The organism is Microbispora hainanensis, from assembly GCF_006874475.1.
Taxonomy (GTDB): Bacteria; Actinomycetota; Actinomycetes; order Streptosporangiales; family Streptosporangiaceae; genus Microbispora; species Microbispora hainanensis.
The window spans coordinates 1-56702 of sequence record NZ_VIRM01000033.1; the positions used below are offsets into that span (position 1 = coordinate 1).

Annotated in this window: 52 protein-coding genes (1 of these 52 running past the window's edge); 33 read left to right on the top strand and 19 right to left on the bottom strand. The window is 72.7% G+C overall.

Annotated elements, in window-relative coordinates; all coding sequences use genetic code 11:
* Window positions 1-71 precede the first annotated feature (71 nt).
* Together FLX08_RS24565 and FLX08_RS24570 are read right to left on the bottom strand one after the other, a co-directional pair.
* On the bottom strand, window positions 72-986 hold the full coding sequence (locus tag FLX08_RS24565; RefSeq protein WP_142621772.1) for an AAC(3) family N-acetyltransferase: 915 nt from the start codon (window positions 984-986) through the stop codon (window positions 72-74).
* Window positions 987-989: 3 nt separating this feature from the next.
* Window positions 990-3179, bottom strand: coding sequence for an FxsB family cyclophane-forming radical SAM/SPASM peptide maturase (locus tag FLX08_RS24570; protein ID WP_142621775.1), 2190 nt, complete (start codon window positions 3177-3179; stop codon window positions 990-992).
* 470 nt (window positions 3180-3649) lie between these two features.
* Here FLX08_RS24570 and FLX08_RS24575 point away from each other — a divergent pair, with 470 nt between their 5' ends.
* The 3 genes from FLX08_RS24575 to FLX08_RS24585 all read left to right on the top strand — a co-directional run bounded on the left by FLX08_RS24575 (window position 3650) and on the right by FLX08_RS24585 (window position 5477).
* A complete protein-coding gene (locus tag FLX08_RS24575; protein WP_142621777.1) occupies window positions 3650-4825 on the top strand; it encodes a pyridoxal phosphate-dependent aminotransferase in 1176 nt (391 codons plus the stop codon).
* Between the two features lie 71 nt (window positions 4826-4896).
* Window positions 4897-5100, top strand: coding sequence for a ribbon-helix-helix protein, CopG family (locus tag FLX08_RS24580; RefSeq protein ID WP_076434728.1), 204 nt, complete (start codon window positions 4897-4899; stop codon window positions 5098-5100).
* Window positions 5097-5477, top strand: coding sequence for a type II toxin-antitoxin system death-on-curing family toxin (locus FLX08_RS24585; RefSeq protein WP_142621779.1), 381 nt, complete (start codon window positions 5097-5099; stop codon window positions 5475-5477). Before FLX08_RS24580 ends, FLX08_RS24585 begins: the two co-directional genes overlap by 4 nt.
* Here the strand turns inward: FLX08_RS24585 and FLX08_RS24590 are convergent.
* Complete coding sequence (locus tag FLX08_RS24590) at window positions 5461-6102, bottom strand: TMEM175 family protein (RefSeq protein ID WP_167530558.1); 642 nt, start codon at window positions 6100-6102, stop codon at window positions 5461-5463. The genes FLX08_RS24585 and FLX08_RS24590 overlap by 17 nt on opposite strands.
* A 243-nt stretch (window positions 6103-6345) precedes the next feature.
* Here FLX08_RS24590 and FLX08_RS24595 point away from each other — a divergent pair, with 243 nt between their 5' ends.
* The 10 genes from FLX08_RS24595 (at window position 6346) to FLX08_RS24640 (ending at window position 14974) form a co-directional block, all read left to right on the top strand.
* Window positions 6346-7281, top strand: coding sequence for a carbamate kinase (locus tag FLX08_RS24595; RefSeq protein ID WP_244312865.1), 936 nt, complete (start codon window positions 6346-6348; stop codon window positions 7279-7281).
* Entirely contained in the window at window positions 7281-8387 is a 1107-nt protein-coding gene (gene bar / locus FLX08_RS24600; protein ID WP_142621783.1) for a barbiturase, read from the top strand. Before FLX08_RS24595 ends, bar begins: the two co-directional genes overlap by 1 nt.
* Window positions 8388-8517: 130 nt before the next feature.
* Window positions 8518-9084, top strand: a complete 567-nt coding sequence (locus FLX08_RS24605) for an SseB family protein (RefSeq protein ID WP_142621785.1) — start codon at window positions 8518-8520, stop codon at window positions 9082-9084.
* Between the two features lie 108 nt (window positions 9085-9192).
* Window positions 9193-9915 (top strand): prepilin peptidase, encoded by a 723-nt coding sequence (locus FLX08_RS24610; protein ID WP_142621787.1) that lies wholly within the window; start codon window positions 9193-9195, stop codon window positions 9913-9915.
* A 92-nt stretch (window positions 9916-10007) separates the two neighbouring features.
* Complete coding sequence (gene aroC, locus FLX08_RS24615) at window positions 10008-11186, top strand: chorismate synthase (RefSeq protein WP_208761636.1); 1179 nt, start codon at window positions 10008-10010, stop codon at window positions 11184-11186.
* A 14-nt stretch (window positions 11187-11200) separates the two neighbouring features.
* Complete coding sequence (locus tag FLX08_RS24620) at window positions 11201-11713, top strand: shikimate kinase (protein WP_142621789.1); 513 nt, start codon at window positions 11201-11203, stop codon at window positions 11711-11713.
* Window positions 11710-12786 (top strand): 3-dehydroquinate synthase, encoded by a 1077-nt coding sequence (gene aroB / locus FLX08_RS24625; protein ID WP_142621791.1) that lies wholly within the window; start codon window positions 11710-11712, stop codon window positions 12784-12786. The genes FLX08_RS24620 and aroB overlap by 4 nt, the downstream gene beginning before the upstream one ends.
* Window positions 12783-13217, top strand: coding sequence for a type II 3-dehydroquinate dehydratase (gene aroQ / locus FLX08_RS24630; protein WP_142621793.1), 435 nt, complete (start codon window positions 12783-12785; stop codon window positions 13215-13217). The genes aroB and aroQ overlap by 4 nt, the downstream gene beginning before the upstream one ends.
* Before the next feature lie 14 nt (window positions 13218-13231).
* Window positions 13232-14032 (top strand): SGNH/GDSL hydrolase family protein, encoded by an 801-nt coding sequence (locus tag FLX08_RS24635; RefSeq protein ID WP_142621795.1) that lies wholly within the window; start codon window positions 13232-13234, stop codon window positions 14030-14032.
* Between the two features lie 204 nt (window positions 14033-14236).
* Window positions 14237-14974, top strand: a complete 738-nt coding sequence (locus FLX08_RS24640; RefSeq protein WP_208761637.1) for a hypothetical protein — start codon at window positions 14237-14239, stop codon at window positions 14972-14974.
* Between the two features lie 282 nt (window positions 14975-15256).
* Here FLX08_RS24640 and FLX08_RS24645 read toward each other — a convergent pair whose 3' ends face one another.
* Window positions 15257-17362, bottom strand: a complete 2106-nt coding sequence (locus FLX08_RS24645) for an ATP-dependent DNA helicase (protein ID WP_142621797.1) — start codon at window positions 17360-17362, stop codon at window positions 15257-15259.
* A 225-nt stretch (window positions 17363-17587) separates the two neighbouring features.
* Between FLX08_RS24645 and FLX08_RS24650 the strand changes: the two genes are divergently transcribed.
* Together FLX08_RS24650 and FLX08_RS24655 are read left to right on the top strand one after the other, a co-directional pair.
* Window positions 17588-18877, top strand: a complete 1290-nt coding sequence (locus tag FLX08_RS24650) for a hypothetical protein (protein WP_142621799.1) — start codon at window positions 17588-17590, stop codon at window positions 18875-18877.
* A gap of 47 nt (window positions 18878-18924) precedes the next feature.
* Window positions 18925-20514: a Na+/H+ antiporter gene (locus FLX08_RS24655; protein WP_142621801.1), complete on the top strand. Its 1590-nt coding sequence runs from the start codon at window positions 18925-18927 to the stop codon at window positions 20512-20514.
* Between the two features lie 40 nt (window positions 20515-20554).
* On the opposite strand, the gene FLX08_RS24660 is transcribed toward FLX08_RS24655, so the two are convergent.
* Entirely contained in the window at window positions 20555-20815 is a 261-nt protein-coding gene (locus FLX08_RS24660) for a ubiquitin carboxyl-terminal hydrolase 14 (protein ID WP_142621803.1), read from the bottom strand.
* 147 nt (window positions 20816-20962) lie between these two features.
* Between FLX08_RS24660 and FLX08_RS24665 the strand changes: the two genes are divergently transcribed.
* Both FLX08_RS24665 and FLX08_RS24670 read left to right on the top strand, forming a co-directional pair.
* Window positions 20963-21679 carry a ferritin-like domain-containing protein gene (locus tag FLX08_RS24665; protein ID WP_142621805.1) on the top strand — a complete coding sequence of 239 codons (717 nt, stop codon included), beginning with the start codon at window positions 20963-20965 and terminating at the stop codon, window positions 21677-21679.
* 168 nt (window positions 21680-21847) lie between these two features.
* A complete protein-coding gene (locus FLX08_RS24670; RefSeq protein WP_142621807.1) occupies window positions 21848-22213 on the top strand; it encodes an NAD-glutamate dehydrogenase in 366 nt (121 codons plus the stop codon).
* Here the strand turns inward: FLX08_RS24670 and FLX08_RS42325 are convergent.
* Entirely contained in the window at window positions 22194-22373 is a 180-nt protein-coding gene (locus tag FLX08_RS42325; protein ID WP_142621809.1) for a hypothetical protein, read from the bottom strand. The genes FLX08_RS24670 and FLX08_RS42325 overlap by 20 nt on opposite strands.
* 303 nt (window positions 22374-22676) lie before the next feature.
* On the opposite strand from FLX08_RS42325, the gene FLX08_RS24680 reads away from it, so the two are divergent.
* Window positions 22677-23012, top strand: coding sequence for a YidH family protein (locus tag FLX08_RS24680; protein ID WP_142621811.1), 336 nt, complete (start codon window positions 22677-22679; stop codon window positions 23010-23012).
* A 7-nt stretch (window positions 23013-23019) separates the two neighbouring features.
* Entirely contained in the window at window positions 23020-23346 is a 327-nt protein-coding gene (locus tag FLX08_RS24685; protein WP_244312866.1) for a DUF202 domain-containing protein, read from the top strand.
* A gap of 102 nt (window positions 23347-23448) precedes the next feature.
* Here FLX08_RS24685 and FLX08_RS24690 read toward each other — a convergent pair whose 3' ends face one another.
* The 3 genes from FLX08_RS24690 to FLX08_RS24700 form a co-directional block, all read right to left on the bottom strand.
* Window positions 23449-24318: a hypothetical protein gene (locus FLX08_RS24690; protein ID WP_142621815.1), complete on the bottom strand. Its 870-nt coding sequence runs from the start codon at window positions 24316-24318 to the stop codon at window positions 23449-23451.
* Window positions 24318-24881 (bottom strand): hypothetical protein, encoded by a 564-nt coding sequence (locus FLX08_RS24695; RefSeq protein WP_142621817.1) that lies wholly within the window; start codon window positions 24879-24881, stop codon window positions 24318-24320. The genes FLX08_RS24690 and FLX08_RS24695 overlap by 1 nt, the downstream gene beginning before the upstream one ends.
* 115 nt (window positions 24882-24996) lie before the next feature.
* Window positions 24997-26109: a ferritin-like domain-containing protein gene (locus FLX08_RS24700; RefSeq protein WP_142621819.1), complete on the bottom strand. Its 1113-nt coding sequence runs from the start codon at window positions 26107-26109 to the stop codon at window positions 24997-24999.
* A 103-nt stretch (window positions 26110-26212) separates the two neighbouring features.
* On the opposite strand from FLX08_RS24700, the gene FLX08_RS24705 reads away from it, so the two are divergent.
* The gene (locus tag FLX08_RS24705) at window positions 26213-26905 is read left to right on the top strand and encodes a TetR/AcrR family transcriptional regulator (protein ID WP_142621821.1); all 693 of its coding nucleotides are present in this window, start codon (window positions 26213-26215) and stop codon (window positions 26903-26905) included.
* 23 nt (window positions 26906-26928) lie between these two features.
* Here FLX08_RS24705 and FLX08_RS24710 read toward each other — a convergent pair whose 3' ends face one another.
* Window positions 26929-27468 carry an aggregation-promoting factor C-terminal-like domain-containing protein gene (locus tag FLX08_RS24710; protein WP_244312867.1) on the bottom strand — a complete coding sequence of 180 codons (540 nt, stop codon included), beginning with the start codon at window positions 27466-27468 and terminating at the stop codon, window positions 26929-26931.
* Between the two features lie 318 nt (window positions 27469-27786).
* On the opposite strand from FLX08_RS24710, the gene FLX08_RS24715 reads away from it, so the two are divergent.
* Window positions 27787-28275: a glutathione peroxidase gene (locus tag FLX08_RS24715; protein ID WP_142621823.1), complete on the top strand. Its 489-nt coding sequence runs from the start codon at window positions 27787-27789 to the stop codon at window positions 28273-28275.
* Here FLX08_RS24715 and FLX08_RS24720 read toward each other — a convergent pair.
* Window positions 28265-29269 (bottom strand): LacI family DNA-binding transcriptional regulator, encoded by a 1005-nt coding sequence (locus tag FLX08_RS24720; protein WP_142621825.1) that lies wholly within the window; start codon window positions 29267-29269, stop codon window positions 28265-28267. The two genes, FLX08_RS24715 and FLX08_RS24720, sit on opposite strands and share 11 nt — an antisense overlap.
* Window positions 29270-29393: 124 nt before the next feature.
* On the opposite strand from FLX08_RS24720, the gene FLX08_RS24725 reads away from it, so the two are divergent.
* On the top strand, window positions 29394-30614 hold the full coding sequence (locus FLX08_RS24725) for an ABC transporter ATP-binding protein (RefSeq protein WP_142621827.1): 1221 nt from the start codon (window positions 29394-29396) through the stop codon (window positions 30612-30614).
* Window positions 30615-30620: 6 nt separating this feature from the next.
* On the opposite strand, the gene FLX08_RS24730 is transcribed toward FLX08_RS24725, so the two are convergent.
* Window positions 30621-31715, bottom strand: coding sequence for an MraY family glycosyltransferase (locus FLX08_RS24730; RefSeq protein ID WP_142621829.1), 1095 nt, complete (start codon window positions 31713-31715; stop codon window positions 30621-30623).
* A complete protein-coding gene (locus FLX08_RS24735; protein WP_142621831.1) occupies window positions 31712-32881 on the bottom strand; it encodes a glycosyltransferase in 1170 nt (389 codons plus the stop codon). The genes FLX08_RS24730 and FLX08_RS24735 overlap by 4 nt, the downstream gene beginning before the upstream one ends.
* 166 nt (window positions 32882-33047) lie before the next feature.
* Here FLX08_RS24735 and FLX08_RS24740 point away from each other — a divergent pair, with 166 nt between their 5' ends.
* Window positions 33048-34286, top strand: coding sequence for a nucleotide sugar dehydrogenase (locus FLX08_RS24740; RefSeq protein ID WP_142621833.1), 1239 nt, complete (start codon window positions 33048-33050; stop codon window positions 34284-34286).
* 1 nt (window position 34287) lies between these two features.
* Here the strand turns inward: FLX08_RS24740 and FLX08_RS24745 are convergent, their stop codons facing one another.
* Both FLX08_RS24745 and FLX08_RS24750 read right to left on the bottom strand, forming a co-directional pair.
* Window positions 34288-35037, bottom strand: a complete 750-nt coding sequence (locus FLX08_RS24745) for an SDR family NAD(P)-dependent oxidoreductase (protein ID WP_142621835.1) — start codon at window positions 35035-35037, stop codon at window positions 34288-34290.
* 52 nt (window positions 35038-35089) lie between these two features.
* A complete protein-coding gene (locus tag FLX08_RS24750) occupies window positions 35090-35416 on the bottom strand; it encodes a carboxymuconolactone decarboxylase family protein (RefSeq protein WP_142621837.1) in 327 nt (108 codons plus the stop codon).
* Window positions 35417-35851: 435 nt separating this feature from the next.
* Here FLX08_RS24750 and FLX08_RS24755 point away from each other — a divergent pair, with 435 nt between their 5' ends.
* The 3 genes from FLX08_RS24755 (at window position 35852) to FLX08_RS24765 (ending at window position 40568) form a co-directional block, all read left to right on the top strand.
* Window positions 35852-36520 carry a hypothetical protein gene (locus FLX08_RS24755; RefSeq protein ID WP_142621839.1) on the top strand — a complete coding sequence of 223 codons (669 nt, stop codon included), beginning with the start codon at window positions 35852-35854 and terminating at the stop codon, window positions 36518-36520.
* 13 nt (window positions 36521-36533) lie between these two features.
* Window positions 36534-39476 carry an AAA family ATPase gene (locus tag FLX08_RS24760; protein WP_142621840.1) on the top strand — a complete coding sequence of 981 codons (2943 nt, stop codon included), beginning with the start codon at window positions 36534-36536 and terminating at the stop codon, window positions 39474-39476.
* 303 nt (window positions 39477-39779) lie between these two features.
* Complete coding sequence (locus FLX08_RS24765; RefSeq protein ID WP_142621842.1) at window positions 39780-40568, top strand: ThuA domain-containing protein; 789 nt, start codon at window positions 39780-39782, stop codon at window positions 40566-40568.
* 140 nt (window positions 40569-40708) lie between these two features.
* Here FLX08_RS24765 and FLX08_RS24770 read toward each other — a convergent pair whose 3' ends face one another.
* From FLX08_RS24770 to FLX08_RS24780, 3 genes are all read right to left on the bottom strand, one after another.
* Complete coding sequence (locus tag FLX08_RS24770) at window positions 40709-42214, bottom strand: aldehyde dehydrogenase family protein (RefSeq protein ID WP_142621844.1); 1506 nt, start codon at window positions 42212-42214, stop codon at window positions 40709-40711.
* A gap of 38 nt (window positions 42215-42252) precedes the next feature.
* A complete protein-coding gene (locus FLX08_RS43000) occupies window positions 42253-45261 on the bottom strand; it encodes a helix-turn-helix transcriptional regulator (RefSeq protein ID WP_142621846.1) in 3009 nt (1002 codons plus the stop codon).
* 80 nt (window positions 45262-45341) lie between these two features.
* On the bottom strand, window positions 45342-45884 hold the full coding sequence (locus FLX08_RS24780) for a DinB family protein (protein ID WP_244312868.1): 543 nt from the start codon (window positions 45882-45884) through the stop codon (window positions 45342-45344).
* A gap of 133 nt (window positions 45885-46017) precedes the next feature.
* Here FLX08_RS24780 and FLX08_RS24785 point away from each other — a divergent pair, with 133 nt between their 5' ends.
* The 7 genes from FLX08_RS24785 to FLX08_RS24820 all read left to right on the top strand — a co-directional run bounded on the left by FLX08_RS24785 (window position 46018) and on the right by FLX08_RS24820 (window position 55439).
* The gene (locus tag FLX08_RS24785; RefSeq protein ID WP_244312872.1) at window positions 46018-47052 is read left to right on the top strand and encodes an SWIM zinc finger family protein; all 1035 of its coding nucleotides are present in this window, start codon (window positions 46018-46020) and stop codon (window positions 47050-47052) included.
* Window positions 47049-48434 (top strand): DUF5691 domain-containing protein, encoded by a 1386-nt coding sequence (locus FLX08_RS24790; protein ID WP_142621850.1) that lies wholly within the window; start codon window positions 47049-47051, stop codon window positions 48432-48434. The genes FLX08_RS24785 and FLX08_RS24790 overlap by 4 nt, the downstream gene beginning before the upstream one ends.
* Entirely contained in the window at window positions 48431-49498 is a 1068-nt protein-coding gene (locus tag FLX08_RS24795) for an ATP-binding protein (protein ID WP_142621852.1), read from the top strand. Before FLX08_RS24790 ends, FLX08_RS24795 begins: the two co-directional genes overlap by 4 nt.
* A complete protein-coding gene (locus FLX08_RS24805; RefSeq protein WP_244312869.1) occupies window positions 49488-51818 on the top strand; it encodes a DUF5682 family protein in 2331 nt (776 codons plus the stop codon). Before FLX08_RS24795 ends, FLX08_RS24805 begins: the two co-directional genes overlap by 11 nt.
* Window positions 51818-52951, top strand: a complete 1134-nt coding sequence (locus tag FLX08_RS24810) for a VWA domain-containing protein (RefSeq protein WP_142621854.1) — start codon at window positions 51818-51820, stop codon at window positions 52949-52951. The genes FLX08_RS24805 and FLX08_RS24810 overlap by 1 nt, the downstream gene beginning before the upstream one ends.
* Before the next feature lie 17 nt (window positions 52952-52968).
* Window positions 52969-54336: an MFS transporter gene (locus FLX08_RS24815; RefSeq protein WP_142621856.1), complete on the top strand. Its 1368-nt coding sequence runs from the start codon at window positions 52969-52971 to the stop codon at window positions 54334-54336.
* Window positions 54337-54443: 107 nt separating this feature from the next.
* Window positions 54444-55439, top strand: coding sequence for an enolase C-terminal domain-like protein (locus FLX08_RS24820; RefSeq protein WP_142621858.1), 996 nt, complete (start codon window positions 54444-54446; stop codon window positions 55437-55439).
* Between the two features lie 68 nt (window positions 55440-55507).
* Here FLX08_RS24820 and FLX08_RS24825 read toward each other — a convergent pair whose 3' ends face one another.
* Window positions 55508-56702 carry the 3' portion of an LCP family protein gene (locus FLX08_RS24825; protein ID WP_142621860.1) on the bottom strand. It continues 332 nt past the right edge of the window, so the window shows 1195 of its 1527 coding nt (coding positions 333-1527); its start codon lies beyond the right edge, outside the window — the gene reads right to left on this strand; the stop codon is at window positions 55508-55510.

The window sequence follows — 56702 nt, forward strand, 5'->3', positions numbered from 1 at the left end:
CCTATACCTCCCCACGCGCTGCCGGTGGCTTCACTATAGGCTCTTACCTCAGGCGTGACAGGAATCTTGCATTATTCCGCAGCTCGTCCTCGTTTTTCGGACAGCCACCTTTCTGCGAAGGCCACGGCCTTCGGCAGCGAGAAGAGCCTGCTGTCCGCTTTTCCGACCCGGCCCCGCCTGATCTTCTCGGTTCGCTCCATCTCGGCGCCGCACTCCGCGAAATCACGGTCGTCCAGCACCACGTCCTGGTAATAGGTCCAGGTCCGTCGCCCGTCCACCTGCACCACGCATCCGTACCGCACCTCCGGCGGGTCGGGCCGGTAGCGGTATTCCGCCAGGTGGAAGGCGCTGCACTTGTCGAAACCGACGCCGAGCAGCAGCACGACCGCCTCCGCCTTCGCGAGCTTGGCCAGCGGCGACCGCTCTCCGAGATGGCACGTGAGATCGTGGCCGGCCATGAGCGACTCCGCGGTCGGTCCGACGGCGGCGAAGGAGGTCTGCGGGTGCTCGCTGCGGACCGCGTTCTCCAGCAGGCGTACGTGCTCCGCAAGGCTGCCGCACTCGATCGCGGAACTCCGCCTCACGTCGAAGGCGGGCATGCTGTCGCGGTACGCCCTGATCTCCTCGTCCGTCATCCCTCGGGTGACCGCGCGGTAGGCGTGGGACGTCTCCGAGTTGCCGGACGTGAAGGTGGGGACGACGAGCGTGCCCCCGGCGCCGAGAACGCGCATCAAGGCGCCGGCCAGCGTCGCGACTCCTCCGTCGATCGTGCCGATGCTGCGCAGCGAGGCGTGCACCAGCGCGGTCTGGCCGGAGCGCAGCCCCAGCCGGCGCAGGGAGTGGACCAGCGCGTCCTGCCCGAAACCGTGCTTCAGCGGGCCGGGGAGGCGTTCCGGTGACGCGGGCGGCACAAGGGTCGTCGAGATCGTGGAAAGACGGCTGAGCAGCGAGACGAACGCGAGGGCGGACAGACGGAGGCCCCGCATGTGTCACTCCGGCCGGGAGCCCGCGGGCTGGGGCAGGCGGGTGACGGCTTCGGTCAGTTTCGCGGCGAACCGGTGTCCCGCCGCCGGGAGCGTGGCGTCGCTGATCCGGCCGATCGTCGTCGCCAGCCGCGCGCGTTCCTCCTCACCGAGAAGAGCGGCGACGGAAAGGAGCCCGTACGCGTCGCACAGCAGCCGCTCGTGGTTCGCGTCGCCGCCGGCGAGGTCGAGCAGGTCGAGCAGCGCCCCGAGCTGGGCCCGGTGGAAATGCTCGACGAGCAGCCGGGCCGTCGTCTCAGGGCCGGCGCCGAGCGGGAGGGCGATCGCGCCGTACGCTGCGCGGCTCGTCGCGCCCGGCGCAGACGGAGCCAGGGGCGTCAGGACGCGCAGGCCGTCGCGCATGGCGGCCCGCTGATCGTCGGTCAGGAAGGTGAGAGCGGCAGGGACCACCTCGCCCCATTCGGTGGCCGTCTCGCCGGTGAGCCGGTCCTCGACCGGCAGGCCGTAGCAGTCGCGGTAGGGATCGACGTCGTCGAGGAGCAGACGGAGCCCGGCGCCGTCGACCAGGCGGACGGGCTCCCAGAGCCCGCTGTCCTCGGCATGCCATCGGCCGCCGACCCTCACGGCGAACGACCCGTCGTGCACTTCGACATCGGCGCGGTCTTCTCCGGCTGCGCGCATGCGGCCGAGGGCGGGCAGATGCACGAAGCCATGGACGACCGGCACCGTGACCTTCACGGCCAGACCGGTCCGTACGGCGGCGACCGCGGCGACGGCAGCGAGATGACCGGTGTCGGCGGCGGTGAGCGAGGCGGGATCGACGGCCGCGCAGCGCGCCGCCCAGGCACGGACGTAGGGGTGGCTCAGCAGGTCGTCGATCGCGGCGCGGTCCGCCCGCTCCGCGTCCACGAGGACGGACCAGGACTCCTCGTCGGCGGCGACCGTCGCCGCGCGGCGCGCCGCCAGGCGTGCTCTGCTGAGCTGCGGGGCTCGCAGACGGGCGATATCGTCCGGCGTGGCGCTTCCCGACGCCATGGCGTCCACGGTGGCGACCGGCAGCCGGTGGACGGCAGCCGCCGGGCGCCGCCGCTCGTGCGCGACCAGGTGGGAGATCAGCCGGAAGAGGTCCGCGCAGTAGACCGAGGGGTTGGCGAAGCCCGAGCCCGTCCGGTAGCGGTGCGCGTACAGGCCGCCGCCGCAGCTGGTCACGAGCGGGCAGCGGCGGCATTCCTCGGACAGGGAGTCCAGGCCTCCCTGACGTGCAGCGAAGCCGGGGTGCCGTGCGGCCTCGCTCAGCGAGTGATGGAAGACGTCGAATCCGGTCGCGGGCGCGCCGTCGAAGGAGGTTTTGAGCGAATCTGCCTGCTCGTAGGCGCCGTCGGTCTCGAGGACGACGAGGTCGGAGGGCCGCAGGCCGAGCGACTCGGTCTGGCTGTCCCCGCCCGAGGCGGTCAGGATGATCGAGTCGAACATCCTGATCGGGACCGGCCTGCCGTCCGCGCGCCACCGGTCGTGCACGGTGATCAGCCAGTCGGCGTAGGCGGTGTCCCGGCCGGCGGGCCGCAGTGGGGGGTTGTCCCACGTGGCGTGTGGCAGCAGGAAGTCGACGCGTGGAGGGCGCAGCGCGACGAGCGCCTCGTATACCGCGATGGGATCGTTGCGGACGTCGATGGTGCACAACAGCCCGGCGTAAAGATGCGGATAGTCGTCCCGCAGCAGGGTGATCGCCCGGATGACCTGCTCGTAACTGCTGCGGCCGTTGGCGTAGAGCCGATGGCGGTCGTTCGCCACGCGGTCGCCGTCGATCGACACGCCGACCTTGACGCCCTCGTCCGCGAACATGTCGCAGAACGCCCGTGACAGGAGCACGCCGTTGGTGTGGATCCGCAGGTCGAGGTCGCAGACACCCTCGACCGCCCGGCGGAGCGTACGTGCGAAACGCCGGAGCCGCTCGATTCCGGCGAGGAGGGGCTCGCCTCCGTGGAAGACGACGTGCGTCGTCCGGATTCGATGCTCGGCGGCATGCTCTGCGATCCGGTCCGCCGCCCGGACGGCGGTCTCGTCGGACATCACCACCGGCCGTCCCCGCCAGCTGGTGTCGGCGTGTTCGTACACGTAGCAGTGATCGCAGGCCAGATCACACCTGCTCGCCACTTTGAGCACGAACTGCCGGAACGGCACGATGGGCGGACGCATTACGAGCTGGTTGAATCAGATGGACGAATTGAACTCGCCTGACGTCTCCCCGGGCCGATCGTCCGACAGTCCGGACAGCGGAGAAGCGGTGACATCGGCGGCGTGTGTCGCATACGTCGCGTCGTTGTGCATAGCGGCACCTGTTTCTGGGCATGAGAGCAATCGATATTTGGACCCCGCTGTGCAGGGGACGCCTGCTTATGTATCCGCAGGTGAACGCGCCTACGCCCGACGGGGCCTAAAACCGGGAATCTTAACAGGAGAATATTAAGGAAGGGGTTACCTGCGGTATTGGCGCTACTGGAAACTTGCAATACTGGGCGTTTTATTCCTCGATGTGTCCGATTGTCTGCTAGAACAGGTATCAGCGCATAGTGAGCTTTTCGGGGTCTATGAGGTGATCGCGGGGCGCATCAGGGAAGCCGGCCGGCGCGTGCAGGCCCTCGGCGGGCGCGGATAGGGTGAGGGCCGTGAGGGAGCCGCTGGTGCGGCGGATGCGGGAGTTCGGGACGACCGTGTTCGCCACGATGACGAAGCTGGCCGTGGAGACGGGCTCGATCAACCTGGGCCAGGGTTTCCCCGACACCGACGGACCGGAGCGCATGCTGGAGCATGCGGTCGAGGCCGTGCGGAGCGGGCTCAACCAGTACCCGCCAGGACCGGGCCTCCCCGAGCTGAGGCAGGCGGTCGCCGAGCACCGCAAGCAGTGGTACGGCCTCGCCTACGACCCCGACGGGGAGGTCCTCGTCACCGTCGGCGCCACCGAGGCCATCGCCGCGACGATCCTCGCGCTCTGCGAACCGGGTGACGAAGTGGTGCTCTTCGAGCCCTACTACGACTCGTACGCCGCTGCCGTCGCGCTCGCGGGAGCCGTGCGCAGGGCGGTCACGCTGCGTGTCGACGCGGGGAGGTTCACCTTCGACCCGGCCGAACTGGAGGCCGCGATCACGCCCCGCACCCGGGCGATCCTGGTCAACTCGCCGCACAACCCGACCGGCACCGTCTTCACCCGTGAGGAGCTGGAGTGCGTCGCCCGGGTCTGCCGGGAGCACGACCTGATCGCGGTGACCGACGAGGTCTACGAGCATCTCGCCTTCGACGGCGTCGAGCACGTGCCGCTCGCCACGCTGCCGGGCATGCGCGAGCGTACGGTCATGATCTCCTCCGCGGGCAAGACCTTCAGCGTCACCGGCTGGAAGACCGGCTGGGTGTGCGCTCCGGCGCCGCTCACCGGCGCCGTGCAGGCGGTCAAGCAGTTCCTCACCTTCACCGCGAACGCCCCCTGGCAGGTCGCGGTCGCGTACGCCCTCCGCGAGGAGATGGAGTGGGTCGCGGCGCAGCGGGCGGCCCTGCAGGCCAAGCGGGACCGCCTCATCACGGGCCTGACGGAGGCCGGCTTCGACGTGCTGCGGCCGGCCGGCACCTACTTCGTGCAGACCGACATACGGCCGCTCGGCTTCGAGGACGGCCTGGAGCTGGCCCGCCGGCTGCCCGAGCTGGCGGGAGTGGTGGCCATCCCGACCCAGGTCTTCTACGACCACCCCGAACGGGGGCGTCACTACCTGCGGTTCGCCTTCTGCAAGCGGGACGAGGTCATCGACGAGGCGGTGACCCGCCTGCGCCGCCTTGGTAGCGATCACGTTTGATTACCAAGCGTTACTGCTCAAATGCTATTGGTTGATGGTATCAGTGTGATACCGCGCCGTAGGATGGGGGCATGGCCATGACGCTTCGCCTGACCGACGAGCAGACCGAGGCCCTCCGGCGGCGTGCCGAGAAGGAAGGCCGGAGCATGCAGCAGATCGTCGTTGCCGCGGTGGAGGAGTACCTCGCCCGGCACACCGCCGATGAGGAGGTACACCGCCTCGGTGTCGAGGCGGTGCGCCGCTGGAAGCCGGTGCTCGACCGCCTCGCCCAGTGACCCGCTACCTCTCGGTCGAGCAGGTTCTGGATCTGGCCGAACTGGCCGTTGAGGGCACACCCCAGCTCCGAGATTTCGGTCTGCTCGACTCGGCCGTCCACCGGCCGCAGGCGAGAATGTTCGACCAGGAGGCATACCCCGATCTTCTGGCAAAGGCCGCTGCGCTGCTGCACGCACTAGCGATCAACCACCCCTTTGTCGACGGGAACAAGCGGGTGGCCTGGGTCTCCACTGTGGTCTTCCTCGCCTACAACGGCATGGAGGTGGACACGGATGACGACTCGGCCTACGACCTGGTGATCGCGGTGGCGTCGGGGAAGCTGACCGAGGTCGACGAGATCGCGGACGTCTTGCGCGGCTTCACCGCCTCATCCTGAGCACCCGGACCGTGCCGGCGGCGACGAGCGGGGTGGCCAGCCACAGGAAGGGCACCGCGTCGACCGCCCACGCGCTCGCCGCGGCGGTGAGCAGCCAGTAGATCCCGATGGCCCAATAGATGAAGGCGTTGGCGCGCAGGCGTTGCAGGTCGGTGTCCGGCCGGTGCAGGCGCTGTGCCAGCACCAGGGTGAACAGCGCGCCCTGGGCGAGCAGCAGGATCGCCTCGTTGCCGGCGAACAGGCCGGTCGCCAGGGCCCTGCCATCCGCCTCGGCCGGCAGATGGCTGGCGTTGGCCTCGCCGAAGAGCGACGTCGTGTACGGAAGGAAGACCACGAAGAACAGCAGCGGGATGTGCAACAGGAGGACCAGCTGGGACACCCGCTGGAGCTGGTCGAACAGCGTGTGATGGGCCCGCCACGTGAACCAGAGCATGAGAAAGGCGATGGCGAAGGCCATGAAGGAGCCGAAGTGGTCGCCGAAGAACGATCCCAGCCGCCGGAAGTCCTCGCCCTCCGGGCGCGGGAGTTCCAGGGCGAGCAGCGTGATCGCGATCGCGAATATCGCGTCGGCGAAGATGCCGACACGTTCGTGCGTGAGCCCGGGACGCACCTGAGGCATGGCCATGCGGCTCTCCAATAAAAGGGGGGCAGAGGCGAGCATTCTGGCAGAAGCCGCCTCGAACGGAAGGCGGAAGGCGACGGGACGGCCATGGGCCCGGGGCTCGATGGAAACGGCCTCACCGCGCACGTCACCGAGCTTGCGCAGCTGAGCCTGGTTGCTGAGCTTGGTGAAATCTGCCCATGGATGCGGCAGGGGTGGGCGAGACTCGCCAATGAAGGCCGGGATGGGGCTGGATAGTTTCCGGATGTGGGCGGACGCGTACTGATCGCACTGGGCGGCAACGCCATGACGGCTCCCGACGGGAGCGCGTCCCCGGCCGACCAGCAGCGGGCGATCGGCGAGGCGATGGCCCACGTGGCGGCGCTCAGCAGGGCCGGGCACGAGGTGGTGCTCACCCACGGCAACGGCCCGCAGGTCGGCAACCTCCTGCTGAAGAACCAGCTCGCCGCCCACGTCGTGCCGCCCGTGCCGCTCGACTGGTGTGTGGCACAGACGCAGGGCACGATCGGCACGCTCATCATGAACGCCCTGCAGCGCGAGCTGGGGCACGCCCGGGTCGCGGCGATCGTCACCCGCACGCTCGTGGACCCGGCCGACCCGGCGTTCCAGGACCCGGTCAAGCCGATCGGGCGGTATTTCGGGGAGGAGGAGGCGCGCCGCTTCGAGGGGCACGGCCAGGTCTGGCGGCGGTTCGACCGCGGATGGCGGCGGGTGGTCGCCTCGCCGCGGCCCGTGGAGATCCTGGACGCCTCCGCCGCCGTCGCGCTCATCGACGCCGGATTCACCGTGGTCGCCGCGGGAGGCGGGGGAGTGCCGGTCGTGCGGCAGGAGGACGGCGCGCTGACCGGGATCGAGGCCGTGATCGACAAGGACCTCGCCGCCGCCGCGCTCGCGGTCGCCGTGGGCGCCACCGACCTCGTGATCGCGACCGACGTGCCGAACGCCGCCGTGGACTTCGGCACGCCCCGCGCCCGCCCGATCGGGGAGATCGACGTGGCCGCCCTGCGCGAGTTGCAGGCGGCCGGTCACTTCGCCGGAGGCAGCATGGGACCCAAGGTCGAGGCCGCCCTGTGCTTCGCGGAGGAGACCGGCGGCCGGGCCGTGATCACCTCGCTGCACCACATCGGTGCCGCGCTGTCAGGAAATATCGGTACGAGGGTGTACAGAGGGGTGGAGAGATAGTGCCGGATCCGATCGAGGTACGGAAGGTCCCCATTGAGAGTGTCACCGACGCCTCCGGGCTGGCGAGGCTGATCGACGACGGCGTGATCGAGGCCGACCGCGTGCTGGCCGTGATCGGCAAGACCGAGGGCAACGGCGGCGTGAACGACTACACGCGGATCCTGGCCGACCGGGCCTTCCGCGAGGTGCTCGTGACCAAGGGCACGCGCACCGCGGAGGAGGTCGCGCAGGTGCCCCTCGTGTGGTCCGGCGGCACCGACGGCGTGCTCAGCCCGCATGCGACGATCTTCGCGACCGTCGATCCGGCGACGGCCGTACGGACCGACGAGCCGCGGGTGAGCGTCGGCGTGGCGATGAGCGAGGTGATCCTCCCCGAGGACATCGGCAGGCCCGCCATGGTCGAGAAGGTGGCCGCCGGAGTGCGCGAGGCCATGAAGATCGCCGGCATCGACGACCCGGCGGACGTCCACTACGTGCAGACCAAGACGCCGTTGCTCACGCTGTCCACGATCACCGACGCCAAGGAGCGCGGCCAGACGGTCGTCACCGAGGACACGCTGAAGTCGATGGACATCTCCAACTCCACCACGGCGCTCGGCATCGCCGTCGCACTCGGGGAGATCGAGGCGCCCTCGGCCGAGCAGATCCACAAGGACCTGTCGCTCTACTCGTCGGTCGCCTCGTGCTCCAGCGGCGTCGAGCTCGACCGGGCCCAGATCGTCGTGGTGGGCAACGTACGCGGGATCGGCGGCCGCTATCGCGCCGGCCACTCCGTCATGAAGGACGCCCTGGACACCGACGGGATCTGGGAGGCCATCCGCGGCTCGGGCATCGAACTGCCCGAGCGGCCGCACCCGAGCGACCTCGGCGACCGCCTGGTCAACCTGTTCATCAAGTGCGAGGCCGACCCGTCGGGCCGCGTACGCGGGCGGCGCAACATCATGCTCGACGACTCCGACGTCCACTGGCACCGCCAGATCAAGGCGACCGTCGGCGGCGTGGCGGCGAGCGTGACCGGCGACCCGGCCGTGTTCGTCTCCGTGGCGGCGGTCCACCAGGGCCCGTCCGGCGGCGGCCCGGTGATCGCCATCGCCGACCTGGGCTGATCCGGCTCCCGGCCTGGCGGCTCCGGCTCTCCGGTCTCGCTGCTTCGCCTCCCCGTTCGGGCTGTTCGGGCTGTTCGGGCGGGGCCGAGCGCGTACGGCACCGCCAGGGGCGGACGGTAAGGTCGCAGACATGCCGGTCATTCCACAGCCGCTGCGCCCCGACGACGACGGCGCCGCCGACGCGCCCGTCGCGTCCGCGCTGTCGGCGTTCCAGGCCGGTACGGCGACGGCGGCGGACGTCCTGGCGGCTCTCGCCGGGGCGAGGCTGCTGGTGCCCGTGGTCGCGCTGCTCACCGAGTCGGAAGTGGGGGAGCACGGCCTGCGCCAGGAGAAGGAGAGCGAGATGGCCCTCCCGAAACTGGTCGGCAAGGACGGTCGTGAGGCCGTGCTCGCCTTCACCGGGACCGAGCCGATGCGCAGGTGGCGCGCGGACGCCCGGCCGGTGCAGGCCACGGCCCCGCAGGTCTGCCAGGCGGCGCGGCACGAGAGCGCCGCGGCCGTGGTGGTGGACGTGGCCGGGCCGGTCCCGTTCGTGATCGAGGGCGGCATGCTGCAGGCCCTCGCCACGGTGGAGGAGGCCAAGAGGGACGCCTCCGCCGTGGAGCGCCTCGCCCGCGAGGTGCCGGGCGCCACGGTGGCCCGTCTGGGGACCGCGGAGGGCAAGCGCCGCGGCCGCTGGTGGAGCCGCCGCGCCTGAGGCCCGCCTCGGCGGTGCGTGGGAACGCGGTTGTCCACAAACGCGGTTGTCCACAGGGGAGCCCGCAGACCGGCCCTGGGCGGCATGGGGGGCGCTAGTGTCGGCCGCGTGCCCCTCGTCGTCCTCGCCGCCGCCGTCCTCGGCCTGATCGCCGGGGCGTACGCGCGTGCGGTCGCCGGCGGCTTCGGGCCTGAGCAGGACGCCCGGCGCGAGAGCCGCCGCGCGGAGGCACTGGCCGCCCTCGCGGCGGCGGCCCGGGCCGTGCCGCTGCCCCGCCCGCCGTACGCGGTCGAGGGCGCGACCGCGCTGGCCGCGGCGCTGGTGGCCTGGCGCGTCCACGACGGCTGGGTGCTCGCCGCGTGGCTGTACGCGGTGGCCGTGGGGGCCGCGCTCGCGGAGATCGACCGGAGGACGTGGCGGCTGCCCGACGCGATCACGCTGCCGTCCTACCCGATCGTGCTGGCGCTGCTCGTGCCGTCGGGCCGACTGCTGCCCGCGGTGGCGTCGGGCTGCGCGCTCGGCGCGGTCTACGCCGTGCTGTGGTTCGTCCGTCCCACGGGGCTCGGGCTCGGCGACGTGAAGCTGGCCGGGCTGATCGGCCTGCTCACCGGCGCGCTCGGCGTGCAGGCCACGGTCGTCGCCGGGATGGCGGGCCAGGTCCTCGGCGCGCTGTACGCCGTGGGGCTGCTCCTGGCCCGCAGGGCCACGCGTACGACGGAATTCCCGTTCGGCCCGTTCATGCTGGCGGGGGCGCTCGTCGCGGTGGCTGTTCCCGGGGCCTTCCCCGGAGCCCTTCAGGGGGCCTTTCCGGGGGCTTTTCCCGGCGGATAGCACGTGCGGTTCCCGGTCTGGGGGGATCCGCACACGGTCATGGGGGTGTCAGGGGGACGCCGCAGTCGGGTGCACATGGAAGACTTGTCCCCATGCTGCGCTGGTTGACCGCCGGGGAGTCACACGGCCCCGAGCTTCTCGCGATCCTGGAAGGCCTGCCCGCCGGGGTGGAGGTGACCACCGCCGACCTCGCAGAGGCGCTGCGCCGCCGCCGTCTCGGATACGGCCGCGGGGCGCGGATGAAGTTCGAGCAGGACGAGGTGACGATCTCCGGCGGCGTACGGCACGGTCGTACGCTCGGCTCGCCCGTCGCGATCCGCATCGGCAACACCGAGTGGCCGAAGTGGGAGACCGTGATGGCCGCCGACCCGGTGGACCCGGCGGTGCTGGAGGGCCAGGCGCGCAACGCGCCGCGCTCGCGCCCCCGCCCCGGCCACGCGGACCTCTCCGGCATGCAGAAGTACGGCTTCGACGACGCGCGGCCGGTGCTCGACCGGGCCAGCGCGCGGGAGACCGCCGCCCGGGTGGCGCTCGGGCAGGTCGCCCGCTCCTTCCTCAAGCAGGCCCTCGGCGTCGACATCGTCAGCCACGTGGTCGCGATCGGCGAGGCGAGCGCGCCCCGCGACGTGCTGCCCGGCCCCGGCGACATGGCGGTGGTGGACGCCGACCCGGTGCGCTGCGTCGACCCGGCCGCGAGCGCGGCGATGGTCGCCGAGATCGACAAGGCGCACAAGGACGGCGACACCCTCGGCGGTGTGGTCGAGGTCGTCGCCTACGGCCTGCCGCCGGGCCTCGGCAGCTACACCCACTGGGACCGGCGCCTCGACGCCCGCCTCGCCGCGGCCCTCATGGGCATCCAGGCGATCAAGGGGGTCGCGGTCGGCGACGGCTTCGAGACCGCCCGCCGCCCCGGATCACGGGCCCACGACGAGATCGAGAACACCCCCGAAGGCGTGCGCCGGATCACCAACCGAGCCGGCGGCGTCGAGGGCGGCATGACCAACGGCGAGCCGCTGCGGGTCAGCGCCGCGATGAAGCCGATCTCCACCGTCCCCCGCGCGCTCGCCACGGTCGACGTGCTGACCGGCGAGCCGGCCAAGGCGCACCACGAGCGCTCGGACGTCTGCGCGGTCCCGGCCGCCGCGATCGTCGCCGAGGCGATGGTGGCGCTGGTGCTCGCGGACGCGGCCGTCGAGAAGTTCGGCGGCGACTCCGTCGAAGAGGTCGCGCGCAACCTGTCGGGCTACCTGTCGTCCCTGGTCATCAAGTAATAGGGTTTGTGATCATGCAATCGGCGTCCCAAGGACCCGCCGCGGTCCTCATCGGCCCGCCCGGCTCGGGCAAGTCCACGGTCGGGCGGCTCCTCGCGGACCGCCTCGGCCTGCCGTTCCGCGACACCGACGCCGACGTCGAGGCCGTCGCCGGCAAGACCGTCAGCGACGTGTTCGTGGACGACGGCGAGGAGCGGTTCCGCGAGCTGGAGGCGCAGGCCGTTCGCGACGCGCTGGAGACGCACTCCGGCGTGCTCGCGCTCGGCGGCGGCGCGATCCTGCACGAGCACACCCAGAAGCTGCTGTCCGGCCACCGGGTCGTGTACCTCCAGGTCGGGCTCGACCAGGCGGTCAAGCGGGTCGGCCTCGCCTCGGCCCGCCCGCTGCTGGTGCTGAACCCGCGCAGCCGGCTCAGGCAGCTGATGGAGCAGCGCCGGCCGATCTACGAGGGCCTCGCCGCGATCACCGTCGCCACCGACGGCCGCGAGCCCGAGGACGTGGTGACCGAGATCGAGGCGGCGCTGTGACCGCGACACACATCACCGTGGGGGGCGAGAGCCCGTACGACGTCGTCGTCGGCACCGATGTGCTGGGGGAGCTGCCCGGCCTGCTGGACGCGAAGGTGCGCACGGTCGCCGTGATCCACCCCGCCGGGCTGCCCGAGATCGCCAGGCCCGTGCGCGAGACCCTGGAGGGCGCCGGGCTGGAGGTCGTCGCCCTGCCCGTGCCCGACGGCGAGGACGCCAAGTCCGTCCACGTCGCGGCCGAGCTGTGGTCGGCGTTCGGCCGCTATGGCATCACGCGTTCCGACGCGGTCGTCGGCGTGGGTGGCGGCGCGACCACCGACCTGGCCGGGTTCGCGGCCGCGACGTGGCTGCGCGGCGTCCAGGTCGTGCAGGTGCCGACCACGCTGCTGGCCATGGTGGACGCGGCCGTCGGCGGCAAGACCGGCATCAACACCCCCGAGGGCAAGAACCTGGTCGGGTCCTTCCACCCGCCGAAGGGCGTGCTGTGCGACCTGGCCACGCTGGCGAGCGTGCCGCGCGAGGACTACGTCGCCGGCCTCGCCGAGATCATCAAGGGCGGGTTCATCGCCGACCCCACGATCCTCATGCTGATCGAGGACGACCCCGCCGCCGCCCGCACCCCCGAAGGCGAGCACACCCGCGAGCTGGTCGAGCGCAAGATCCGGGTGAAGGCCGACGTCGTCGGGGCGGACCTGCGCGAGAGCGGCCTGCGGGAGATCCTCAACTACGGCCACACGCTCGCCCACGCGATCGAGCGGGTCGAGGACTACCGCATCAGGCACGGCGAGGCCGTGGCCATCGGGCTCGTCTACGCGGCGGAGCTGTCCCGGCTCGACGGCCGCGTCGGCCGCGACGTCGTCGACCGCACCCGCTCGATCCTGGAGTCGGTCGGGCTGCCCACCACCTATCGTGCGGACGCCTGGCCGCGGCTGCGCGACCACATGCGGGTGGACAAGAAGGCCAGGGGAGCGGTGCTCCGGTTCGTCGTGCTCGACGACATCGCCAGGCCGGCCCGGCTGGAGAACCCGTCCGAGGAACTGCTCGAAGCCGCGTACCGGGAGGTCGCCCGATGAGGCAGGTGCTCGTGCTGAACGGGCCCAACCTGGGCCGTCTCGGCAGCCGGGAGCCCGACGTCTACGGCGCGCAGACCTTCGACGACCTGGCGGCCCTGTGCCGCGAGACCGGCCGCGAGCTGGGCCTGTCGGTCGAGGTCAGGCAGACCGACGACGAGGCCGAGCTGGTGAGCTGGATCCACGAGGCGGCCGACTGCAGGACCCCCGTGGTCCTCAACCCCGCCGCCTTCACCCACTATTCGTACGCGCTGCGCGACGCGATCGCGCAGCGTACGGCTCCGCTGGTCGAGGTGCACATCTCCAACCCCAACGCACGGGAGGAGTTCCGCCACACCTCCGTCGTGGCGGCCGTGGCCACCGGGACGATCGCGGGGTTCGGCATGCGGTCGTACGAGCTCGCGCTGCGCGCGATCGCGGACATGGGCGAGTGACGAAAGAAGGGACCATGGGCTACCGGTCGTATGTGGCGGTCGGAGACAGCTTCACCGAGGGGCTCAACGACCCCCTCCCGGGCGCGCCCCCTCCTGCGCCGGGGGAGGTGGTCCGCTACCGGGGCTGGGCCGACCGGGTCGCCGAGCGGCTCGCTCAGCTCGAACCGGACTTCCGCTACGCCAACCTCGCGGTGCGGGGCAAGCTCATCGACCAGATCGTCGCCGACCAGGTGCCCGTGGCCGTCGAGATGAAGCCTGACCTGATCAGCTTCTGCGCGGGCGGCAACGACCTCATCCGCCCCGGCGCCGACCCCGACCAGATGGCCAAGAAGCTCGCCGCCGCCGTACGCGCCCTGCGGGCCGGCGGCGCCGACGTCGTGCTGTTCACCGGGACGGATCCACGGGACACCCCGATCATGCGGCAGCTGCGGGGCAAGTTCGCGGTCTTCTTCATGCACGTCCGCTCGATCGCCGACCTGTACGGCTGCCACCTGGTGGACATGTGGTCGATGCAGGGGCTGCGGGACTGGCGGGCCTGGAGCGACGACCGGCTGCACATGAACGCCGAGGGCCATCGCCTGGTCGCGGCCCGGGTCCTCCACGTGCTGGGCGTGTCCGGCGAGGACGACTGGCGCAAGACCTGGCCGCCCCGGCAGCGGGTGGACCCGAGGGCCAAGCGCCGCGAGGACGTGCAGTGGCTCAGGGAGCACTTCGGCCCCTGGATCGGACGGCGCCTGCGTGGCACGTCGTCCGGCGACGGCCTCGCTCCCAAGAGGCCCGAGCTCGGCCCGCTGCCCCCGGCCCCCACGTCCTGATTCCTCTCCCCGGCCTCTGACACACGCGCCCGATCGGCTCCCTGCCAAGCGCCCCGCTGCGTCTGGCCCGGCGCGTACGCCGCCTCGGATCGGCGGAGGTCCTACCACGGTCCGATGCGCGAGGGCGGACATCGCGCGAAGATCCTGCTTCACGGCCACCGGCGCAGGGGACGCCGATGCCGGCTTCGAGCAAGGGGAGTGACGATGGCGTGGAAACGATGGCGCACGTGCCGGGGTGGACGGGTGTGGCTGCTCGCCGTGCTCGCGGCCCTGCCGGTCGTGGCGGCCGCCGTCGTGGCGGTCGCCTTTCCTTCGGTCGCCGCCACGACTTGTCCCGGCTGTTACGGACTGGAGCGGCTGGCTCCGGGCGTCTACGCGGAGTCGGGCCTGCCGCCGGACCGGAGGCGGCAGGTGGTCTCCGTCGTGGAGGAGGCGGAGCGGCGCGTCCGCGACTTCTACGGCGGCAGGCAGGCCTCTCCCCGGATCCTCGCCTGCCTCAGCGACCGCTGTTACCGCCGGATCGGCGGCGGAGGGGAACGCGGTATCGCGGTGCTGAACCGCGCGGTGATGCTGTCGCCCAAGGGCGTGGATCCGGTCATCACCTCCCACGAGATGTCGCACGTCGAACTGCACGCCCGCCTGGCCGCAGATGATGCGGTGCCGCAGTGGTTCGACGAGGGCCTGGCTGTTCTCGTCTCCGGCGACCCGCGCTACCTCGCGCCGGAGACGGCGGCCGACCGTTGCCTGGTGAGCACGGACGCCATGCTGCCGGTGACGCTGGATGCCTGGTCGCGCGCGGCCGGCGCGGACGTGCGCACCTACGCGAAGGCGGCGTGCCGGGTGAGCCGATGGGTCACCGCGAACGGCGGGCCACACACCGTGCTCGACCTCGTACGGCGCCTGAACGCGGGGGAGACGTTCGGCGCGGTCACGAAGATGTGACCGGAGCCGGCGGGCAGCGATCCCCGCGTGCGTGAGCAGGGACGCCGGCGCGCGCCGCATGGGGAGGCGGGACGCCGGTGCGACTCGCGGGGCGTGCTCGGTGAGGCGCGTGGTGCGCGAGCCTCTCGTCCTCCGCGCCACGGGCATGATCCGTGTCGGGACCCCATTCTCCCCCGCACCACCGGCACGGTCCCCTCTCGGGGATCTCGTCGTCCCCCTGGCGGAGCTCCGCCGGTGGCCTGAGCTCCGCCAGGGGCCCGAGCTTCGCCCGGCCGGCGCGGGTCAGGAGCCGGTGGTGAGGCGGCGCAGGGCGTCGCGGACCTTCGCGGGGTCGGTGGTGCGCCAGAAGGGCGGCAGCGAGTTGAGCAGGAACCCGCTGTAACGGGCGGTGGCGAGCCTCGGATCGAGAACGGCGACGACGCCGCGGTCGTCCATCGACCGCAGCAGCCGGCCCGCGCCCTGCGCCAGCAGCAGCGCGGCGTGGGTGGCCGCCACCGCCATGAAGCCGTTGCCCCCCGTGGCCGCCACGTGCCGCTGCCGGGCGGAGGCGAGCGGGTCGTCGGGACGCGGGAACGGGATCCTGTCGATGATCACCAAGGTCAGCGACGGGCCCGGCACGTCGACGCCCTGCCACAGGGACAGCGTGCCGAACAGGCAGGTGGCGGGGTCTCCCGAGAACTGCTTGACGAGCTGCGAGGTCGAGTCGTCGCCCTGGCAGAGCAGCGGCACGTCGAGCCGCTCGCGCAGCGCCTCCGTGGCGGCCTTCGCGGCCCGCATGGAGGAGAACAGGCCGAGCGTCCGGCCGCCGGCCGCCTCGATCAGCTCGGCGATCTCGTCGACGTACGCCTCGGGCAGGCCGTCGCGGCCGGGCTGGGGGAGATGCGTGGCGACGTAGAGGATGCCCCGGCGCGGGTGGTCGAACGGCGAGCCGACGTCGAGGCCGGTCCACTCCCCGGCCCGCAGGCCCCACTGGCGGGACAGGCTGTCGAACGAGCCGCCGAGCGCGAGCGTGGCGCTGGTGAGGACGACGGTGCGGTCGCCGAACAGCTTGTCGCGCAGCATGCCGCCGACCGACAGCGGCGCCACCCGCAGGGTGGGGGGAACGCGCCCGCGCCCCTCCTCCAGCCAGACGACCTCCGCCCGGTGGACCTCCTCGGACCGGGCGTCCGCGCCCCCGCCGGCCGTGCCGCCCCGGGAAGCCGCCGAATCCCGTGAGCTCCCCGAATCCCCTGAGTCGCTCGACTCCCCGATGTCCTCCGCGTCGTCCCCGGCCCCGTCGCGGCCCGCCGCGGGGCCGAAGGCGTCGAGCATCCGCTGGGCGGTGTCGTGCACCTCGTCCAGCGCCGTGAACGCGCCCTTGCGGAGCCCGGCGTTCTCGGGGTCGTCCTTGTCCTTGTTGCGCGGCCCGAGGGCGGTGATGCAGGCGAAGGCGGCGTCGCGCACCAGCGCGAGCGTCATCCCGAGCGACTGCGGCAGTGTGTCGACGCGGCCGGGCGGGGCGACGGCCAGCAGGGCGCGCAGGTCCTCGCCCGCCTCCTGGAGCCGGTCGGCCACCCCCTGCTCGATGAGCCGTCCCGCCCGGCGGACGGCGAGGCTCACCGTGCTCTCCGACAGCTCTCCGGTGACCACCGAGGTCACCCGGTCGACCAGCTCGTGCGCCTCGTCCACCACGACCACGTCGTGCTCGGGCAGGACCGCGAAGTCCTCCATGGCGTCGATCGCCAGCAGCGCGTGGTTGGTCACCACGACGTCGGCCGCGCCCGCGCGCTCGCGCGCGAGCTCGGCGAAGCAGTCGGCGCCGCTGGGGCACCGCTGGGCCCCCAGGCACTCCCGGGCCGTCACGGAGAACTGCCGCCACGCCTGGTCGCTCACCCCGGGCACGATCTCGTCGCGGTCGCCGGTCTCGGTGTCGTTGGCCCACTCCTGGATGCGCTGGACCATCCGTCCGGTGGCGCTGACCTCGCGCGGGTCGAAGAGCTGGTCGTCCTCGTCGTCGGGCATCCCGGCGGCCATCTTGTGGCGGCACAGGTAGTTGCGGCGGCCCTTGAGGATCGCGAACTCGGGGCGGTGCGGCAGCAGGCTCTCCAGCGCGTCCGCGAGCCGGGGCAGGTCGCGGTCGACAAGCTGGCGCTGCAGCGCGATCGTGGCGGTGGAGACCACAACGGCGTCGCCGCTTTCGGCCGCGTGCCTGATCGCGGGCACGAGATAGGCCAGGGACTTGCCGGTGCCGGTGCCGGCCTGCACCGCGAGGTGCTCCTCGCTCTCGACGGCGTCGCGCACCGCCTGCGCCATCTTGACCTGCCCAGGGCGCTCGACCCCGCCCAGCGCGGTCACCGCGGCGGTGAGGAGTTCTTCGACGGGCGGAAGATCGGCACGGTCCTTGGGCACGGAAGAACGCTACCCGGTGTCACCGACATCCTGTGCGTGTCCGCCCCACCACATCCTGGCGTTCCAGGAACTCCCTCCCGGCGCGCGTGGCACACTGAGATGTCAGTGCTCTCAAGGTCAACAACGATCTACCCAGTGAGGTCGAAAAGGGAAGAAACGGAAGTTTCGCGAGGGTTCCCGAGATCGAGTGGACGGAAAAGGGCAGGTAAAGGCACTATGTCTGCCATGTCGGAAGTTGTCCCATTGCCCTCGTTCGGCGAGGTGTTCTTCGACGCGCGAGGCCAGGACCGTGTGCTCCGGGTCACGTGGCACGACGGCACGCTGGTGCTGAGCCTGTGGCGGGGCGAGATGTGCACGGCCAGTTTCCGCATGCCCATGAACGACGTGGGACGGCTGATCGACACCCTCGACGAGGGTTTCGCCGAGGCCGGCGGCGAAGAACAGGACGCCGGGACGGGACCGTTCCCACGGCAGGGCGCGCCGGGCCAGGACGGCTACGCCCCCCAGGACGCGTCGTACCCCGCGCATCCCCAGGACCAGGGGCAGGACCCCTTCGCGACCCAGGTGCACGACCCGTACGCCACGCAGGTCCACGACCCGTACGCGGCCGAGGGCCCGGACGCGTTCGCGGCGCGTGGCCAGGACGCCTACGGCGCTCCCGGCGCGTACCCCGGGCAGCCCGGCGACGGATACGGGGGGCAGGACCTCTACGGCGCGCCCCAGACCGGGCCGCATGCCGTCTCCCGGGCCCCGCGCGGCCAGGCCCGGGACGGTTATGCCGCCGACGAGGGCCACGCCGCCGCACCCGACGGCTACGGTCAGGCCCCGGACGGGTACGGCAGGGCCCGCGACGGCTACGCGCAGGGCGAGGACGGCTACGCCGCACGGGGCCGCCGCGCGTCGCGTGACGCCGGGCGCGACGCCGGGTATCCCGAGCAGGCCGACCCGTCCGACTACGAGTACCCCGAGTATCCGGGCACAGGGCAGTACGCCCGTCCGCCGGTGCCGCCGCCGGCCCCGGCCCCCGAGGCCTACCCGGCGCCCGCCGCGCTCGGCCCCAACGACGTGCTCGTCGCCCGGGGCACCCCCACCCAGGACCGCCTCGTCGCGTCCTCGGCCCAGACCGGTCCGCAGCCGGCCTACCGCCCGGCCCCGCAGGCCCCGCAACCCCCGGCCCCGCAACCCCAGCCCCCGCAGCCCGGGGCGGTCGACCCGAGCGACCCCCTCGGCCTCGGCCCGGCCCGGCCGTACGTCAACGAGCAGTACGTCAACGACCAGTACGCGAACGAGCAGTACCCGAGCGACCAGTACCAGAACGACCAGTACGCGGGGGAACCGCCGCTCTACACCACGGGCGAGCGCCTGCGGCCGGAGCAGTGGCCGGCGGGTCAGGCTCCCGACCAGCATGCCGAGCGCGAGCGTCGCGGGCGGCGCGGCGGGCAGCCCTCCGGGGACTCCCCGATTCCTTGGTCGGACGAGGACGGAGAGGGCTGGGAGACGTCGCGCGGGTGGTGAGGGTCACGGTCGGCGGGAGTTCCAGCTGTAAGTAACCTCATCGGTTGATGGACACAGCAACGGCACTGCAGTTCCTCCTGCTCCCGGCCGGCGCCCTCGGCGTCGCCGCCCTGGCACGACGGCGTGACTGGTCGGCCCCACTGCTCCTGGTGCTGGCCGGCCTGGCCGCCTCCTACGTGCCCGGGGTCCCCGACTACAGCCTCGACCCGCACATCGTCCTGGTGGTCTTCCTGCCGCCGATGCTCTACTCGGCGGCACTCGACAGCTCATACCTGCGGCTGCGCGACGCCGCCAGGCCCGTCGGCCTTCTGGCCGTCGGGCTCGTCCTGGCGACGACGGTGGTGGTCGGCTTCGTCGCGCACGCGATCGTCCCCGATCTCCCGCTCGCCGCGGCCTTCGCGCTCGGGGCGATCGTCGCCCCTCCCGACGCCGTGTCGGCGGTCGCGATCGGGCGCAGGCTCGGCCTGCCGCGACGCGCGCTGACCATCCTCGTGGGCGAGAGCCTGTTCAACGACGCCACCGCGCTGACCGCCTACCGGGCCGCGGTCGGCGCGCTGACCGGCGCCGCCGCCGGCCTGCTCGACATCGGCGGGCAGTTCCTCCTGGCCGCCGGGCTCGGCGTGGTGATCGGCCTCGCCATCGCCTACCTCTCCGGGTTCGTGCTGCGGCGGCTCGACGACCCGCTGATCGCCAACGGGGTCTCGCTGCTGGTGCCGTACGCCGCCTATCTCGCGGCCGAGGCCGTGCACGCCTCCGGTGTGATCGCCGTCGTGATCGTCGGCATCTACCTGGGCCACGAGCTCAGCCGGACGACGTACGGCACGCGGCTGCTGTCGAACGCGGTCTGGAAGGTCGCCGACCTGGTGCTGGAGTCGATCGTGTTCGCCCTGATCGGCCTGCAGCTGCGCCCGATCATCGCCGGGCTGGACGGCGAGCGGCCCGGGGAGCTGGCGACGTACGCGATCGTGCTGTTCCTGGTGGTCGTCCTCGTGCGGTTCGTGTGGATGCCGGCCAGCACCTGCCTGCCGCGGATGCTGTCGAAGCGGGTGCGCGCCCAGGAGCCCAGGACACCGTCGTGGCAGAACATGGTGCTCACGAGCTGGGCGGGCATGCGCGGGGTGGTGTCGCTGGCCGCGGCCTTCGCCCTCCCGGAGCACTTCCCCCAGCGCAACCTGCTCCTGTTCCTGACGTTCGCGGTCGTCGTGGGCACGCTGATCGTCCACGGGCTGTCGTTCCCCTGGCTGATCAGGCGGCTGGGCGTCTCCACCGCCCGCGAGCGGTACGGCGACGACCTCGCGGAGGCGGGCGCCCAGCAGGCCGCCGCGGCCGCGGCCCTGGCGCGGCTGGAGGAGCTCACCGCCGACGGCGTGCTGGACGTCCACCAGGAGGTCGTCGACCAGTTGCGCAGCCGCGCCGAGCGCCGGGCCCTGCACGCCTGGGAGCGGCTCGGCGGCGGCACCGGCCCCGAGGGCGAGGAGACGCCCGCCTCGCTCTACCGGCGGCTGCGCCGCGAGATGCTCGCCACGGAACGTGAGGTGTTCGTGCGGCTGCGCGACGAGCGGCGCATCGACGACGAGGTCCTCCACCGGGTCATGCAGGAGCTCGACTTCGAGGAGGCGACGCTCGAACGCGGCTGAGCGCGCCCGGCGGCGCGGTCCGAGCGCTCGGCGGCGTGATCTACTGGCCCAGGCGCTGGTCGACGAAGCACCAGCGCCAGTCCTCTCCCGGCTCGAACGAGCGGATCACCGGGTGGCCGGTCTCCTTGAAGTGGGCCGTGGCGTGCTTGCCGGGAGAGGAGTCGCAGCAGCCGATGTGGCCGCACTCCAGGCACTTGCGCAGGTGGACCCATCGCATGCCGTGCTCCAGGCACTCCTGGCAGCCTCCGGGCGTGAGCGGCTCCGGGTCGGCCGTGACGAGCATATGTTCGCAGTTCCCCATGCCGCAGATGCTACGGCGCTCGATCCCGTGCCCGGCGCACTCCCCGGGGTCGGGGACGGGGTCGGGGCCGGGGGCGGGGACGGGTGCGCCGAACCTCCACAAACTCCCCCTCGTGATCTGCACATCGTTTCCGTAGGTTCGTGGGCCATGACGACGACGGTCGACACGGGCGACTTCACCGCCTGGTTACGCGACTTCGAGGGCGCGGCGCTGCTGCGGCGCACCTGGGGCGACCCCGACTGGAGCGCGGGAGCACGGCTGGAGCCCGCCCTCGTACGGAGCCTGCAGCGGTTCCAGGTGGGCGAGGACGGCGACGGCGCCCGCCTCATGGACAAGGCCCGCCGGGCGGGCGACCACGTGTACGCGGAGGCGGTCCGCCTGTTCGTCGCCGAGGAGGGCGAGCACGCCCGCCTGCTGGGCCGGCTCCTGCAGGCGGCGGGCGCGGCGACGATCGCCGGCCACTGGACCGACACGGTCTTCGTACGGCTGCGGCGGCTCCTCGGTCTGCGCATGGAGCTGATGGTCCTGATGCTCGCCGAGGTGGTCGCGCTCGGTTACTACCGCGCGGTGCGCGACGGCGCCCGGGACCTGCTCGCCGCGGAGGTCGCGGGCCGGATCCTGGCCGACGAGCTGCGCCACGTGCCCTTCCACCGCGACCGGCTGCGGGTGTCCTTCCGGAGATCCTCCCGGCTGTCGCGGGCGATCGCCTCGGCCCTGTGGTGGTCGCTGCTGGCGGGAGTGCTGACCGTGGTCGCCTTCGATCACGGTGAGGCCCTGGGCGGGGCCGGAGTGTCCAGGACCGCCTTCGCCCGCGAGGTCGCGGGGTACTTCCGCGCGATCGTCGCCGAGGTGATGGCGGGGTGATGGCGGGGTGATGGTGAGGCGATGGCGGGGTGATGGCGGGGTGATGGTGAGGTGATGACGGGGGACGGCCGCGTGACGGCGGGCCGATGACGGGTGAGCGCGGAGGGCCCCGGGGGGGCGGGATCCGGTGTCACGGCGGCCGGGCCGCCGTTGGGTAGGGTGATCGGCATGCGACTCCTCCCGTTCGCCGCCGCCTGCGCGGCTGCCGTCCTGTTCACCTCCGGCTGCGCGACCGCGGACAAGGCGCAGACGTGCGCCGAGGCGACGCAACTGGTCAGCCGGACCATCAGCGACATCGGCGCGGTCGTGAACGACCCCGACGCCATGCGCAAGAAGATCGAGGACGGCGCGGCCAACCTGGAGGACATGGCGAACAAGGCCGCCGACACCACGCTCAGGGACGCCCTTCAGGGGCTGGCCGACAGCCTCCAGAAGCTCGATGTCGACGACGCCAACGGGGCGGTGGACGCGGCGCAGAAGGTCGCCACCGACGGCGCGACCTACCTGCGCGAGGTCAGCCAGGCCTGCCTCTGACCCGGCCGCCTGCGCCGCTCCGTCCGCTCAGGCGGCCCACGGCGGCGACCAGGACGGCCGAGCGCAGGCCGTCCGCGGTGGCCGCGCCCAGGCCGAAGCCGGCCAGACCGGTCAGCAGGCCGAGGTAGGAGCCGCCGGCCGGCAGCCGCCACGCCGGCATCGCCGTTCCAGCGGCGCCCACGGCGACGCCGAGGACCAGGTGCCGCGCAACCCGAGGCGCGGTGCGACTACGTCCTCGGCCACCCGGTCGTGGGCGAGCTGCGGCTGTCGGCCGAGCTCGTCGGCCTGCCCGGCGACCCCGAGCTGCAGGGGATGGACCTGTTCGCCGCCGAGCCCGGTTCGGAGCCGGAGGACAGGTTGCGGCACCTGGCCGCCACGACGACGCGGGTGGCGTCGTCCCACTCGCGGCAGAAGTGGCAACCCGGCAAATCTAGGGGAAAAGGGGCAGAAATAGCGTTATCGCATGGAAGAGAACGAACCCGACCCCCGCTTCGTCCTCGCCAACGAGCGCACGTTCCTCACCTGGATCAGCACCTCCCTCGCGCTGAGCGCGGGCGGCATCGCCATCGCGGTCGTCCCCGGCGAGGTCTTCGTGCCGTGGGTGCGCACGCTGCTCGCGGTCGTGCTCGTGCTGCTGTCCGCCGTCGCGGCGGGCTCGGCCTATCCCCGCTGGCGGCACATCGATCGGGCGCTCCGGCAGGATCGCGCGCTCCCGCCGCCCGCTTTGGCCCCCATGTTCGGGTATGGCGTGGCCGGGGTGGCCGTACTGGCCCTCCTCCTCATCCTCCTGGAACGGTGATCGGCGCGTGAGCGGCGAGCCGAGGCCGGGCCTGCACAGCGAGCGGACCCGCCTGGCCTGGGTCCGCACGGCCGTGACCATGGCGGGCTCGGGCATCGCGGCGGCCGGGATCGCGGTGCGCCAAGATCTGCCCGTCCTCGCCGTACCCTTCGCGGCGGCCGCGCTGGCCGGGGCGGTGCTGCTGCTGCGCACCGGGATCCGCCACCGCCGCCTGGAACGGGCGCTGCGGCAGGGGAGCCCGGTCGACGGCCGGAGGGACGCCCGCATCGCCTGGGCCGGCGCGCTCGCCGTCGCCGCCGCGGCGCTGATCATGGTGCTCGCCCTGGCCCTGTGAACACCGCACGTCCCGCGCAGGCAGGCGAAACCGTCCCGCGCCACGAGACGGGAGCGGCACGTCACCGCATCCGAGTCGTCACGGCGATCGTGAAGTGAGAGCTCAGATCGCCCGCACGGCCTCCATGGTGTGCGGGCGCACGGCGGTCTCCAGCCGGACGCCGCCGACGGACGTCACCGCCGCCTTGACCGCGTTCTTCTTCGCCCAGCTCTCCGCCTGCGCGCGCAGGGTCGGGTCGGGAGACAGCAGGGTGTCCGCCATCATGGCGAACAGGCTCGTGCACGCCTTCGATCCGACGCCGAGATCGCAACGGGCCTTCACCGAGAGCACCTTGTCCGGCCCGTCGTGCCAGATCGAGACGGACATGCGGGAGGCGTCGCCCGGCCGGCAGATCGTGTTCATGGTGGCGCCGGTCACCGGATCGGTCGCCGTGGACCTCGCGCATCTCCAGGCATTGGCCGCCTGCAGCCAGTTTCCCGCGACCATGTTGACGGTCACCTTGGGCAGGTAACGCTGCTTTTCCGAGGGGAACCTTCCGGGGAAGGACGGCGCGCGGTCGTCCGTCACCGGCTCGGTGGTCGCGAGTCCCACGGCGGCGCCCGCGACCCCGCCCAGCGCCAGCGCCGCGATCAGCACGCCGGCCGTGACCAGCGCGAACACCGCTGTTCCCCGGCGGCGCGGCGCGTCCGGTCCGGGCGGGACCGGGACGGAAGCCCCGGAACCGGGCGGCCCCGCAGGATGGTGCGCCGGTGTCCACGCCTGCCGCCCGGCGGCGTACGGCTGAGCCGCCTGCGGCCCCGGCGGCGGTGGCACGGCGAGGCCCGGCTGTGCTTGAGCGCCCGGAGGGGGTGGCACGGCGAGGCCGGGCTGACCGGGGCCGCCCGGAGGCGCGGCCTGCACCGGCTGCCACGCGGCGCCGTCCCACCAGAACCTGCCGTCGGGAGAGTACGGCCAGCCGGGTGGAGCCGCCATCAATATCTCCTCTTCATCGTCAGTTCGACGGACCGGGTGTTCTGCTCCCGCTCCAGCGTGTACTCCCAGTCGAGGACGTAGGTCACGTCCCCGTCGCCCGTGATCTGCTCGGCCAGCCAGCCCCCGACCTTCTTGGCGGTCGAGGGGTCGTCGCGGTGCGGAAGCGTCGCGAACCACGACATGTAGTCCAGCCCGGCCGCCGCCGTGGTGCTGTCGGGGTTGACGATCCGCGCCTCGACCTTGCCGATGTACTCGTAGAAGTCCGTCACATTGGCGACCCGGAAGAGGTCCGCTTCGAAGCGCACTTTGCCGATCTTCAGCTCGCAGGACCAGATCTGCCTCTTGTCGGCGCAGGTGTGCCCCTGGCCCTGCAGCGCCTCGACCACGGTGCCGATCTTGAGCCCCGGAACGCACTCGTGGCCGCAGTATTTCGTGTCCTGTCCGCGATAGCCGGACGCGACGGCGAACCCGCCCGCCCCGGCGAGCAGGAAGAGGACCAGGCCGATCACCCCGACCACGACGTGGCGAGACCCGCGGCCACTCTGCGTCAGCTCTACAGTCACGAAGAGGGAGTATGGCAAGGATTCCCTACGCAGGTGGACAAAGCTCGCGAATCTCGCCGATCGACCGGCCGGCGTCCGCGGCCGTGAGGTTCACCAGCCGGTTCACCAGCCGTGGTCAGTCGTCCGCTGCGGCGATGGTCTCGGCGACCTCCTCCGCCCGTTCCTCCTCCTCGCGGGCGAAGCGCTCCGCGTCGAGCCGCTCGGCGATCTCCTCGTCCTGCCGCATCAGCGCGTCGAGGCTCTGCCCGGCCATGTCGAGCACGCCCATGTCCGCGTACGCCTTCTGGAGGCGGGGGCTCCACAGGCCGATGTCCTTCACGCACGGCACGATCCGGCTGAACAGCAGCGCACGGAACAGCCGCAGATACTCCGACCTGTCCACGCACTCCATGGCCTCGGCGGACTCCTGCCGCGACAGGCCGATGGTCTCCCAGATCTCCGCGCCGCGCAGCCGGTCGCGCATGAGGTAGCAGCCCTCGATGACGAAGTCCTCGCGCTCGCGCAACTCGGCCTCGGACAGGTTCCGGTAGTGGTCGCGCAGCGCCATCCGGCCGAACGCCACGTGCCTGGCCTCGTCCTGCATCACGTACGCGAGGATCTGCTTGGGCAACGGTGTGGTGGCGATGTCGCGCATCACCCCGAACGCGGCCAGGGCCAGGCCCTCGATCAGCACCTGCATGCCGAGGTAGGGCATGTCCCACCGCGAGTCGTTCAGCGTGCTGTCGAGCAGCGCCTTGAGGTGCTGGTTGATGGGGTAGGCGAGCCCGACCTTCTCCTGGAGGAACCGCGCGTACGTCTCGGCGTGCCGCGCCTCGTCCATCGTCTGGGTGGCGGCGTAGAACTTGGAGTCGAGGTCGGGCACCGACTCCACGATCCGGGCCGAGCAGATCATCGCGCCCTGCTCGCCGTGGAGGAACTGGGAGAACTGCCAGGCGGCGTTGTGCCTGCGCACCTCGTCACGCTGCCGGGCGTCCATGCGCTCCCACAGCGGGGAGCCGTAGATGGCGAGCGTGGTGTCGGGGACGCCGAGGACGTTGCAGGGATCGACCTCCAGATCCCAGTCGATCCGCTTGACGGAGTCCCACTGCTTGTCCTTGCCCTTCTGATAGAGGGCGAGCATCCGGTCGCGGCCGTTGTCGTACTCCCAGGTGAACCGGGCCGCTCCGGTCATCTCCACGTCCCACGTGGACAGCTCGGCGGGGATGGTGTAGAGCTCGTGGGTCGACACGGGACCTCCCTCGACGTACACCGTACGTATCCCTGCGAGCGTGTCACGTACGCTGTACGTACGTCAATGGACGGAGAACGCGCGGCGGCGAGAGGATTCGGTCATGCTCAACCGCACCCGCATCGTGACCGCCGCCGTGGAGCTCATCGAGAGAGAGGGCGCCGACGCCGTCTCGATGCGCAGGATCGCCGCCGAGCTGGGCGTCGGCGTCATGTCGCTGTACAACCACGTGCCGAGCAAGGCCGCGCTGCTCGACGCGGTCGCCGAGGACGTGCTGTCGCGGATCGGCTTCACCGACGACCCGTCCGCACACTGGACCGAGCGGGTGCGCATCCAGGCGCGGGCCTTCCGGCGCATCGCCCATCACTATCCCCGTTCCACGATGGTCGTGGTGAGCAGGCAGCTGAACTCGACGGCGGGGCTTCTCCCGGTGGAGCGCGCCCTGGCGACCCTGCGCGAGGCGGGCTTCGACGGCGGAGAGGCCGTCCGGATGCTGCGGATGTTCATCGCCTATGTCGTCGGCTCGCTGCTGCGGGAGGTGGGGGTGACCCCCACGTTCGCCCCCGTACGGGCCGGCGCGGCCGTCGCCGAGGTCGATCCGGCGCTGTTTCCGCTGGTGAGCGAGCTGCGGCCGCAGCTGGACTCCTGCGACCACGACGAGGAGTTCGAGTTCGGCCTGGAGCTGCTGGTCCAGGCGATGGCCGTACGGGCCGCGGCGCGGGCGGGCGCCAGGACCGGCGGCGGGGAGGGCGAGCGCGGCGGCGAGCGGGCCGGTCGTGGAGGCGCCCGGCAGTAGGCCGCCGGGCGCCTCCGCCCGGGTCAGTACCAGTTGTGGGACCGGAAGTGGCCCCATGCGCCGCACGGCGAGCCGTATCGGCCCTTGATGTATCGCAGCCCCCACTTGATCTGGGTCTGCGGGTTGAACCGCCAGTCGTTGCCGGCGTAGCCCATCTTGTGACCGGGCAGCGCCTGCGGGATGCCGTAGGCGCCCGAGCCCGGGTTGTAGGCCCGGTGATCCCAGTTGCTCTCCCTGGTCCAGAGGCTGTCGAGACACTGGAACTGCTCGCCCGACCACGTGTTGCGGGTGACGAGCCGGAAGGCGTACGCCTTGCTGCGGAGCTTCGCCGGCGCCCGGCGGAACCGGGGCGGCTGTGCCGTCACCGGTGTCGTCCACATTCCGACGTGGGTGACGGGCCGCACGCTCTCTCCGGTGCGTGCCGTCTCCCCGGTCTGCGCCGTCTCTCCGGTCCCTGCCTGGGCGGCCCACTCGCCGGCCCAGGCCACTCCGCTCCCGCCACCCGCCACGGTGGCCGCGATGACGGCGGCGACTGTGCTGCGTAGAACGCTGTTGCTGTCCAAATCGGTCCTTGTCGTCGGGTCGCGTGCGGAAGGCGGGCGCGCGTGCGCCCGCCGCGCGGTCGCGCGCCCATGGCGTGGGCGCCGCCGTCCGCTCGGCCCGCACCGGATCATCAAGAGCTTCCGGCGGGCACCGCGACGGGTCCTCACGCGGATTGAAATACGGCCGCCCGCCTTTCCGGCGGCATCTGCGGCACGCCGCGGACGGTTCTTTGCCGATCCGCCCCCCAACGCCGACCCTTCTACAAGCCCCGGCTTACCGTGCGCGGCGCGGCCCGCCCTGCGGCGAGATCCCACGCGACGCTCGTTTAGGGTGCGGACATGAGCGTTCTCAAGATTCCGGTGACCACGATCGACGGCGAGAGCACGACCCTCGGCGACCTGCTCGGCGGAGGGGCCGCCCTGGTGGTCAACGTGGCGTCCAGGTGCGGGCTGACCCCCCAGTACGAGGGCCTGGTCGCCCTCCAGCGGGCGTACGCCGGCAGGGGGTTCACGGTCGTCGGCGTGCCCTGCAACCAGTTCATGGGCCAGGAGCCCGGCTCTGCGGAGGAGATCAAGGAGTTCTGCTCCACGACCTACGGCGTGGACTTCCCGCTTCTGGAGAAGACCGAGGTCAACGGCGCGGAGCGGCACCCCCTCTACGCCGAGCTGACCGAGACCCCCGACGCGGAGGGCGAGGCGGGCGACATCCAGTGGAACTTCGAGAAGTTCCTCGTCGCCGCCGACGGCCGGGTGGCCGCGCGGTTCCGCCCCCGTGTGGTCCCCGAGGCCCCGGAGATCGCCGAGGCGATCGAGAAGGTCATCTCCTAGGCGCCGAGACCTTCGGCCCGCAGCTCGCCCGCACGACGAGCTGGGTGGGCAGCGTGACGGCCGGAGGGCGCCTGCCGTGCCGCAGCACCAGCTCGGCGGCGCGGTAGCCGATGTCCTGGGCCGGCTGGGCGATGACCGTCAGCGGCGGGGAGCACAGCTCGGCCCAGGGCACGTCGTCGAACATGATGAGCGACACGTCCTTGGGGATGCGCACGTCCAGCTCGCGGGCGGCCAGCACGGCCGCCTCGCCCAGCACGTTGCCGCCCGCGATGACCGCCGTGACGTCGGCGCGGTGCTGCAGCAGGCCCGCGGCGGCCGCGTACGCGGAGTCGCGGCTCGACCGGGCGTGCACGACCAGATCGCGGTCGGCGGGCAGGCCCAGCGAGGCGATCGCCGAGGTGAACGCGGCCACCCGCTGCGACTGGCCGTGCCGGCCGAGGTAGGCGATCTTCCGGTGGCCGAGCCCGGCCAGGTATTCCACGGCCGTCAGCACCCCGGCCCGGTCGTCGGGCACCACGCTGGGCACGTCCGCGCGCACCCGCCGGTCGGCGAACACGACGTTCAGCCCGGCGCGCAGCGCGAGCCCCCACGTCTCGCCGTCCCCGGACGGCACCGCGATGAGCCGGTCCATGCTCTGCTCGATGAGCGTGCCGATCAGCTCGGCCTCCCGCTCAGGGTCGTCGCCGGTGACCCCCACCGTGACGGGCTCGCCGTACGAGCGGGCGCAGGACAGCACGCCGTCGGCCAGCCGCGCGTAGAAGCTGTCGGTGATGTCGGGGACCAGCAGTCCGATGCCGCCCGTCCGCTGGCGCCTCAGGTTGCGTCCCAGCGCGCTCGGCCGGTAGTCGAGCCGCGCCGCCGCGGCGAGCACCTTCTCGCGCGTCTCCGCGCTCGCCGAGCCGCCCGACAGGACCCGGGACACCGTGGCCACCCCGACCCCGGCCGCCTCCGCCACTTCCTTGATGGTTATCCGCCGCTGCGCTGGACCGCTCATGGAAACGATTCCATCATGGTTCCATGGGCCTTGCCACCGAAATCTTGACAATAGGCGGTATTTCACGGGAGAGTCATGAAAACGTATCCACATCATCTTGGCTCGGGAACGCGAAGGACTGGGGATGGCTGCAATCGTTCTGAACAACGTCGACAAGATCTACGCGGGCGGGGTGAAGGCCGTCAACGGCCTCAACCTGGAGATCAAGGACGGCGAGTTCATGGTGCTGGTCGGCCCGTCGGGTTGTGGCAAGTCCACCGCCCTGCGGATGATCGCCGGCCTGGAGGACATCAGCGGCGGCGAGATCGTCATCGGTGACCGTGTCGTGAACCACCTTCCCCCGAAGGACCGCGACATCGCCATGGTCTTCCAGAACTACGCGCTCTACCCGCACATGACGGTCGAGGAGAACCTCGCCTTCGGTCTCAAGCTGCGCAAGATGTCGAAGCCGGAGATCCAGAAGCGGGTCAACGATGCCGCCCGCATGCTCGGCCTGGAGCAGTACCTCAAGCGCAAGCCGGCCGCCCTGTCCGGCGGTCAGCGCCAGCGTGTCGCGATGGGCCGCGCCATCGTCCGCGAGCCCCAGGCCTTCCTCATGGACGAGCCGCTGTCCAACCTGGACGCCAAGCTCCGCGTCTCCATGCGCGCCTCGCTGAACCAGCTTCACGAGCGCCTGGGCGTCACCACGGTGTACGTCACCCACGACCAGGTCGAGGCCATGACCCTCGGCGACCGCGTCTGCGTCCTGCGCGACGGCGTGCTCCAGCAGGTGGACACCCCGCAGAACCTGTTCGACGACCCGGTCAACCTGTTCGTCGCGGGCTTCATGGGCTCCCCGGCCATGAACTTCACCTACGCGGAGCTGGTCCGCGACAACGGCGGCGCGGCCGTGGCCTTCGCCGGCTACCGTCTCCCCGTCCCCGACTCGACCTTCGCGGAGAAGCCGGGTCTCGACCGCTACATCGGCCGCAAGATCATCCTCGGCATCCGGCCCTCCGACTTCGAGGACGCCGGTTCGGCCAGCGGCAACAGCGCCGGGTGGGTGCGCATCCCCGTCCGCGCCAACGTCACCGAGGAGCTGGGCTCGGAGATCAACGTCCTGTTCACGATCGACGCCCCGCCGGTCGAGCACAAGGACACCGTGGCCGCCGCCAACGACGGCGACGACGAGGAGACGACGCTGCCGCTGACCGGCGACAAGTCGCTGTGGACCGCGCGTGTCAACGCCCGCAGCCACGTCCGTCCCGGCCAGGAGATCGAGCTCGTCGTCGACACGCACAACCTGCACTTCTTCGACGTCGACTCGGGCCTGTCCATCGGCCACGAGGCCAACATCGGCCGCTGATCCCGGTCACCCCCGCCGCACGACGCGCGGCGGGGGATTTCCGGCTGCGGAGCGCGGGCGCGGCACGGGCCCGCGCGGCCGATCCTCGCCGGCCGTCATCCGCGACGACGTCCACCTCGCACGCTCCGAGTGGTCGCGCCGGAGGCGCGCCGAATTCGATCCGCGCCGGAGGCGCCCCGAGTCGGACCCGTGCTGGAGGCGCGTGAGCAGGCCGTGCCTGAGGGGCGTGCAGCAGAGCACCGCGGCGGCGGTCGCGGCGGTGGCCGTGGCCGCGGCGCCCGCGGGCACCCAGCCGAGCGCGACCGCGAGCCCGGCCGTCCCGGTGCCGGCCGAGACGCCGCACAGCGCGGGCGCCGCCTTGCGTGCCGGTCCGGTAGGCCGGCTCGCGCGCCGGGGCCGGCGGGCGGCGTACGCCCCGGCCCCCACGATGGCGGCCAGCGCCGGCAGCAGCAGCCCGGCCGCGATCACGGCCGTGCCGCGCCCGGCCGTCAGCCCGGCGGCCGTGCAGGTCAGGACGAACCCGGCGAACAGCGAGCCGGACGGCCCGAGCCGGACCCTGCCCCGCGCCCTGCCGTACGGGAGGGCGCCGAGGCACGCCCCGGCCAGGGCGGCCGGGAGCACCGCGAGGGCCGGGTCGCCCAGCACGAGCGCCGTCACGGCGAGAAACGCGCCGGTGACGGCGGCGACCGCGGCGAGCGCGCCGCCGAGCCGGTCGAGCAGCCCGTACGCGTTGGTCATCGCGACGATCCACATCACGCTGACCGGTCCGTCGAGCCAGTCGCCCGTCAGCGTCACCTGGACGCCGCACAGCACGACCCCGCCCGCCGCCAGCGACTCCACGATGAGCCGCGTGACGAGCGGCAGCGCGCCCACGTTCGCGATGAGCCCGAGCAGCGCCACGGCGGCGGCGGCCAGCAGGATCGCGCTCACCCACCGGTCGGGCGCGCCGTAGGCCGTCATCAGGGCGCCCGCCGTGGCCGCCGCCAGCGTCATCCCGGTCAGGTAGGGCACCGCGCGCCGCACCGGGCGCAGGCACACGGCGGCGAGCAGGCAGGCGACCGCTCCCGCGAGCGCGGGCGCCAGCGCCGGAAGGGGCGTCATCGGCTGCCCACCTCCGACCGCGTCGCGCCGCGCAGCGTCCGATAGAGGGCCTCGGTGTCGGCCACCAGCCGGTCCACGCAGAACGCCCGCCCGGTCCACGTCCGGGCCGACTCGCCCATCCGCCGCGCCAGGCCGGGGTCCACCAGCAGCCGTACGACGCGGTCGGCCATCTCGTCCGGGTCGGGCTCGGTCAGGAACCCCGTGCGGTGGTCCATGACGACCTCGGGAACGCTGCCGACACGCGTGGCCACCACCGGCAGGCCCGCCATTCCGGCCTCCACGAGCGCAAGCGGCGTGCCCTCGCTGTCGGAGGTGAGCAGCACCACGTCGGCCGCGGCGTACACGGTCTCGACGTCGCGCCGCCAGCCGAGCAGCCGGAACGACTCCCACATCGGCATGACGGCCCGCTCCACCTCCTCCTTCAGCTCGCCGCTGCCGCAGATGAGGAACCGGGCGCCGGGCAGCCGGGCCAGGACCGCCTTGGCGACCTCCGCGAGCCGGTCGGGCCGTTTGGCCTTCTTCAGCCTGCCGACGTACGCCACGATCGGCGCGTCCAGCGGGACGCCCAGCGCGGCGCGGGCCTGGGCACGCTCGGGCGGCGGGGCGAGCTCGACGCCGGGCGGGATGACGACGTACTGCTCGGGCCGGCCGATCCCGGCCGCGAGGAGGTCGTCGCGCACCCGGGCGCCGACCGTGACGAGGCGGTCGGTCATCTTCGCCAGCCGCCGCTCCGTGCGCACGTAGACGGCCCGCCGGAGGCGGGAGAGCTGTCCGTCGAGGAGGTGGCCGTGGTAGCTGTGCACCCGGGCGGCCCCGACCCCCGACAGCCGCACCGCGAGGCGGCCGAGCGCGCCCGCCTTGGTGGTCCTGGTGTGCACGATATGTGGCTTGAACTCGCGCATCGCGTTCGTCAGCCGGAACAGGGCCCGGTAGTCGTCGGCCGGTTTGATCGCGCGGCCGAGGCCCGGCACCCGGTGGACCGGGATCGTCGCGTCGCGAAGCTGCAGGTGGTCGCCTTCGCCGCCGTCGACGTATCCGGTGTAAAGGCGGTGGTCGAACTCCACCGGGCTGAGCCGCTCGCACAACCCCGTGACCTGGGTGGCGGGACCGCTCACGTTCATCCGGGCGATTATTTCCATGACACGAATCCGGTCGTCCGGTTTCATGCTGGCTCCTCCCTGATCATGTCGGAGAAGCTAGTCCGCGGTCCCACTCCCGATTGGGCTCCCGGACGCCGCCGGAAGAGACTTTTCCCTATCCGTACCCAAGCCTTACAGCCGTCGCGTCCGCCAATCCCGGGGGCGGCGGAGGGATCACTCCTACAGTCGTAGCGTGGCGGAGAAGCTGGTGGTCGTGGGCCAGGGCCCGGCCGGGCTGCCCCTGGCGATGCGCGCCGTGGAGGCGGGATTCCGCGTCGTCGGCCTCGACGAGGACGGGTGGCGGGTCAAGCGGCTCAACGCGGGGGAGCCGTGTGCCGAGGGCGTCGGCGCGGGCGCGCTCGCCGCCGCGCACGCCTCCGGCAGGTACGCGGCCAGCGCCGACGCGGCCGACGCCACCGGGTTCGACGTCTGCGTGCTCACCTCGCCCGTACGGATGCGGGGCGGTGCGCCCGACCTCGGTCCGCTCGGCTCGGCGGTCCGCCGGATCGCCCCGTTCCTGCGGCCGGGGGCGACCGTGGTGCTGGAGGGCACCGCCTATCCCGGCACCACCGAGGAGTTCGCACGGCCGCTGCTCGAACAGGGGTCGGGACTGCGCGCGGGGGAGGACTTCCACCTCGGCCACAGCCCGCACCGGGCCGACCCGGGCAACCCGCGCTGGCGGCTCGGCAACACGCCCAAGGTCGTCTCGGGCCTCGACGCGGCCTCGCTCCGGGCGGTGACGGACTTCTACGGCAGGCTGGTGCGGGAGACCGTCCCGGTCTCCTCGCTCCGGGTGTCGGAGCTGTGCGCGCTGGTGGAGAGCGCCCGCGCGCACGTCGGCGCCGCCCTGGCGAACGAGCTGTCGATCTTCGCGGCGCATCTCGGCGTGGACGTGTGGGAGGCGGTCGAGGCCGCCGCCACGACGCCCTTCGGGCACGCCGCCGCGGCGCCCTGCCCGGGGATCGAGGATCCCTGCCTGCCGCTCGACGTGACGTACCTGCCGTGGGGGATGCGGCGCGGCGTGGGGCGGGGCTTCCGTCTGGTCGAGGCGGCCAACGACGTCAACGCGCACATGCCCGCCCAGGTGGTCGACCGGCTCGGCCTCGCGCTGAACCGGAGGTGCCGCTCGATCAGGGGCAGCAGGATCCTGCTGCTGGGGCTTTCGCCGGTCGAGGTGGCCAAGACGCTGTGCCGGCTCGGCGCCCGGGTGCGGGCCGCGGACCCCCGTGCCGGCGACTGCTGTGCCGACGATTTCGTCGTACCCGCGGGGGTCGAGGTGGTCGAGCCGGACGCCGCCGAGCTGGCCAGGGCCGACGCGGTCGTCGTGCTCGGCGGGCAGGACTGCTACGACTACGACCTGGTGCAGCGGGCCAGCCGGTTCGTCTTCGACACCCGGGGCCGCTGCCGCGGCCCGAACGTCGAACGGCTGTGACTCAGCGGTAGCGCAGCCTCGCCACGCGGCCGACCAGGTTGAGCGGCAGGAGCCTGGCGATCGCCACGATCGCCTTGTAACGGGCCGACGGGACGCTCACCCACACCCCGCGGGCGAGGTCGCGCATCGCGTCGGCGGCGACGCGGTCGGCCGACAGCCACGCGAAGGGCGGCAGTCCGGACATGTCGAGCCTGGCCCGGTCGTGCAACTCGGTCCGAACGAACCCCGGGCACAGCGCCATCACCCGCACGCCGTGCCGGTTGACCATGTTGGCCGCCGAGGCGCTGTAGTTCACCACCCACGCCTTGGTGGCGCTGTAGGTGCCGCCGGGGAGGAACGCCGCGACCGAGGCCACGTTGATCACCCCGCCCCGCCTCTTCGAGATCATGTACGGCAGGGCCGCCCGGGTCAGCCGCAGCACCGCCTCGCAGTGCAGCCGCAGCATGCGGATCTCGTCCTCCACGGGGGTGTCGAGGAATCCGCCGTGGTGCCCGAACCCGGCGTTGTTGACCAGGAGGTCGACGCCGGAGCCCAGCCGCTCCTCGGCCGCCGCCGTCCCCTCCTCGGTGGTCAGGTCGGCGCACAGCGGCTCGACCGGCACGCCGTACCGCTTGTGCAGGGCCTCGGCGGAGGCGGCGAGCCGCCCCTGGTCGCGGGCCACCAGGACCAGGGAGAACCCGTCGGCGGCCAGGCGGCGCGCGAAGGCGGCGCCGATCCCGGCGGTCGCGCCGGTGATGAGTGCGGTGGGCATGACGGCAGCGTACCCACCGCGGGGGTCTCCTCGTCCGGCGCCGGAACGGCGCTCACGCCTCGGTGGTGCGGCTGATGAGCTCCTCCACCTTCGCGCTGAGCCGGGCGGCCCGGGGCCACCCGGCGTACAGGGTGAGGAACACGACCGTCTCGCGGAGTTCGGCAGGGCTCAGCTCGCCCGAGCGCAGGGCGGTCTCGAGGTGCAGTTCGAGCATGTCGTCCATGTCCTGGCCGACGAGCAGGCCGAGCAGCAGCAACCGCCGTTCCCTGACCGTGAGGACCTGCCGGGACCACACCTCGGAGAACATGCGCTCCGCCGTCACCCCGAAGAAGCCGTCCGGCCCCTCGCCGGTGCCGTCCTCTTCGTAGACCTGCTTCATGTGCGCCAGCCCTCCCCACGGTGATTCCTGACGTCATGCATCCAGATGTCGTGTTCGGGGCAGTCGGGTGTTACACGATCTCGTCATCCGGCTTCCGGTCGATCTCACAGCGCGGGTCTTCCGTGTGTCATGTCCCGGGTGAACAAAACGGATCACTCGGGGCGGCCGGGGCCCTCGGATGTGCCGGAACCCGCTTTCGCCGGTCGTCCTTCGGGGTACGGCATCAGAGGTGAGTCCGCGGCGGTCGGAGCCGGTGAGGCAATAGGTTCCGGGTAACAAGAGGAGCCAAGATCCGGGCAAGATTCGGTCTAGTTTTCCGGCGCGTCGCAGACTTACCGTTGGGAAGGACAGTTGGAAAACGGGCACTACTACCTCGTAGACCCGCAAAGCGGAGGTTGGGCCCTGGTGGAAAAACCACGGGTAAGGACCGGGGTGGTGGGAACGGTCGTGGGGGCGGCGATGGCCGCCTCTGTGCTGTCCGGCTGTGCCGGCCCCGAGTACACCTACGTACGCGACGATACGGGCGGCACCTACTTCAAGGTCCCGGCGTCATGGCGCCAGATCGACCAGAAGACGCTCGACAAGGAACTCTTCGGCGATGCCGACTCCGCCACCGCGCAGCTCGCGAAGCAGGCGGTGTGGACGGCGGCGTTCGACGCCTACGACGAACCGTCCCTCATGCACCTTGTCCTGGGCTCCGCGGGCACCGACGACAAGCCTTTCGTGTTCGCGAAGGTGCAGAAGCTCAGCGAGGCCGAGCAGAACGCGGCCTCGCTCAATCTGCTGCGTGTCTCCCCTCCGATGCCGGTGCCGCTGACGGAGGAGCAGCAGAAGGAGTTCGAGGCGAGCGGCCTGACGGGGTTCGAGCTGCTGGCCGACGAGGTGCTGCCCATCACGGACGGCGTCCGCGGCGTCCACACCGTCTACAACTACCGGGTGGGGGACACGGTGCAGACGTTCGACAGGACGGCCTACCTGTCGGCCGACGGGACGACGGCATCCACTCTGCTGATCCGCTGCTCGCCCGCGTGCTACCGCCAGCGGGCCGCGGAGATCGCCACCGTCGTCAAGTCCTTCAAGGTCAAGCACCTCATCAACCCGTGAAGGAGCCCCTCATATGAGCACGGCCCTCCCACCGAAGCACCACGAGGGGCTTCGCGAGCCGGGGTCGGGTCCCGTGGACCGCGACCCCCTCACCAGGAAACGTATGCCGCTGTGGGACCGGACGAAGTTCCTGATCCTGCTCGCCGTCGCGTTCGGCGTGCTGTACTGGAACGAGATCGCGACGTACGAGGGCATCATCTCCCCCTATGACGCCGCGGTGATGACCGTACGGAACGCGTCGTGGGTGCTGTGGCTGGCGGGCATCGAGGTGGTCCGGCAGATCCACTTCCTCATCAGCGAGCGCTCGGCCGGCTATCACCGGTTCTGGACCCAGAAGGTCTTCGGCGGCTGGAACCGCTGGTCGCACCGCAGGTTCAACGACTGGAACCGCTACCGCATCTCGCGCGCGGTCAAGTGGGCCGTCTGGATCGCGATCATCGCGCTGGTGCTGGGCAAGGTGCAGCAGGTCTCCCCGCTCGAGGCGCTGTACAGCGTGCCGGCCACGGTGTGGGGCTTCCTTCCCATGGTCCTGCAGCTCATGCTGATCATGGTGGTCGCCGTCGGCCAGTTCGTCGCCATCTTCTGGTTCCTGTCGCGGGGCGGCGTCGACGTCTACTACCCCGACGACATCAAGACGCGCTTCTCCGACGTCTGGGGCCAGGACCACGTGGTCGAGCGGGTCAAGGAGAACATCGTCTTCCTGGAGAAGCCGGACGAGATCGAGGCCAGGGGCGGCTACGTGCCCAGCGGCATCCTGCTGTGGGGCCCGCCCGGCACCGGCAAGACGCTGATGGCCGAGGCGGTCGCCGGATCGACCGGCAAGCCGTACGTGTTCGTCGACCCGGGCGCGTTCATCAACATGTTCTTCGGCGTCGGCGTCCTCAAGGTCAAGTCGCTGTTCCGCAAGCTGCGCAAGCTGGCCCTGCGGTACGGCGGCGTCATCGTGTTCTTCGACGAGGCCGACTCGCTCGGCAACCGGGGCGCGCTGGCGCAGGGCGGACCCGGCGGCTGGGGCAGGTCGGTCCCGGCGCCGTTCGCCGACTCCGGCTGCAACGGCTTCGCCTACCTCGACCCGAACACCCGCACCGTGCTCGGCCGTCACGCCGCGGGCCCGGCCGCCGAGGCCGCGCCGCCGCGGATGCCGCGCACCGGCGCCTTCGTCAACCGCCTGATGTACGGCGGGGGCATGGGCGGCGGCGGTGGCGGCATGGGCACGCTGGAGGCGTTGCTCACCGAGATCTCCGGCCTCAAGAAGCCGCGCGGCTTCGTCAACCGCTACGTGCGCAGGCTGCTCGGCATGCGGCCCAAGCCGCCGCCGAAATACCGCATCCTCATCATGATGGCCACCAACCTGCCCGAGGCTCTGGACGACGCCCTGCTGCGGCCCGGCCGCATCGACCGCATCTACAAGGTCGGCTATCCCTCGAAGGCGGGCCGGATCCGCACCTACAAGGGCTACTTCGACAAGGTCAGCCACCAGCTCACCGACGAGCAGATCGACAAGCTCGCCACGATCACGCCGTACGCCACCGGTGCGACCATCAAGGACCTGGTCAACGAGTCGCTGATCACCGCGATCCGGGACGGCCGGGAGACCATCACCTGGTCGGACGTCATGCGGGCCAAGCGGCTCAAGCAGCTCGGGCCGCCCGAGGACGTCGAGTACATCGAGCGTGAGCGGCACGCGGTCGCGGTGCACGAGGCGTGCCACGCGGTCGCCGCCTACCGCACCCGCCACCACCTGGAGATCGACCTGGCGACGATCGAGAAGGGCGCCGACTACCTCGGCATGGTGGCCAGCATCAAGCCGGAGGACCAGTTCACCCGGTGGAAGTCGGAGTATGAGGCCGACATCATGGTGTCGCTCGCCTCGCTGGCGGGGGAGCGGATGTTCTTCGGCGAGGACAACTCCTCCGGCGTCTCCGGCGACCTGCAGAGCGCGACCGCGATCACCGGGCTGATGGAGGCCCACTGGGGCATGGGCATCGGGGTGGCCTCGCTGCCGGCGCTGCAGGAGCTCGGCCTGCGCGAGGGCAAGGCGGCCCAGCCGCAGCCGGGAGGCGGTGGCATCGGCTTCACCGGCACTCCGGCGAGCCGTCGCGACGAGATGGTGCCCGACATGCTCCCCGAGCGGATCGAGTTCAACCTCAGCCGGCTGCTGGAGAAGACGGCCGAGCTGCTGCGCGAGAACCGCCGCGAGGTGTTGTCGGTCGCGCACGCGCTGGAGCAGCACAAGACGCTGAACGGCGACGACGTGGTCGCTGTCATCGAGGGCAGGATGGGCCCGCTGATCGACGGCACCGTCTACACCTCGGACGAGTTCTACGAGGAGATCGAGACCTACCACATGGCCGCGGCGGCGGCCCACAAGGCGCACAGCGAGGTCCCGGTCGAGCTTCCGCTGCCCCGGAGCCGGGTCATCGAGGCGTCGGTCGTGCCGGCGTCCTCGGGCGGCGCCGCGCCGGTGCTGGTCGCGCCGCCGCCGAACGGCCTGGCCGGCGGAAACGGGCACACCCCGGTGACGCAGCCGGACTTCGTGCCGTGGAGCGGCTCGCCGTCGCCGGTTCCCCCGGCTCCGCCGCTCGCCCGGTCGCCCGCGGAGCCGTCCCGCACGTCGTACGGCGCGCTGTGGGCGGTCGTCGGCGTCGTCGTGGCGGTGGTGCTGCTCACGCTCCTGGGCGTGCTGCTGTTCGCCTCGCCGCGGGGCGCGGCGGGTGCCTCTGTCGCAGGCGTGCCCGCGGGCACGGCGGTCCTGCTGGCCGTCGCCCTGGTGGCGGTGATCGGCGGCATCGCGGTCGCGTTCCTGGTGGTCCGCTCCCACCAGGCGGGGCGGCGGCGGGCCGAGGAGGCCAGAGACCGGGCGGCCGAACGAGCGCAGTTGCTCGCGGCGGCCATGGACCCCGAGGTCGCGATGCGGCTGCTCGGCTACGACGGCAGGCGGGGCCCGGAGGCCTGAGACGTCCTGGCCGTCCGGCCCTGCGATCCGATCCCCGGTGGGCGGTGCCCGCCGGGGATCGGCGTTTTCCGGGCTGGGCGGCAGTAACTCCGATCCGACCATGACTTTGTCCTACCGCAAACGAAAGTCATTGAAACTTGGATTTAACTTCTTCCAAATCGTGACCAAAGAAGGTAACTTGGCGCCCACTTGAGGCCGTCCCCACTGTGCGGCGGGCGGCCCCGCCTTCGTCACCGGACCCATGGCCCCCGCCGTGGGGTGGGCCCATGGCGTCCAGGGCGTACGAGATGGAGGACTGTCACCATGTCACGTAAGCGACTGCTCGCTCTGGCGGCGCTGTCCGCGATCATCGCGCCGGCCTTCTCCGCCGGCAGCGCGCTCGCGGCCCCCGCGGACCCCGAGTTCCGTGTGCTCGTCTTCGGCAAGACCACCGCTTTCCGGCACGACTCGATCCCCGCGGGTGAGGCGGCGATCCAGAAGCTCGGCCAGGAGAACGGCTTCGCGGTGGACGTGACGGAGGACGCGGCCCAGTTCACCGACGAGAACCTCGCCAAGTATCAGACGGTCGTCTTCATCTCCACGACCGGCGACCCGCTCGGTCAGCCCGAGCAGAAGGCGGCGTTCGAGCGCTACATCCGGAACGGCGGAGGCTTCGCCGGCGTTCACGCCGCCGGCGACTCGGGCTACAACTGGGCCTGGTACGGCGGCCTCGTCGGCGCCTACTTCCGCAACCATCCGGCGCAGCAGAACGCCACGGTGAAGATGGTGGGCCAGGGCGCGGCGTCCAACCGCGGACTGCCGAACCGCTGGACCCGCTGGGACGAGTGGTACAACTACCGCACGAACCCGCGTGACGCCGGGGTGCGCGTGCTCGCCGAACTCGACGAGAAGTCCTACAACCCCGGCTCCGGCGCCATGGGCGACCACCCGATCGCCTGGTGCCACAACTACGACGGCGGGCGCTCCTGGTACACGGGCATGGGCCACACCAAGGAGGCCTACAGCGACCCGCTGTTCCTGAAGCACCTGCTCGGCGGCATCCGGATGACGGCCGGAGTCACGAACTTCCCCTGCGACCCCCACGGCGACTGACCCTCCGCGAGGGACGTCACCTCGCGTGGCGGGCGCCCGGAGAGCCGATCAGCCGAGGCGCCCGGGCGAGGCAGATGACGGGTGCGCCGTCCGGTGCGGGCACCGGACGGCCCACCCGGCCGAGTGGTCTTCCGTCAGGGTCAGAGCCGGAAGCCCAGATCGGGCGTGATCTCCGCCACGTCCATCTGGGCCTTCTGCAGGCGGCCCGAGTAGTCCCAGTTCATCGCCTGCCAGCGGGTGAACTGGTCGAGCACCCACATGCCGCTCTGCCTGCTGCCGTTGCCCGACTTGCCGTTCCCGCCGAACGGCAGGTGCGCCTCCGCGCCGGAGGTGGAGTTGTTGACGCTGACCATGCCGGCCGACACGCCCTCGCGGAACCGGAACACGGCCTTCGGGTCGGAGGTGTAGATGGACGACGACAGGCCGTATCCGGGCCGGTTGGCCAGGTCGATCGCCTCGTCGAGGGTGGAGAACGTCGTCACGCCCACGATCGGGCCGAACGTCTCCTCCAGGAACAGCCGGTCATCGGGACGGACGCCGTCCACCACCACAGGGTGGTAGTAGAGGCCCTCGCCGTCCATCCGGCCGACCGGGCCCGGCAGCACGGTGTGGTGCGGCCGGATCCAGCCCAGGTATTCCTCGTAACGCCCGGCGAACTTGTGGTCGAGCAGCGGGCCGTACAGCACGTCGCCGTTCGGGTCGCCGATCTTCGCGTCGCGCACGAGGGCGGTGAACCGGCGCAGGAACTCGTCGTGGACGTCCTCGTGGACGATGACCGTGCCGAGGGAGGTGCAGCGCTGACCGGCGGTGCCGAAGCCGGAGAACAGCGCGCCCTCGGCGGCGAGGTCGAGATCGGCGTCCGGCATCACGACCATCGGGTTCTTGCCGCCGAGCTCCAGGCAGGGCGACTGCAGGTGCCGCCCGCACAACTCGCCGACGGCCCGGCCGACCGCGCTCGGCCCGGTGAAGCCGACCTTCTGCACGGTGCCCTCGCCGAGCGCGCGGTCGAGGCCCGCGTACGTCTGCTCGCCGTCGGCGAAGACGATGTTGAGCACGCCGCCGGGCAGTCCGGCCGCCGCGAACAGCCGGTAGAGCGCGTGCGCGGAGGCCGCGGCATACTCGGCCGGCTTCCACACCACCGCGTTGCCGCAGAGCAGGGCCGGGACCAGGTACCACGAGGGCACGGCCACCGGGAAGTTGCCGGCCGTCACGACCGCCGCCACGCCGACGGGCACCCGGAACGTGAACAGGCTCTTGTCGGGCATCTCCGACGGCACGGTCTGCCCATAGAGGCGGCGGCCCTCGCCGAGGAAGAAGTCGCAGGTGTCCACGATCTCGCGGACCTCGCCCAGCGCCTCGGCGTACGGCTTGCCGATCTCCTCGGTCACCAGCCGGGCCAGCGCCTCGGTGTTGGCCTCGACCAGGCGGCCGATCGAGGCGATCACCCGGCCGCGCACCGGAGCGGGGACGCGCGCCCACTCCCGCTGGGCCGCCGCCGCGGCGCGGCAGGCGCCGGCGAAGTCGTCCGCGCCGGCGAGCAGGACGGTCGCCACCGTCTCCGCGGGCCGCGCCGGGTTGACGGACTCGTACGGCGTGCCCGAAGCGAGCTCCTCACCCGCGACGACGGAAACGATCTGCACAGCCACCGCTGACCTCCGGAATTGTTGCTGCTGCCGAGCCTCGATTACACAGTATTTCCGTCCGCGGCGCCCGGCGACAGCCCTTCCTGGTGGGCGACCGCGGCGGCCTGGGTGCGGCTGGTCACGCCGAGCTTGGCGAGGATGTTCGAGACGTGCACGCTCACCGTCTTCTGCGAGATGAACAGCCGCTCGCCGATCTCCCGGTTGGCCAGGCCGGCCGCGACGTGGGCCAGCACCTCCCGCTCGCGCGCGGTGAGCGCGGCCAGCCGCCCCGGCTCCCGTGCCGCTTCCGGCGGCTCACCGGCGGCGATCTCCTGCGCGTCGCCGCTGTGGGCGGCCGGAGAGGTGCCTGCGGGGGTGACCGGAGAGGTCGCCGTGGGGGTCGCCGCGGGGGCGGTCGCCGTCGGGTCGGAGAATCCGGCCCGCGCCCCGACCTCCCTGAGCGTCTCGAGGAAGGGCCGGGCTCCCAGTGCGGAGGCGACGCGCACCGCGCGCTCCCATTCGGCGCGGGCCGCCGCGCGGTCACCCGCCCGTAGCAGGCACTCGGCCAGCCGCCACCGCGACCGCGCCTCCTCGTAGACGAAGCCGAAGCCGAAGGCCTCGGTGGCGCGCCGCCAGACCTCCGGATCCGCCGTGCCGTTGGCGCGGTGCCACTCGGCCTCCGCCCGTGCCAGCCAGGCGACCCCTTCCGGCCCCAGCCGGCTCCGCGGGCCGTTCGGCCCGTTCTCCGCCGCCCACCGCGCCCGGCGCAGCAGGTCGTCGCAGGCCTCGCCGGTCAGGCCGAGGTCGGCCAGCGCCCACAGACCGGTGGCCGCGATGCGGATCAGACTGGGATCGAACGGTTCGAGCACCGCGACGATCGCGTTGACGTGGTCGAGCGCGGCGTGCGGGTCGCCGCGCCACAGCGCCTGCTCGGCCGCCATGCCGCGGGCCATATAGCTGATCAGGTCGTCCGACCAGAAGCGGGACAGCCACCGCAGTCTCTCGTCGGCGCCCGGGCGCCCCCGGCCCACCTCGACGAAGAGGGCGAACGACGACAACTGGGCCTCGGCCCTGGTGCCGACCCGGACGCCGAACCCTCCCGCCAGCCGTTCCGCCGCGTTCCAGTCGCCGTCCGCGTAGTGCACGAGGTAGTTCAGGAAGCGCAGGTCCGTGCCGAACGTGCTCCAGGTGAGCCCGGTCTCCCCGGCCAGCCGTACGCCGTCCTCGGTGATGCGGGCGGCCACCGCGAGGGCGCCGTTCTCGTAATGGATGCGGGCGAGGTTGAAGCGTGCCCGCAGGTCGATGGACAGGTCGCCGGAGGGGCGCCGGGTGGCGCGCGCGAGCAGGTCGACGGCGTGCTCGACGCTGGTCCCGAACTCCTCCTCGAGCAGGGCGAGCGAGACGAGGGCGCTGGCCTCCGCGTCGCGGGCGCCGGTGGCCTCCGCGACCTCCAGCGCCTTGGCCGCCGTCGCCGCCGCCTCCTTGTCGTGGTACTGCCGGAAGAGCGCGCGGGCGTAGGTGGCCAGGGCCCTGGCCAGCAGCGGGCTGTGCGGCGCGACGTCCACCGCCTCCCGGGCGGCCTCGATCGCCTCGGCCTCGTCGCCGCCCGCGTCCGCCAGGTAGTAGGACAGGCGTTCGCCGGTCTCCGCGATCAGGGCCGGGTCGTCGGTCTCGTGGCGCAGCCGCCGCACCTGTTCCGCCGCCCGGTGGTAGTCGCCGGCCGCGGCCGCCGCCGCGGCGCCGGCCAGCGCGATCCTCGCCCGGCTCTCCCCGGCCAGCCGTTCGGCCTCCGGCACCTGGTCCCAGACCTCCAGCGCCCGCCCGAAGTGCCGGTGCGCCTCCGCCGGCGCGCCGAGCCCGGCGGCCATCCGCCCGGCCTCCACCGACGCCCGCAGCGCGCCCGGCAGGTCGTGCCCGGCGAGGTGGTGATGGGCCAGCTCGGCGGGGGCGCCGCCGCGTTCGGCGAGCAGCGCGGCGAACGCGGTGTGCAGGCGGGTGCGCTCGCCCGGCAGCAGGTCGTCGTAGACGGCCTCCTGGAGGAGCGCGTGCCGGAAGGTGTAGCCGTCGCTGCCCGCCGTGAGCAGCCGCTGCGAGACGATCTCGCGCAGCGCGTCCTCCAGCGGCAGGTCGCCGAGCCCGGTCGCGTCGCGCAGCAGGTCGTGCCCGACCCGGCGGCCGGCCACCGCGGCGACCCGCAGCACCTGGCGGGCGGTGTCCGACAGGGTCTCCACCCGGGCGAGCAGCAGGTCCGCCAGCGTTCCGGGCAGCCGCGCCCGTTCCGCGCCGGCCGCCAGGAGCTCCTCGGCGAAGAACGGGTTGCCGCCGGCGCGCTCGATCACGGTCGTCAGGCCGCGTTCCGCCATCGGCCCCGCGGGGCCCTCGCCGTACCGGTCGAGAACGGCGAGATACTCCGCCATGTCGTCGTCGCCGAGCGGCGGCAGCTCGACGGAGGTGACCAGCGGCAGCCGCCGCAGCTCGGCCAGGACCGGGCGCAGCGGGTGGCGGCGGTGGAGGTCGTCGGTGCGGTAGGTGCCGACGAGGCACACCCGCTCGCGCTGCAGCATGCGGGTGAGGAAGACCAGCAGGTCGCGGGTCGAGCGGTCGGCCCAGTGGAGGTCCTCGAACACGAACAGGACCGGCTGCCGCCCGGCCACCTCCGACAGCATGTCGAGCACCGACCCGAAGAGGCGCTGCTGGGCGAGCCCTCCGGTCGTCGCCTCCGCCGGGCCCGCCTCGTCGCCGGGCAGCAGCCGCCGCAGCGCGGGACGGGCCGTGACGGCCGGGCCGACCGGCCCGTCGTCGTCGGCGGCGGCGCCGCGCAGGGCGTCGGCGAGCGGCAGATAGGGCAGGGCGTCGCCGAGCTCGGCGCACTGGCCGGTGAGCGTCACGAAGCCCCGCCGCTGCGCGAGGTCGCACAGCTCGGTCACGATCCGCGTCTTGCCGATCCCCGCGTCGCCGCCGACGAGGGCGACCCCCGCGAGCCCGGCCGCTGCGGAGTCGAGCACGCCCAGGAGCCGATCGAGCTCGGCAGAACGCCCGATCAGCACTCTTTGCGGCGTACGCGCAACCACGCAGGCGAGTATGACACGCGGCCCCGACAGAACCGTGACCCCGGCGTCGGCCGCCGCCCGGGCGGCGTTCCAGCGGCTCCTCAATAACCGGTGGCGCCGTCGATCCGCTCGCGGAGCAAGTCGGCGTGCCCGTTGTGGCGCCCGTAAATGCCGATCATGTCCACCAGGATGCGGCGCAGCGAGATCGGCTGCCCGGTGGCGCGGTGGACGCCGGTCTCGTCCAGCGAGTGGGCGGCGACGATCTCACGGGAACGCTCGCATTCCGCCCGCCACACGGCGAACGCCTCCTCGACGTCCCCGCCCAGATCCTCGAAGTCCTGATCGGGGTCGTCGTCGGAGTAGTAGAGGAGCGGGACGTCCTCACCGGCGAACTGGATGCGGAACCACCACCGCTCCACGGCCGCGACGTGCCGGAGGATGCCGTGGAGACTGAGCCCGGACGGCGGCACCCCCTTGTCCGACAGCCGATCGTCAGGGACTCCCGCGCACTTCAGCGCGAACGTCTCGCGGTGCCATTCGAGGAAGGCCGTGAGGATCTCCCGCTCGTCGCCGACGAGGGGCGGAGTGGACCGGGTATCGGCGTCCCACTTCTTCGAGTGGTTCGCCTCGGGTATCTCGTTCACGGACCCGACCCTGCCAGACGGCTCCGACACTTCCGCCCGGCGCAGGTCCATCCCCCTTTCACCCGGCCCCGAAGGGGCCACGCTTCACGAGCGAGGCTAAATGTCGGAGCCCGCGGCTACTGTGCGGCGGGTGATGAGACGGTGGGGCCAGGCCGCGACCCCGGACACGGGCGACGCCGGGGTGGACGGCGCCCGAGCCGACGCCCGAGCCGACGCCCGAGCCGACGCCGGCGCCGGGGCAGGTGGCCGGGTGGCGGCCAGGCGCACCCAGGCCGAGCAGCGGGAGAGCAGGGTCGCCGCGGGCCTGTCGGAGCTGGAGCGGTGGCTGGCCGACCAGATCGGGCAGGGGATCGCGCAGGCACGCCAGACCGGGCCGGCCGACTGGGACGACCTCGCCAGACGGCTGGTCGACGCGCAGGCGCCGGGTGTGGCGGGGAGCGTCACCCGGCTCCCGCGGGTGCTCGGCGCCGAAGACTGGCCGGGCCTGCTGCTCGGGGAGTACGCGCTGCTTCGCCTGCTCGCGGTCGCCCATCGCCGCGCGGCCGCGCTGCCCGAGCCGTTGCGGCAGACCGTGCGGGCGCGGGTGGGCTTCCCCGTCACGAGGGAGTCCGTCCTGGCCGCCGCGGCGGTGCGGGACCACTGGGATGTCGTCGGCTGCCGCGACGAGGAGCAGGACCGGCTGGTCGCCCGGCGCGTGTGGCTGGCCGGGCGCACGACGGGCCGCCTGGCGATGGTGCTGTCGTTCGCGCCGGCCGGGCAGCCGCTCGACGCGTTTCCGCCGCCCGGCACGACGATCGACGCCGACCTGGCCTTCTACCCGGGAGCCTCGCCGCTGCGCGCCCTGGTGGCCGGGCGGCGGGGCCTCGTCGACGCCGGGCCGCCCCCGGGCACGAAGGTCTCCCAGGTGCCCGCGCTGATCGCCGAGGTGCTCGCGGCCGATCCCTGGACCGACTCCTGGCCGCTGGTGCTCGACGGGGCCGTTCCCTGCCTGGACGGCCTCGCGGACGACGAGGGGAACGCGCTGCCGCTGCATCCGTCCGCGGGCGTCCCGTGGCGCCTGCTGGCCGTCTCCGGCGGGCGGCCGGTGACGGTCGCCGCCGAGTGGACGCCGCGCGGGCTGGTCCCGCTGACGGTGTGGAACGAGGACGGCCGGGCGGTGCCGTTATGACGAAAGCCGTTTCCGGAGGACGAGAGGCCGGACGGGTCTCGTGGGAGGAGCTGGTCTCCACCGCGCTGGTGGGCGCCGACCGCCGAGCCGTCCCGCCGGAGAGCCTGTTGGAGCGGGCCGCCGAGCAGGTGGTGCGGATGCGTGCGGGACGGCGGCCGGGCAGGGGCAGGCCGCCGGCCCCCGCGGCGGCGGAGACGATGCCCCTCGTGCCCGGCGCCGCCGCGGACCGGCTGGCCCGCATGCTCGCGGGGGAGCAGAGCAGGCTGCTGACCGAGTGGCTGGAGACGGCCGCGGCGCGGCGGGTGCGGGTCCCGGCCGAGATGATCCCCGGGCTGCTCGACCTCGGGGCGCGCGACCGGTCGATCCGCGCCTGCCTGGGGGCGGTCACCGGAGCACGGGGCCGCTGGCTCGCCGGACTCAACCCGGCCTGGGCCTATCTGCTGGCGGAGCCGGCGCACGTGCCGCCCGACGAGGTGTGGGAGCTCGGCACGAGCGGCGACAGACGTGCCTTCCTGGCCGCCTTGCGGCACCGTGACCCGGCCGCCGCGCGGGAGCTGCTCGAACGCGGCTGGAGTGCCGAGACCCCGGAGGACCGGTCCGTGTTCGTGCCGATCCTCGCCGACGGCCTCGGCATGGCCGACGAACCGTTCCTGGAGTCGGTGCTCGACGACCGGCGCCGCGAGGTGCGGCAGGCCGCCGCCGATCTCCTCACCCGCCTGCCGCGGTCGCGGCTGGCCCTGCGCATGACCGCGCGGGCGCGCCGTCTCGTGACCGGGAACGGCTCGCGTCTCCGGGCCGAGCCGCCGCAGGAGTGCGACGGCGCGATGGAGCGCGACGGCGTCAGGGCGCGGCCGCCCGCCGGGATGGAGACGCGGGGCTGGTGGCTCCAGCAGGTGGTGGCGCACACACCGCTGTCGTTCTGGCCGGATCACCTCGGCATGCCGCCGCACGAGATCGCGGCGGCCCGGATCGGCGACTGGCAGCGAGAGGTCCGCATGGGCTGGACCAGGGCCGCCATCCTGCAGCGGGACGCGGCGTGGGCGCGTGCCCTGTTCGAGGCCGAGCCGCTGACCGATCTGCTGGCCGTGCTCCCGCCGGAGGAGCGGTCGCGCCGTGCGGCCGAGCTCGTGGCGGGCCATCCGGTGGACGGCCAGATGGTCATGATGCTGGGCGGCGTGCCGCGGCCGTGGGGGCACCGGCTGGCGAGGGCCGTGCTCAAGAAGATCGTCGAGACCACGCGGACGCAGCCGTGGAACGCCGGCGAGCTGATCCGGCTGGCGGGTGAGCGGTTCGACCCCGCGATGCACGAGCACGCCGGGGAGGTCCCCGAACTGGCCGCGACCCTGCGCTTCCGTTCCGAGATGCTGAAGGAGCTTGAGTGACCGGCATTCTGCGCCCGCACGCGGAGGACCAGTTCGCCGACGAGCTGGCGATCCTCGCGAAGACCGACGACCGGCCACGCCCGCCCGGCTGGCGGCTGTCGCCCTGGGCGGTGACGACCTACGTGCTGGGGGACGGCGGCCAGATCACGCCGAAGTACATCGGCCCGCGCAGGATCGTCGAGGTCGCGGTCGCGACGCTCGCCACCGACAGGGCGCTGCTGCTGCTCGGCGTGCCCGGCACGGCCAAGACCTGGCTGTCCGAGCACCTCGCCACGGCGATCAGCGGCGACTCGACCCTGCTCGTGCAGGGCACGGCCGGCACGGCGGAGGAGGCCGTCCGCTACGGATGGAACTACGCACGGCTGCTGTCGGAGGGCCCGTCCCGAGGAGCGCTGACGCCGAGCCCGGTCATGCGGGCCATGGCGGAGGGACGGCTGGCCAGGGTCGAGGAGCTGACCCGCATGCCGTCCGACGTCCAGGACGCGCTGATCACCGTGCTGTCCGAGAAGACGCTGCCGATCCCCGAGCTGGGGGAGGAGGTGCAGGCGACCAAGGGCTTCAACGTCATCGCCACGGCCAACGACCGCGACCGCGGGGTCAACGAGCTGTCGAGCGCGCTGCGCAGGCGGTTCAACACCGTCGTGCTGCCGGTCCCCGCCAGCACGGAGGAGGAGGTCGACATCGTGGCCCGGCGCGTGGCGCAGCTCGGCCGAGCCCTGGAGCTGCCGGAGACCGTGACCGGGCTGGAGGAGATCCGCCGCGTGGTGACGGTCTTCCGGGAGCTGCGCGCGGGCGTGACCTCCGACGGGCGGACCAAGGTGAAGTCGCCCAGCGGCACGCTCAGCACGGCGGAGGCCATCTCGGTCGTCACCAACGGGATCGTGCTCGCCGCCCACTTCGGGGACGGCGTGCTGCGCCCGGCCGACGTCGCGGGCGGCATCGTGGGGGCGGTGGTCCAGGACCCGGTCTCCGACCGGGTGGTCTGGCAGGAGTACCTGGAGACGGTCGTCCGCGACCGCGACGACTGGCGGGACTTCTACCGGGCCTGCCGCGATGCCGGCTGAGCAGGTGCCGGTGCCGGTTCTGGGGGTGCCGGTTTTGGGGGTGCCGGTGCCGGGGGTGTCGGTATTGGGGGTGCGGCACCACGGGCCGGGATCGGCCAGGGCCGTGCGCGACGAGCTGAACCGGATCCGGCCCGATCTGGTGCTCGTCGAGGGCCCGCCCGAGGCCGACGGCCTGGTGGCGCTCGCCGCCGATCCCGGCATGCGCCCGCCCGTCGCGCTGCTGGCGTACGTGCCGGGGGAGCCGTCGCGGGCCGCCTTCTGGCCGTTCGCGGAGTTCTCCCCCGAGTGGCAGGCGATCGCCTACGCCGCCGGGGCGGGCGTCGAGGTGCGGTTCTGCGACCTGCCCGCCGCGCACAGCCTCGCGCTCGACGCCGACCCCGTACGCCGCGATCCGATCGGCGAGCTCGCCCGTGCGGCGGGATACGACGACCCGGAGCGGTGGTGGGAGGACCTCGTCGAGCACCGGGGCGAGGCCGGGACGCTCGACGTGGTCGCCGAGGCGATGCGGGCCGTGCGCGAGGGGCACGTCGCGGAGGGCGTCGAGGCCCGGCGTGAGGCGTACATGCGCAGGACGCTGCGGAAGGCGACGCGGGAGGGCTTCGCCCGGATCGCGGTGGTCTGCGGGGCCTGGCACCTGCCCGCACTGACCCTGCCCACGCCGACCCTGCCCACGCCGGCTCCGCCCGCGCCGACCCTGCCCACGCCGGCTCCGCCCGCGCCGACCCTGCCCACGCCGGCTCCGCCCGCGCCGACCCTGCCCACGCCGGCTCCGCCCGCGCCGGCGCCCTCCGCGGGCGAGGACGAGCGGCTGCTGCGCGGCCTGCCGAAGGTCAGGGTCGAGATGACGTGGGTGCCGTGGACCCACGGACGGCTCGCGGCGGGCGCGGGCTACGGCGCGGGCGTCGCCGCGCCCGGGTGGTACGAGCACCTCTTCACGGCGCCCGACCGCCCGGTGGAGCGCTGGCTCGCCCGCGCCGCCGCGATCCTGCGGGAGGAGGGCCTGCCCGTCTCCTCCGCGCACGTCATCGAGGCCGTACGGCTGGCCGAGTGCCTGGCGGCGCTGCGCGGCAGGCCGCTCGCCGGTCTGTCGGAGGTCACCGAGGCGGTCAGGGCGGTGCTGTGCGGCGGCGACGAGCTGCCGGTCGAGCTGGTCCGGCGGCGGATGGTCGTGGGGGAGCGGCTCGGGCGGGTGCCGGACGCCACGCCGATGGTGCCGCTGCGGCGGGACCTGCGCGACGAGCAGCGGCGGCTGCGCATGAAGCCCGAGGTCATGGCCGGGGAGCACGACCTCGACCTGCGCAGGCCGCTCGACCTCGGCCGCAGCCGTCTGCTGCACCGGCTCGCCCTGCTGGGCGTGCCCTGGGGGACGCCGCGGCGGGCCCGGAGCAAGGGAACGTTCAAGGAGTCGTGGTCGCTGGAGTGGCGTCCGGAGCTCGACGTGGCCCTCATCGAGGCGGCCGTGTGGGGGATCACGGTCGAGGCGGCGGCGACGGCCCGCGTCCGCGACCTCGCGGGCGGCGCGGGCCTGACCGAGCTGGCCGGGCTGGTCGAGCGCTGCCTGCTCGCCCACCTGCCGGACGCGCTGCCGTACGTCCTGGGGTGCATAGAGGACCGGGCGGCGCTCGACGGCGAGGTGCGCCACCTTATGGGGGCGCTGCCCGCGCTCGTGCGGGCCCGCCGCTATGGAGACGTGCGCGGCACCGAGGGCCTCGCGGGCGTCACCGAGTCGATGCTCGCGCGGATCTGCGCCGGGCTGTCGCCCGCCCTCACGGGGCTGGACGAGGACGCGGCCCGGGAGATGGCGGCGCTGATGGACGGCGTCCACACGGCCGCCGGCTTGATGGGCGGCGGCCGGTGGCTCGCGACGCTGGCGGGGCTCGCCCGGCGCGACGACCTGCCGGGGCTGCTCGACGGCCGGATCGTGCGGATCCTGTTCGACGCCGGGGCGCTGGAGGACGACGTGGCCGCCCGCATGGCGCGGGCGATGTCGCCCGGCAACCCCCCGGCCCGGTCGGCGGCCTGGATGGAGGGCTTCCTGTCCGGGGGCGGCCTCCTGCTCGTCCACGACCCGCGCCTCCTGGCCGCCGTGGACGCCTGGCTCGCCGGCCTGTCGCCTGAGGCGTTCGTGGACGTGCTGCCGTTGCTGCGGCGCACATTCGGGGCGTTTCCGGCGCCGGAGCGGCGGATGATCGGCCGCAGGGTCCGCTCAGGCGCGGCGCCCGGGGGCGAGGAAGCGGCCGGTTACGACGACGGGCTGGCGGCGGCGGCCGTCCGCACCGTGCGCGACATCCTGGGGCACGAGACGGGCGGGAGGTTGTGATGGACGGCGAGGAGGAGCGGCTGCGCCGCTGGCGGCTGGTGCTGGGCGGCGCGGCGGAGGGGACGCTCGAAGGCGCGGACGCCCGGATGGACGTCGCCCTCACCGCCCTCTACGACGCGCAGGAGCAACGCGGCGCCGGCCTCGGCGCGTCCGCGCCCCGGGTGGCCCGCTGGCTGGGGGACATCAGGGAGTGCTTCCCCACCGGTGTCGTGCAGGTCATGCAGAAGGACGCCATCGAGCGGCTCGACCTGACCCGGCTCCTGCTGGAGCCCGAGATGCTGGAGGCCGTCGAGCCCGACGTGCACCTGGTGGGCACGCTGCTGTCGCTGAGCCGGCTGATGCCGGAGCGGGCCCGCGAGTCGGCCAGGGCCGTCGTCCGCACGGTCGTGCGGGAGCTGGAGGCCCGGCTGACGCGGCGCACGCTGACGGCCGTCAGCGGCGCGCTCGACCGCTCGGCGAGGACCCATCGCCCCAGGAGGACGGCCGAGGTCGACTGGAACCGTACGATCCGGGCGAACCTGCGCAACTACCTCCCCGAGCGGAGGACCGTCGTGCCGTCCCGGCTGGTCGGGTACGCCCGAGGGCAGCGGGCCGTCCGGCGGGAGGTCGTGCTCGCGGTCGACCAGAGCGGCTCGATGGCCGCCTCAGTGGTGTACGCGGGCGTCTTCGCCGCGGTGCTCGCCTCGATGCGTTCGCTCAAGACCTCGTTCGTGGCCTTCGACACGGCCGTGGCCGATCTGACCGATCGGCTGCACGACCCCGTAGAGGTGTTGTTCGGCACCCAGCTCGGCGGCGGCACCGACATCAACCGGGCGGTGGCCTACTGCGAGCGGCTCGTCACCCGGCCGGCCGACACGATCTTCCTGCTGATCAGCGACCTGTACGAGGGCGGGCCGCGCGAGGAGATGCTGCGCCGGATGGCCGCCATGTCCGCCGCCGGGGTCCAGGTGATCGTGCTGCTCGCGCTGTCGGACGAGGGCACGCCGCAGTACGACCACGACAACGCGGCGGCGCTGGCCGCGATGGGCGTGCCGGTCTTCGCCTGCACGCCGGACGCCTTTCCCGGCCTCATGGCGGCCGCCATAGAGCGCCGGTCGTACGACCAAGGTCGCATTCCCGCGCCAGGACGGTGATTTGTAATGTCCGTATCATGTCTTCGGTAATGACCGCTCCCGCCACCGTCTTCAGCCGGCACTACCGTTCCCTGAGCGTCGGGATCGTGGCCCTGGTGATGCTCGTCGCGTTCGAATATCTGGCGGTGGCCACCGCGATGCCCCTGATCGGCCGGGAGCTGAACGGCTACCACCTCTACGGCCTGGCGTTCAGCGGCGGCATGGCGGCCAACGTCATCGCCACGGTGGTGGGGGGACGCTGGAGCGACGCCCGGGGGCCGTACCCCGCCCTGTGGACGGGAGTGGCGGGATTCGTCGCCGGGCTGGCCGTCTCCGGGTTCGCGCCCGCCATGGAGGTCTTCCTCGTCGGGCGCTTCCTCCAGGGACTCGGCGGCGGCCTGTTCAACGTGGCGCTGTACGTCCTCGTCGCCCAGGCGTACCCCTCGGCCATGCACCCGCGGGTGTTCTCCGCGCTGGCCGCGGCGTGGGTGCTGCCGTCCGTGATCGGCCCGGCCGTCACCGGCTTCGTGGCGGAGACCTGGAGCTGGCGCCTGATCTTCCTGGGCGTGGCGGTGCTGTCGCTCCCGGCCGCGCTGATCATGTATCGCGGGCTGCCCGCCGGGGACGGGCAGCCCAGGGAGGCGATGGGCCGGGCCTTCCTGCCCCGGTTCGCCTGGGGCGTCTGCGCCGCGATCGGCGCGGCGCTGCTGCAGTACGGCAGCGGCGCGGCGGGCGCGGGGATCGTCCTGGCGGTCGCCGGGCTCGCGGTCCTCGCACTGGCGCTGCCGAAGCTGCTGCCGAACGGGACGCTGCGCGCCGCCCGCGGGCTGCCAACCGTGATCGCGCTGCGCGGTCTGGCCGCCGGATCGTTCTTCGCCGCCGAGGTGTTCGTCCCGCTGATGCTGGTGCAGGAGCGGCACCTGAACACCGCCGAGGCCGGGCTCGCGCTCACCGGCGGGGCCCTCGCCTGGTCGCTCGGCTCGTGGATCCAGGGCCGCAGGCCCCACGCGCGGGCGATGACCATCCGCCTCGGCGCGACCCTGATCGCCGCCGGCATCTGCGTCACCGCTCTGATCGTCATCCCCGCCACGCCGTCCCTCGTGGTCTTCGCGGGCTGGATGGTGGCGGGCCTGGGCATCGGCATGGTCTTCCCGACGCTGTCGGTGCTGGTGCTGGAGCTGTCCGCGCCGGGGGAGGAGGGCCGCAACAGCGCGTCGCTGAGCATCGGAGAGTCGGTCTTCTCCGTCGTCGCCGTCGCGGTCACCGGGGCCCTTTTCGCCGCGTACGGGGGCCGTCCGTGGGTCTACGTGACATGCCTCGGCCTGCTGGTCGTCATGGCGGGAACGGCCACTCTCGTGGGCGGCCGTTTCGAGCACCGCCGCGAACCGGGCACCATGGAGGTCTAGGGAATCCCGGAAATGCCGCCGTGGAGCAAGCCGGCCGGACGTAGCGCCACCGAGGCGCATCCGGGGCGGCTTTCGGCGGGTCCGGGGAGAGAAGTGAGGGGATCCGAGTGCCGCGTGTCCGGGAGCTGGAGGTCTTCAGGATGACCCTGCCGTACGGCAGGCGTCCGGAGACCGTCCTGGTGAAGATCACGGACTACGGCGGCATGGTCGGCTGGGGCGAGGCCGTCGATCCCGCCGAGGCCGGCCCGCTCGAGCGGGCCCTGCCCGCGCTCATCGGCATCGACTGGGAGCACCCGTCGGAGCTGGGGGAGATCCCCGGCGGCGCGGCCGGCGACATGGCCTGCTGGGACCTGTGGGGCCGCATGAACGGCGTCCCGCTCTCCCACGCCCTCGGCGGCAGCCGCACGTCGCTGATCGCGACCGTCAGGCTGACGGCCGACCGCTCACTGGAGAGCATGGTCGCCCGGGTGAACCGGCACGTCTGCGCGGGCTACGGGCACGTGACGCTCGACGTCCATCCCGGCTGGGACGTCGAGCCGCTGCGCGCCGTGCGCGCCGCCTATCCCGGCCTGGCCATCGCGGTGGACGGGCGCGGCGCCTACACGGAGATCGCGCAGCTGGAGGCGCTGGACGCCTACGGGGTGGTGGCCATCGAACGCCCCTTCAAGGACCTGCTGACCAGCGCCGACCTGCAAGACCGGGTGTCCGCCCAGGTCGCGGTCGAGGTGGCCTCGGTGTCCGAGCTCGACGAGGCGGTGAGCCTCAACGCGGGCCGGGCGCTGCTGCTGCGTCCCGCGAAGTTCGGCTCGCTCGGCGCCGTACGGCTCGCGCACGACCGCGCGGTGGAGGCCGGGTGGGACATCGTCTGCGCCGGCGGCCTCGGCGCGGGGCTGGCCCGGGCCGCGACGGTCGCCGTCGCCAGCCTGCCCGGCTGCTCCCTGCCCAGCGACGTCGCCGAGCCGCCCAAGAGCGCGCAGGTGGTGCTCCCGCCGGTCGGCGCGTCCGGCGGGGTCGTCGCGGTGCCGCTCACCCAGCCCGGTCTCGGGCACACGGTGGACGAGGACCGGGTTCGCCGCATGGCCCGCGCGTCGTTCCGCGTCTGACCCGCGCTCCCGCCTACGGCACGCCTCTGCCTACGGCGGGCGCCGGCCCGGGCGGGAACCGGCTCGGCTCAGCTCGCCATCGCCGCGCTCGGCGCCCCGCAGCCGTCGTCGATCGGGCTGGGCGTCCCCGGAGACGGGAGCACGGGCGTGGGAGAGGGCGGCGGGGAGTTCCGGTGCCGATGCCGGTGCCGTCCCGGAGCGGACGGGGCGCCGGACGGAGTGGCGGAAGCACCGGCCCGGGCGTGCTCCGAGGCCCGGATCGCCTTGGCCGTGAGCAGCCGGATCCGGTCCCAGTCGGGATAGGCGGTGTTGATCAGGGGCGGCACGAACTGCAGGCCGGTGATCGCGGCGTGCTTGACCTTCCAGGCCAGCGGCACCAGGTGTTCCAGCATGGGCCGGGGCACGTCGGTGCTGAGCATCCTGCGGGTGGCCGCCGCGATCTCGGTGAACCGCGTCAGCACCGTGGCCGGGTCGGCCTGGGAGAGCAGGGCCCCGAGGACGCACCGCTGCCGGTGCATCCGGTCGAAGTCATCACTGAAGGTGCGGGAGCGGGCATACCACAGCGCCTCGGTGCCGTTCAGCCGCCGGGTGCCCGCCCTGACGACGCCCTCGTCGTGCAGGCCGTACACGATGTCGCGGTCCACCGACACCACGAGCCCGCCGAGGGCGTCGATCATCTTCGCGAAGCCCCAGATGTTGACCAGGGCGTACCAGTCGATCCGCAGGCCGAGGGTGTAGCCGACCGTCTCCTTGAGGACCTCGGCGCCCATGTTCCGCCGCCCGCCGAACAGCTCGGGATGGTCGTCGGCGTACTGCCACACCGAGAACAGCAGGTCCTCGCGCCAGCCGGGGCGATACTCCGGGAGCTGGAAGCCGAAGGGGAAGCGGGCGGCCATGGCGCTGCCCGGGGGGAAGCGGACGTGTTCCAGGTTGCGCGGCAGGCCGAGCAGCACGGTGTTGCCGGTCCGCACGTCCACGCTCGCGACGTTGAGGCTGTCGGTGCGCATCCCGATCCGGTTGTCGCCCCAGTCGCCGCCGAGCAGGAGCACGTTGACCCGGTCGCGGCCCGCCCACGGGTCCTCCTGGCGTACGACACCGGCCGCCTGACCGGTCCCGGCGGGAGCGGCGAACAGCGAGTCGAGGGTCTGCTCGGACACGCGGGCATATCGGGCGGCGATCGCGAACGGCACCGCGACGGTGACCGCGAGCACGCCCGCGACCAGCCCGGTGAGGACCTGCCCCCTGCGGGGCAGCCGGCCGGGC

What these genes read in the sequence shown, in the direction of transcription:
- FLX08_RS24565 (WP_142621772.1), bottom strand. Translation starts at nt 986, where the DNA reads ATGCGGGGCCTCCGTCTGTCCGCCCTCGCGTTCGTCTCGCTGCTCAGC.
- FLX08_RS24570 (WP_142621775.1), bottom strand. Translation starts at nt 3,179, where the DNA reads ATGCGTCCGCCCATCGTGCCGTTCCGGCAGTTCGTGCTCAAAGTGGCG.
- FLX08_RS24580 (WP_076434728.1), top strand. Translation starts at nt 4,897, where the DNA reads ATGGCCATGACGCTTCGCCTGACCGACGAGCAGACCGAGGCCCTCCGG.
- FLX08_RS24590 (WP_167530558.1), bottom strand. Translation starts at nt 6,102, where the DNA reads ATGGCCATGCCTCAGGTGCGTCCCGGGCTCACGCACGAACGTGTCGGC.
- FLX08_RS24605 (WP_142621785.1), top strand. Translation starts at nt 8,518, where the DNA reads ATGCCGGTCATTCCACAGCCGCTGCGCCCCGACGACGACGGCGCCGCC.
- aroC (WP_208761636.1), top strand. Translation starts at nt 10,008, where the DNA reads ATGCTGCGCTGGTTGACCGCCGGGGAGTCACACGGCCCCGAGCTTCTC.
- FLX08_RS24620 (WP_142621789.1), top strand. Translation starts at nt 11,201, where the DNA reads ATGCAATCGGCGTCCCAAGGACCCGCCGCGGTCCTCATCGGCCCGCCC.
- aroQ (WP_142621793.1), top strand. Translation starts at nt 12,783, where the DNA reads ATGAGGCAGGTGCTCGTGCTGAACGGGCCCAACCTGGGCCGTCTCGGC.
- FLX08_RS24635 (WP_142621795.1), top strand. Translation starts at nt 13,232, where the DNA reads ATGGGCTACCGGTCGTATGTGGCGGTCGGAGACAGCTTCACCGAGGGG.
- FLX08_RS24640 (WP_208761637.1), top strand. Translation starts at nt 14,237, where the DNA reads ATGGCGTGGAAACGATGGCGCACGTGCCGGGGTGGACGGGTGTGGCTG.
- FLX08_RS24650 (WP_142621799.1), top strand. Translation starts at nt 17,588, where the DNA reads ATGTCGGAAGTTGTCCCATTGCCCTCGTTCGGCGAGGTGTTCTTCGAC.
- FLX08_RS24655 (WP_142621801.1), top strand. Translation starts at nt 18,925, where the DNA reads ATGGACACAGCAACGGCACTGCAGTTCCTCCTGCTCCCGGCCGGCGCC.
- FLX08_RS24660 (WP_142621803.1), bottom strand. Translation starts at nt 20,815, where the DNA reads ATGGGGAACTGCGAACATATGCTCGTCACGGCCGACCCGGAGCCGCTC.
- FLX08_RS24665 (WP_142621805.1), top strand. Translation starts at nt 20,963, where the DNA reads ATGACGACGACGGTCGACACGGGCGACTTCACCGCCTGGTTACGCGAC.
- FLX08_RS24670 (WP_142621807.1), top strand. Translation starts at nt 21,848, where the DNA reads ATGCGACTCCTCCCGTTCGCCGCCGCCTGCGCGGCTGCCGTCCTGTTC.
- FLX08_RS42325 (WP_142621809.1), bottom strand. Translation starts at nt 22,373, where the DNA reads ATGCCGGCGTGGCGGCTGCCGGCCGGCGGCTCCTACCTCGGCCTGCTG.
- FLX08_RS24680 (WP_142621811.1), top strand. Translation starts at nt 22,677, where the DNA reads ATGGAAGAGAACGAACCCGACCCCCGCTTCGTCCTCGCCAACGAGCGC.
- FLX08_RS24690 (WP_142621815.1), bottom strand. Translation starts at nt 24,318, where the DNA reads ATGGCGGCTCCACCCGGCTGGCCGTACTCTCCCGACGGCAGGTTCTGG.
- FLX08_RS24705 (WP_142621821.1), top strand. Translation starts at nt 26,213, where the DNA reads ATGCTCAACCGCACCCGCATCGTGACCGCCGCCGTGGAGCTCATCGAG.
- FLX08_RS24715 (WP_142621823.1), top strand. Translation starts at nt 27,787, where the DNA reads ATGAGCGTTCTCAAGATTCCGGTGACCACGATCGACGGCGAGAGCACG.
- FLX08_RS24720 (WP_142621825.1), bottom strand. Translation starts at nt 29,269, where the DNA reads ATGAGCGGTCCAGCGCAGCGGCGGATAACCATCAAGGAAGTGGCGGAG.
- FLX08_RS24725 (WP_142621827.1), top strand. Translation starts at nt 29,394, where the DNA reads ATGGCTGCAATCGTTCTGAACAACGTCGACAAGATCTACGCGGGCGGG.
- FLX08_RS24730 (WP_142621829.1), bottom strand. Translation starts at nt 31,715, where the DNA reads ATGACGCCCCTTCCGGCGCTGGCGCCCGCGCTCGCGGGAGCGGTCGCC.
- FLX08_RS24735 (WP_142621831.1), bottom strand. Translation starts at nt 32,881, where the DNA reads ATGAAACCGGACGACCGGATTCGTGTCATGGAAATAATCGCCCGGATG.
- FLX08_RS24745 (WP_142621835.1), bottom strand. Translation starts at nt 35,037, where the DNA reads ATGCCCACCGCACTCATCACCGGCGCGACCGCCGGGATCGGCGCCGCC.
- FLX08_RS24750 (WP_142621837.1), bottom strand. Translation starts at nt 35,416, where the DNA reads ATGAAGCAGGTCTACGAAGAGGACGGCACCGGCGAGGGGCCGGACGGC.
- FLX08_RS24760 (WP_142621840.1), top strand. Translation starts at nt 36,534, where the DNA reads ATGAGCACGGCCCTCCCACCGAAGCACCACGAGGGGCTTCGCGAGCCG.
- FLX08_RS24765 (WP_142621842.1), top strand. Translation starts at nt 39,780, where the DNA reads ATGTCACGTAAGCGACTGCTCGCTCTGGCGGCGCTGTCCGCGATCATC.
- FLX08_RS24785 (WP_244312872.1), top strand. Translation starts at nt 46,018, where the DNA reads ATGAGACGGTGGGGCCAGGCCGCGACCCCGGACACGGGCGACGCCGGG.
- FLX08_RS24790 (WP_142621850.1), top strand. Translation starts at nt 47,049, where the DNA reads ATGACGAAAGCCGTTTCCGGAGGACGAGAGGCCGGACGGGTCTCGTGG.
- FLX08_RS24805 (WP_244312869.1), top strand. Translation starts at nt 49,488, where the DNA reads ATGCCGGCTGAGCAGGTGCCGGTGCCGGTTCTGGGGGTGCCGGTTTTG.
- FLX08_RS24810 (WP_142621854.1), top strand. Translation starts at nt 51,818, where the DNA reads ATGGACGGCGAGGAGGAGCGGCTGCGCCGCTGGCGGCTGGTGCTGGGC.
- FLX08_RS24815 (WP_142621856.1), top strand. Translation starts at nt 52,969, where the DNA reads ATGTCTTCGGTAATGACCGCTCCCGCCACCGTCTTCAGCCGGCACTAC.